The 57671-nt window shown below is 35.3% G+C and carries 62 protein-coding genes, 2 rRNA genes and 3 pseudogenes (1 of these 67 running past the window's edge); 59 read left to right on the plus strand and 8 right to left on the minus strand.

All coding sequences use genetic code 11. The features are described from left to right. Both BKP45_RS09970 and rrf read left to right on the plus strand, forming a co-directional pair. A 23S ribosomal RNA gene (locus BKP45_RS09970) occupies positions 1-177 on the plus strand; the annotation flags it as partial. A 205-nt stretch (positions 178-382) separates the two neighbouring features. Continuing rightward, a 5S ribosomal RNA gene (gene rrf, locus BKP45_RS09975) occupies positions 383-498 on the plus strand. A gap of 142 nt (positions 499-640) precedes the next feature. On the opposite strand, the pseudogene BKP45_RS22955 reads toward rrf, so the two are convergent. Continuing rightward, a pseudogene (locus BKP45_RS22955) lies at positions 641-1117 on the minus strand (aldo/keto reductase); the annotation flags it as partial. A gap of 66 nt (positions 1118-1183) precedes the next feature. On the opposite strand from BKP45_RS22955, the gene BKP45_RS21550 reads away from it, so the two are divergent. Then, entirely contained in the window at positions 1184-1321 is a 138-nt protein-coding gene (locus BKP45_RS21550) for a hypothetical protein (protein ID WP_211272964.1), read from the plus strand. A 75-nt stretch (positions 1322-1396) separates the two neighbouring features. Here the strand turns inward: BKP45_RS21550 and BKP45_RS09985 are convergent, their stop codons facing one another. Then, a complete protein-coding gene (locus BKP45_RS09985; protein ID WP_071389553.1) occupies positions 1397-1951 on the minus strand; it encodes a hypothetical protein in 555 nt (184 codons plus the stop codon). A gap of 270 nt (positions 1952-2221) precedes the next feature. On the opposite strand from BKP45_RS09985, the gene BKP45_RS09990 reads away from it, so the two are divergent. Then, positions 2222-2551: a PadR family transcriptional regulator gene (locus tag BKP45_RS09990; RefSeq protein WP_071389554.1), complete on the plus strand. Its 330-nt coding sequence runs from the start codon at positions 2222-2224 to the stop codon at positions 2549-2551. Next, complete coding sequence (locus BKP45_RS09995; RefSeq protein WP_071389555.1) at positions 2548-3237, plus strand: DUF1129 family protein; 690 nt, start codon at positions 2548-2550, stop codon at positions 3235-3237. Before BKP45_RS09990 ends, BKP45_RS09995 begins: the two co-directional genes overlap by 4 nt. Before the next feature lie 794 nt (positions 3238-4031). Here the strand turns inward: BKP45_RS09995 and BKP45_RS10005 are convergent. The 3 genes from BKP45_RS10005 to BKP45_RS10015 form a co-directional block, all read right to left on the minus strand. Then, positions 4032-4718 (minus strand): hypothetical protein, encoded by a 687-nt coding sequence (locus tag BKP45_RS10005; RefSeq protein WP_071389556.1) that lies wholly within the window; start codon positions 4716-4718, stop codon positions 4032-4034. 565 nt (positions 4719-5283) lie between these two features. Beyond that, entirely contained in the window at positions 5284-6468 is a 1185-nt protein-coding gene (locus BKP45_RS10010) for a DUF2812 domain-containing protein (protein ID WP_071389557.1), read from the minus strand. After that, entirely contained in the window at positions 6461-6757 is a 297-nt protein-coding gene (locus BKP45_RS10015; RefSeq protein WP_071389616.1) for a PadR family transcriptional regulator, read from the minus strand. Before BKP45_RS10015 ends, BKP45_RS10010 begins: the two co-directional genes overlap by 8 nt. 552 nt (positions 6758-7309) lie before the next feature. Here BKP45_RS10015 and BKP45_RS10020 point away from each other — a divergent pair. The 11 genes from BKP45_RS10020 to BKP45_RS10070 all read left to right on the plus strand — a co-directional run bounded on the left by BKP45_RS10020 (position 7310) and on the right by BKP45_RS10070 (position 14017). Beyond that, positions 7310-7537 (plus strand): hypothetical protein, encoded by a 228-nt coding sequence (locus BKP45_RS10020; protein ID WP_071389558.1) that lies wholly within the window; start codon positions 7310-7312, stop codon positions 7535-7537. A gap of 591 nt (positions 7538-8128) precedes the next feature. Beyond that, positions 8129-8563, plus strand: a complete 435-nt coding sequence (locus BKP45_RS10025; protein ID WP_071389559.1) for a hypothetical protein — start codon at positions 8129-8131, stop codon at positions 8561-8563. Positions 8564-8740: 177 nt separating this feature from the next. Further along, positions 8741-9610 (plus strand): hypothetical protein, encoded by an 870-nt coding sequence (locus BKP45_RS10030; protein WP_245747419.1) that lies wholly within the window; start codon positions 8741-8743, stop codon positions 9608-9610. A 147-nt stretch (positions 9611-9757) separates the two neighbouring features. Then, a complete protein-coding gene (locus BKP45_RS10035; protein WP_169824091.1) occupies positions 9758-9982 on the plus strand; it encodes a hypothetical protein in 225 nt (74 codons plus the stop codon). 340 nt (positions 9983-10322) lie between these two features. After that, a complete protein-coding gene (locus tag BKP45_RS10040; RefSeq protein WP_071389561.1) occupies positions 10323-10535 on the plus strand; it encodes a hypothetical protein in 213 nt (70 codons plus the stop codon). 106 nt (positions 10536-10641) lie between these two features. Further along, positions 10642-10860, plus strand: coding sequence for a hypothetical protein (locus BKP45_RS10045; RefSeq protein ID WP_071389562.1), 219 nt, complete (start codon positions 10642-10644; stop codon positions 10858-10860). A 170-nt stretch (positions 10861-11030) separates the two neighbouring features. Next, complete coding sequence (locus tag BKP45_RS10050; protein ID WP_071389563.1) at positions 11031-11489, plus strand: hypothetical protein; 459 nt, start codon at positions 11031-11033, stop codon at positions 11487-11489. Positions 11490-11579: 90 nt separating this feature from the next. Next, a complete protein-coding gene (locus tag BKP45_RS10055) occupies positions 11580-12119 on the plus strand; it encodes a DUF7010 family protein (RefSeq protein WP_071389564.1) in 540 nt (179 codons plus the stop codon). 84 nt (positions 12120-12203) lie between these two features. After that, a complete protein-coding gene (locus BKP45_RS10060) occupies positions 12204-12416 on the plus strand; it encodes a hypothetical protein (RefSeq protein WP_071389565.1) in 213 nt (70 codons plus the stop codon). Positions 12417-12889: 473 nt separating this feature from the next. After that, a complete protein-coding gene (locus BKP45_RS10065) occupies positions 12890-13351 on the plus strand; it encodes a transposase family protein (protein WP_071389566.1) in 462 nt (153 codons plus the stop codon). A gap of 213 nt (positions 13352-13564) precedes the next feature. After that, positions 13565-14017 (plus strand): histidine phosphatase family protein, encoded by a 453-nt coding sequence (locus tag BKP45_RS10070; RefSeq protein ID WP_071389567.1) that lies wholly within the window; start codon positions 13565-13567, stop codon positions 14015-14017. A 233-nt stretch (positions 14018-14250) separates the two neighbouring features. Here the strand turns inward: BKP45_RS10070 and BKP45_RS10075 are convergent. Next, positions 14251-15357, minus strand: a pseudogene (locus BKP45_RS10075) (RNA-guided endonuclease TnpB family protein); the annotation flags it as partial. Positions 15358-15864: 507 nt separating this feature from the next. Here BKP45_RS10075 and BKP45_RS10080 point away from each other — a divergent pair. The 11 genes from BKP45_RS10080 (at position 15865) to manA (ending at position 27808) form a co-directional block, all read left to right on the plus strand. Next, entirely contained in the window at positions 15865-16188 is a 324-nt protein-coding gene (locus tag BKP45_RS10080; RefSeq protein WP_071389569.1) for a PadR family transcriptional regulator, read from the plus strand. Continuing rightward, positions 16181-16732 (plus strand): HAAS signaling domain-containing protein, encoded by a 552-nt coding sequence (locus BKP45_RS10085; RefSeq protein WP_071389570.1) that lies wholly within the window; start codon positions 16181-16183, stop codon positions 16730-16732. The genes BKP45_RS10080 and BKP45_RS10085 overlap by 8 nt, the downstream gene beginning before the upstream one ends. 2 nt (positions 16733-16734) lie before the next feature. Continuing rightward, positions 16735-17595, plus strand: coding sequence for a toast rack family protein (locus BKP45_RS10090; RefSeq protein WP_071389571.1), 861 nt, complete (start codon positions 16735-16737; stop codon positions 17593-17595). 255 nt (positions 17596-17850) lie between these two features. Beyond that, positions 17851-19935 (plus strand): BglG family transcription antiterminator, encoded by a 2085-nt coding sequence (locus BKP45_RS10095; protein ID WP_071389572.1) that lies wholly within the window; start codon positions 17851-17853, stop codon positions 19933-19935. Continuing rightward, positions 19932-20228: a PTS sugar transporter subunit IIB gene (locus BKP45_RS10100; protein WP_071389573.1), complete on the plus strand. Its 297-nt coding sequence runs from the start codon at positions 19932-19934 to the stop codon at positions 20226-20228. Before BKP45_RS10095 ends, BKP45_RS10100 begins: the two co-directional genes overlap by 4 nt. Before the next feature lie 13 nt (positions 20229-20241). Further along, positions 20242-21510: a PTS ascorbate transporter subunit IIC gene (locus BKP45_RS10105; RefSeq protein ID WP_071389574.1), complete on the plus strand. Its 1269-nt coding sequence runs from the start codon at positions 20242-20244 to the stop codon at positions 21508-21510. 132 nt (positions 21511-21642) lie between these two features. Continuing rightward, positions 21643-22665: an ABC transporter substrate-binding protein gene (locus BKP45_RS10110; RefSeq protein WP_071389575.1), complete on the plus strand. Its 1023-nt coding sequence runs from the start codon at positions 21643-21645 to the stop codon at positions 22663-22665. 101 nt (positions 22666-22766) lie between these two features. Then, a complete protein-coding gene (locus BKP45_RS10115) occupies positions 22767-24485 on the plus strand; it encodes an ABC transporter permease (protein WP_071389576.1) in 1719 nt (572 codons plus the stop codon). Between the two features lie 17 nt (positions 24486-24502). Then, entirely contained in the window at positions 24503-25576 is a 1074-nt protein-coding gene (locus BKP45_RS10120) for an ABC transporter ATP-binding protein (protein ID WP_071389577.1), read from the plus strand. A gap of 61 nt (positions 25577-25637) precedes the next feature. After that, complete coding sequence (locus tag BKP45_RS10125; protein WP_071389618.1) at positions 25638-26639, plus strand: ABC transporter substrate-binding protein; 1002 nt, start codon at positions 25638-25640, stop codon at positions 26637-26639. Between the two features lie 221 nt (positions 26640-26860). Then, a complete protein-coding gene (gene manA, locus BKP45_RS10130; protein ID WP_407639593.1) occupies positions 26861-27808 on the plus strand; it encodes a mannose-6-phosphate isomerase, class I in 948 nt (315 codons plus the stop codon). Positions 27809-27927: 119 nt separating this feature from the next. Here the strand turns inward: manA and BKP45_RS10135 are convergent, their stop codons facing one another. Then, positions 27928-30981 (minus strand): efflux RND transporter permease subunit, encoded by a 3054-nt coding sequence (locus tag BKP45_RS10135; protein ID WP_071389579.1) that lies wholly within the window; start codon positions 30979-30981, stop codon positions 27928-27930. Between the two features lie 309 nt (positions 30982-31290). Here BKP45_RS10135 and BKP45_RS10140 point away from each other — a divergent pair, with 309 nt between their 5' ends. The 8 genes from BKP45_RS10140 to BKP45_RS10170 all read left to right on the plus strand — a co-directional run bounded on the left by BKP45_RS10140 (position 31291) and on the right by BKP45_RS10170 (position 35882). Beyond that, positions 31291-31530 carry a hypothetical protein gene (locus tag BKP45_RS10140; RefSeq protein WP_071389580.1) on the plus strand — a complete coding sequence of 80 codons (240 nt, stop codon included), beginning with the start codon at positions 31291-31293 and terminating at the stop codon, positions 31528-31530. Between the two features lie 692 nt (positions 31531-32222). Continuing rightward, complete coding sequence (locus tag BKP45_RS10150; protein ID WP_071389582.1) at positions 32223-32747, plus strand: hypothetical protein; 525 nt, start codon at positions 32223-32225, stop codon at positions 32745-32747. Positions 32748-33022: 275 nt separating this feature from the next. After that, positions 33023-33790: a class I SAM-dependent methyltransferase gene (locus BKP45_RS10155; protein WP_139193801.1), complete on the plus strand. Its 768-nt coding sequence runs from the start codon at positions 33023-33025 to the stop codon at positions 33788-33790. Positions 33791-33964: 174 nt separating this feature from the next. Then, a complete protein-coding gene (locus BKP45_RS22495; RefSeq protein ID WP_169824092.1) occupies positions 33965-34108 on the plus strand; it encodes a hypothetical protein in 144 nt (47 codons plus the stop codon). Positions 34109-34276: 168 nt separating this feature from the next. Next, on the plus strand, positions 34277-34675 hold the full coding sequence (locus tag BKP45_RS10160; RefSeq protein ID WP_071389583.1) for a pentapeptide repeat-containing protein: 399 nt from the start codon (positions 34277-34279) through the stop codon (positions 34673-34675). Positions 34676-34745: 70 nt separating this feature from the next. Further along, positions 34746-34922, plus strand: coding sequence for a hypothetical protein (locus BKP45_RS22500; RefSeq protein ID WP_169824093.1), 177 nt, complete (start codon positions 34746-34748; stop codon positions 34920-34922). A 119-nt stretch (positions 34923-35041) separates the two neighbouring features. After that, on the plus strand, positions 35042-35275 hold the full coding sequence (locus tag BKP45_RS10165; RefSeq protein ID WP_071389584.1) for a hypothetical protein: 234 nt from the start codon (positions 35042-35044) through the stop codon (positions 35273-35275). Between the two features lie 352 nt (positions 35276-35627). After that, the gene (locus tag BKP45_RS10170; protein WP_071389585.1) at positions 35628-35882 is read left to right on the plus strand and encodes a DUF4190 domain-containing protein; all 255 of its coding nucleotides are present in this window, start codon (positions 35628-35630) and stop codon (positions 35880-35882) included. A 329-nt stretch (positions 35883-36211) separates the two neighbouring features. Here the strand turns inward: BKP45_RS10170 and BKP45_RS10175 are convergent, their stop codons facing one another. After that, positions 36212-36757, minus strand: coding sequence for a CBO0543 family protein (locus BKP45_RS10175; RefSeq protein WP_071389586.1), 546 nt, complete (start codon positions 36755-36757; stop codon positions 36212-36214). Positions 36758-37596: 839 nt separating this feature from the next. Between BKP45_RS10175 and BKP45_RS10180 the strand changes: the two genes are divergently transcribed. The 24 genes and pseudogenes from BKP45_RS10180 to BKP45_RS10275 form a co-directional block, all read left to right on the plus strand. After that, a complete protein-coding gene (locus tag BKP45_RS10180) occupies positions 37597-38073 on the plus strand; it encodes a hypothetical protein (RefSeq protein WP_071389587.1) in 477 nt (158 codons plus the stop codon). Between the two features lie 654 nt (positions 38074-38727). Beyond that, complete coding sequence (locus tag BKP45_RS21555; RefSeq protein ID WP_084787807.1) at positions 38728-39948, plus strand: serine hydrolase domain-containing protein; 1221 nt, start codon at positions 38728-38730, stop codon at positions 39946-39948. 54 nt (positions 39949-40002) lie between these two features. Next, positions 40003-40686 (plus strand): hypothetical protein, encoded by a 684-nt coding sequence (locus tag BKP45_RS21560; protein ID WP_084787809.1) that lies wholly within the window; start codon positions 40003-40005, stop codon positions 40684-40686. Positions 40687-41081: 395 nt separating this feature from the next. Then, a complete protein-coding gene (locus BKP45_RS10190; RefSeq protein ID WP_071389588.1) occupies positions 41082-41420 on the plus strand; it encodes a hypothetical protein in 339 nt (112 codons plus the stop codon). A 179-nt stretch (positions 41421-41599) separates the two neighbouring features. Further along, positions 41600-42199: a hypothetical protein gene (locus BKP45_RS10195; RefSeq protein WP_245747421.1), complete on the plus strand. Its 600-nt coding sequence runs from the start codon at positions 41600-41602 to the stop codon at positions 42197-42199. Between the two features lie 189 nt (positions 42200-42388). Next, positions 42389-42877, plus strand: coding sequence for a YjdJ family protein (locus tag BKP45_RS10200; RefSeq protein ID WP_245747422.1), 489 nt, complete (start codon positions 42389-42391; stop codon positions 42875-42877). A gap of 446 nt (positions 42878-43323) precedes the next feature. Continuing rightward, the gene (locus BKP45_RS23550; protein ID WP_407639594.1) at positions 43324-43599 is read left to right on the plus strand and encodes a VanZ family protein; all 276 of its coding nucleotides are present in this window, start codon (positions 43324-43326) and stop codon (positions 43597-43599) included. Between the two features lie 349 nt (positions 43600-43948). Then, a complete protein-coding gene (locus BKP45_RS10210; RefSeq protein ID WP_071389590.1) occupies positions 43949-44500 on the plus strand; it encodes a sigma-70 family RNA polymerase sigma factor in 552 nt (183 codons plus the stop codon). A gap of 3 nt (positions 44501-44503) precedes the next feature. Next, entirely contained in the window at positions 44504-44938 is a 435-nt protein-coding gene (locus BKP45_RS10215) for a PadR family transcriptional regulator (RefSeq protein ID WP_071389591.1), read from the plus strand. After that, entirely contained in the window at positions 44935-46254 is a 1320-nt protein-coding gene (locus BKP45_RS10220) for an FtsW/RodA/SpoVE family cell cycle protein (protein WP_071389592.1), read from the plus strand. Before BKP45_RS10215 ends, BKP45_RS10220 begins: the two co-directional genes overlap by 4 nt. A gap of 274 nt (positions 46255-46528) precedes the next feature. Beyond that, positions 46529-46705, plus strand: a complete 177-nt coding sequence (locus BKP45_RS22505; protein WP_169824094.1) for a hypothetical protein — start codon at positions 46529-46531, stop codon at positions 46703-46705. Between the two features lie 203 nt (positions 46706-46908). Beyond that, positions 46909-47862, plus strand: coding sequence for an alpha/beta hydrolase (locus BKP45_RS10230; protein ID WP_084787813.1), 954 nt, complete (start codon positions 46909-46911; stop codon positions 47860-47862). 1445 nt (positions 47863-49307) lie between these two features. After that, complete coding sequence (locus tag BKP45_RS10235; RefSeq protein WP_071389594.1) at positions 49308-49526, plus strand: tautomerase family protein; 219 nt, start codon at positions 49308-49310, stop codon at positions 49524-49526. Positions 49527-49860: 334 nt separating this feature from the next. Further along, positions 49861-50301: an NUDIX domain-containing protein gene (locus tag BKP45_RS10240; RefSeq protein WP_071389595.1), complete on the plus strand. Its 441-nt coding sequence runs from the start codon at positions 49861-49863 to the stop codon at positions 50299-50301. A gap of 946 nt (positions 50302-51247) precedes the next feature. Beyond that, positions 51248-52086, plus strand: a pseudogene (locus BKP45_RS10245) (cation diffusion facilitator family transporter). A gap of 311 nt (positions 52087-52397) precedes the next feature. Further along, a complete protein-coding gene (locus tag BKP45_RS22090; RefSeq protein WP_139193803.1) occupies positions 52398-52697 on the plus strand; it encodes a hypothetical protein in 300 nt (99 codons plus the stop codon). A 139-nt stretch (positions 52698-52836) separates the two neighbouring features. Continuing rightward, the gene (locus tag BKP45_RS10250) at positions 52837-53781 is read left to right on the plus strand and encodes an ABC transporter ATP-binding protein (RefSeq protein ID WP_071389596.1); all 945 of its coding nucleotides are present in this window, start codon (positions 52837-52839) and stop codon (positions 53779-53781) included. Positions 53782-53784: 3 nt separating this feature from the next. Then, positions 53785-54519: an ABC transporter permease gene (locus tag BKP45_RS10255; RefSeq protein ID WP_071389597.1), complete on the plus strand. Its 735-nt coding sequence runs from the start codon at positions 53785-53787 to the stop codon at positions 54517-54519. Continuing rightward, positions 54516-55202 (plus strand): ABC transporter permease, encoded by a 687-nt coding sequence (locus BKP45_RS10260; protein ID WP_071389598.1) that lies wholly within the window; start codon positions 54516-54518, stop codon positions 55200-55202. Before BKP45_RS10255 ends, BKP45_RS10260 begins: the two co-directional genes overlap by 4 nt. A 355-nt stretch (positions 55203-55557) precedes the next feature. After that, positions 55558-56430 carry a sensor histidine kinase gene (locus BKP45_RS10265; RefSeq protein WP_245747424.1) on the plus strand — a complete coding sequence of 291 codons (873 nt, stop codon included), beginning with the start codon at positions 55558-55560 and terminating at the stop codon, positions 56428-56430. Further along, the gene (locus BKP45_RS10270; RefSeq protein ID WP_071389600.1) at positions 56405-57013 is read left to right on the plus strand and encodes a response regulator transcription factor; all 609 of its coding nucleotides are present in this window, start codon (positions 56405-56407) and stop codon (positions 57011-57013) included. Before BKP45_RS10265 ends, BKP45_RS10270 begins: the two co-directional genes overlap by 26 nt. A gap of 27 nt (positions 57014-57040) precedes the next feature. Then, positions 57041-57166, plus strand: coding sequence for a hypothetical protein (locus tag BKP45_RS23300; protein WP_281243149.1), 126 nt, complete (start codon positions 57041-57043; stop codon positions 57164-57166). A gap of 208 nt (positions 57167-57374) precedes the next feature. Continuing rightward, positions 57375-57491: a DUF6429 family protein gene (locus BKP45_RS22970; RefSeq protein ID WP_245747426.1), complete on the plus strand. Its 117-nt coding sequence runs from the start codon at positions 57375-57377 to the stop codon at positions 57489-57491. A gap of 107 nt (positions 57492-57598) precedes the next feature. Continuing rightward, positions 57599-57671, plus strand: partial view of a hypothetical protein gene (locus BKP45_RS10275; protein WP_071389601.1) — the beginning only. 794 nt of this gene lie beyond the right edge of the window; 73 of the gene's 867 nt are visible here — the first part of the coding sequence; its start codon is at positions 57599-57601; its stop codon lies off the right edge, out of view.

Below are 57671 nucleotides of genomic sequence, written 5' to 3' on the forward strand. Positions count from 1 at the left end.
ACGTATGGAAGGGATAAGTGCTGAAAGCATCTAAGCATGAAGCCCCCCCTCAAGATGAGATTTCCCTTGGAGTTAATCCAGTAAGACCCCTTAGAGATGATGAGGTTGATAGGTCTCGGGTGGAAGCACGGTGACGTGTGGAGCTGAGAGATACTAATCGGTCGAGGACTTATCCTAAAATAAGAATTGAATTCACACTCAAGAAACTTATATGTATGTTATCTAGTTTTCAGGGAATGATCTCTGAATAATATTAACTGACAAGAACTTAGATAATCTGCTCCTGCGTCTTCTAGTATTGCTTCGAAGAAAGCTTCCTCGTCGCAAATCTGCATGTAGCAAATTCTAAGAAGCATCACATGATGTAATTGAAGTCAGTAGATTTAGTAACGATAGCGAAGAGGTCACACTCGTTCCCATGCCGAACACGATCGTTAAGCTCTTTTGCGCCGATGGTAGTTGGGGTTTTACCCCTGTGAGAGTAGGACGTTGCTAGGTAGAGTAAAGACACATTCCAATTGGAGTGTGTCTTTTTTGTGTGTTAATAAGTCAGTGGGGAGCGAGGGGACGGACCTATTGCTTCCAAATCAGTTACCATTCTGTAATAAACGAAATGGAAGACCCGTCCCCATGCTTCAAATTAAGGAAGTATGTTTCAACGGAATGATATCTGCTATACCATTCTTCACGGATGAGGTGGATATCGCTAGCTTTTATACATTCTACTAATCGGCCTTCATTCATCGTTCCGATTACAGGCTGCATGTTCGGAGCAGCAGCCATGCAATTGCAATTGTTGTATTTGATACCTCATATTTTGCAGCAACTTCATCAATTTTTTTGTTCAATTTCGGGAACTTTTCGTTTCCGGGGGATCCCACATCAAAAAAGCCATACTGGAAATCATCGTTGTTTTTGTAATACATAATTGAAGCTGTAGCAACGATCGGTTGTTTTATGTATTTCCTTAAAAGGTTCATCTGCATCGTATTCTGCTTGGAAACTCCGAAATGTCTTACTTTTCCTGAGCTTTCGAGAATATCGTAGGCTTCTGCAACTCTTTAGGCTTCATTAGTGTGTCCGGACGATGAAGAAGGAATACATCCAAATAATCTGTTAATTATCTCGTTGAAGTAGATCTTGATATTAGGAATTAACGTTACAATCAAAGGAAGTACAACGAGTGAAGTGGGCGACAAAAGAAGAAATCTTAACGATGATCGACCAAGAAATATTTATACTATACCATAAGAGTTTGATAGAATTATTACTTGATATGATAAAATACATGGGTGTCATAAAAGACGTGTTACATTGTTAACCATGGGTTAGGGTCCCCGCTTTTTTAAATTGTTAGTGTATTGGGGGACAGGCACTGTTTCAAGGCACTTTCACACTACAAAGTTTCTACCGGAATAATATCTGAAATGAGCGGAGAATTTATTGAAAAAAGACAATACAAGTCAGTAACCCCATTTTGTAGTTTGCAATTTCGAATGACAAAGCCTTCATACTCTTGACGAATAAGGCTGTTACGAAATTTTTCATTGGCTTCCTCCATATTTAAAAGGATAACCTCATCTTTCCAGGTAGGGTTTCTTTTTCTGGCATGAAAATATTCACAATATTTGTCACGATCATTCATAAACAAATCATACGAATCCACGGTATTAGAATCATATATCTTAAGGTTTGGTTCATCAATAAATACTTTGTAAATAAAGCCAGTTACCGGCTTATCAACTTGAATGACCTTAGGTTCTCCATCTTCCCAAAATTCCGTTTCTGACTTTTGAAAAACTGTCTCCTTTCCTATTGCATAGGGTTTCGCAAAATGAATATCAGATGTAAGCCAAAATCCAATTGTACCAATAACGTTATTGACGTTTTGAACCTTTACTTCACTGATAAAATCTTCAATTTTATTCATAGTACCAAAATAAGCGATCATTTTCATACCTCCCATTTTTTAGATTGCCCAATTCTGAGTTTATCACTTATGGATAAGTTTATTAAAAAATGTCAGAAACACTTCGGCTGTGAAACTATTTTTGTGAAACAAGTAATATGGGGAGTGACAGTCACCACTTGCTAAAGAAAACAAAGAACACTATTTTGCATTGCAAGGTAGTGTTCTTTAATGGTAAACTATATGGTATTACAAGGTAGCTTATTTTTTGGCTTTCTCTTAAATATAATGTAATGCAAGGTAGGTGAAGGAATGTCCATACGAAGCCAATTATTAAAAGGTATCCTTGAGGGCTGCATTCTTGCGATTATTGAACGAAAAAGCGTGTATGGCTACGAGTTATCGATGTTATTACACAATTATGGCATTGAAGTTAGTGAAGGTTCTATTTATCCGATCTTATTACGCCTGCAAAAAGAAATGCTAATAAGAGGAGAGGTGAAAAAATCTCAAAGCGGTCCGAATCGTAAATATTATTCTTTAACAGATAGTGGCGCTCGTGCACTAAATGAGTTTCAAATACACTGGTTAGATATGAAAGTATCCGTTGATCAGCTATTAGATATGGGGGATAAAAATTGAACATTCATGAGTTGGTCGAATTAAATAATCAAAAACGAAAACTGCTAACTAAAGAGAAACGAAAATACTATGAAAATATGCTCGTTTATATAAGACTGTCATATAGAATATCGGATTTAGAGACAGAAGAGACTTTATCGGAATTGTTAGACCATTTATTAGATGCACAAGGAGAAGGAAAGACTGCAGAAGAAGTGTTTGGAAAAAATCCCAAAAAGTACGCAGACGAAATCATTGGAGAACTTCCTAAAACGGTGACAAAGGAGCGAACGTTACTTATTGGTTGGGGAATCTTATTTTTTTTAGCAATGGGTATGATTCTCTCTGGAATAGTAGATCTCGCAAGTCATTATTTTTTTACAGATGATGGACTTATGAAAGAATTTTACCTAGGCTCAGCTTTGTTGAAAACCGCGATCTCGATTCCGGTAGCATTTATTCTACTTTATTCAATCATCCTTTATTTACGTTGGTCTTGCTTCAAAAAGATAAATAAAATTGCCGAATTTTTTATCTTTTGGTTGTATGGTGCTTTCTCGGTAGGGTTATTTGTTATCTTTTACCTTTTCATTCCTTCAATCGGACCTGAGTTAGAAATTTCAGTCTTTATCGTGATCATGAGCGGGATTGTCTTGTTTATTTTAGGCACTTTAATAAAGAGAAAGGTCGAAAAGGGTAAACGTTAATAAACATTAGTTATTAAAATAGCTTGTTTAATGAACGCGTACTGTAATTTGTAATGAGTCTGTTGTGAAAAGTGTTCACATAAAGTAACAAATGCAATCCTTCTAGAAGCAGGGATTGCTCTTTTGCTACGAAGATTTTATGTACCTTAAGGAAACAATGTCTTTACGATATAGTGGTGAAAACACATGTGGTAAAGATCTAAATAACTTAGAACAATACAATAAGAAAACCATAATTCCTGTGGTATTTATATTGAATTTGGTTGGTATACCTTAATTGATAAACTAGGGGAAATGTGAGGTAGAGAATATTTATTAACTTGTAAAAGGAGTGTGTTAATTATGGTTGGAGTAGAAATTAATATGGTTGTAAAAGATTGCTTAAAAGCATTGGAACTATACGAGAAAAATTTGATATCGAGCGTGTGGAGGTTTCAAATTTTCTTCGTGGGGAAAATGAGGGAGTTTTTATCCTATATGGCGTTCACTTTCATATGTTAGATGAAAACCAAAAATTCCATTTGATCGCACCAAATCCTGACGACTAGGCGTCTTGGAGATTGGATGGATAAGTTTAATGGAGTACCCACTAAATATCTAGACAACTAAAGGTATAACTTAACTATTAATCTACTGGTTCAAATTCTTACAACAGAATAATAAAATGGCTACAAAGGAAAGAGTAAAAGGTATGTTGTTAGGTGCTTGTCAAAAATCGAATCACATTACGGTGAAATATTTACGTGAGGTCTAAAATAATGAAAAAAGCCATATCAACGACATGACTTTCAAAATTAATTAGATTGGAAATAATGTCCTGTACGCCTATAAATTCCATCTAGTTTCCAATCCCTGTAAAATCTAACGTAAGTAAATTCTCTTGTGAATTGACCTGTTTCTTTATTTGTTCTAACTTTTACTGTACTTTTCCAAGGTAAAGATAAAACCTCTACTTCACCTTCTTTTATATCTTCTAAATGAGGTAAAATGTCTAACATTGTGCTTGGTGTAATTGAATTGTAAATTAAGGTTTCAGTAGGGTTATCACTTTTCAATAAATCATTAATTAGTTGATTATGTGTGTCGTAAACTTTTTTATTACTTTCGTTTATACCAGTAACTATAAAAGAAAAACTTAAAATAGTCATAATTCCAATAATAATACGTTGTTTTCCATCAAGGAATACATAAGATTTTTTTGACGTTTTTTCACTGTTCTCATTTTTCAATAAGTAATAAATTGACACAAAACAAATTGGATATACCATAAGAAATTGCCAAAACATCATATACCAAAAATCATTACTTATATCAATGGACATTTTGATTAAAGTGAAATCTAAAAACAACATAACTGTACAAAACTTGCCTAATCCACTTGAATAAACAAAATTTTTCCTGTTATTAATAAGGACACGAACCACAATCAATGGCAACATTACTAAAAATGTTAATGAAATGTCACTAAAAATTGATACCAAATTTCCACCTCCTTTTAATTAAAATAGCTTCCGTCTTTTTTACTTCAATAACTCAACATTTATCCCACTCTTAAGGGGCAAGTAAGACCCCCACCTCAAAACTTAAGAAAATCGAGAAGTTTAGGTGGGGGATAAACTGCCCCTAAAGGTCCGATATAGAATAACTTTCATCAGTGGGGATGAAGGAAAACCCCCACTGATTGAAGTTCAGCTTTATCTACTCGCACAAAAATGATACATCTGTTTTTCATGACAGTTAAACAAACACCATAATAATTATACAACAAAAAGTAAATTTCCCCTTCCGGTATTTGCTATTTCAAAAACCACAAACTTTACGAAGAGAGCCTTGGTATATTACTTTCTTTAGCTAAACAAGGAGATGAGAGGAAGGTTGGAATTTTAAAAGGTTGAATAATAAATTTCGTTCAAATTCGACAAGTGAAAGGTGTTTACAATTTATAGTTCGACATACACCAGGCACCTGTCGATTAAATTGAAACAAAAAAGAAGCCCCCAACCCAGTTTTAGGGTTCAAAGGCTTTCGTGATTTGCTAGCTACCATTTACGTTGTGTTTTTAACCCGAAAGAAGTAGCGCCACGTTTTTATCGTGTGTTTTCCGAATGTTAGGATAAGGACAGCGAAGATGAACATGGTGAATCCTTGGGTTGGTCTCGATTCACTAGGTTGATAGAAGAACCAATTTGTTAACATATAACTATATAATAAAATGATTGGTATAAATAAGAGTGAATAAGAAGTGGCGATGCGGCGAGCAGCCTTGATACTTGTTATTTTGTCTGTGTATATTCTAGGTTTTACTTCAGCTACTTCGTATTCTTTTGACCATATTGTCCATTTTTGCAAAGTTGAGCTGGAGGAGTATACGTGCTTCCAACCATTTTCTTTATGCATATTGAAGGAACTTTCTTTGGCGATGTTTTGGTACTCGGTGCAATAGCTTATGTTTCGTTTTTGTTCTCGGATAAAGTAAAAGATTGTTCCTGGTCTAGCGACACGGTAAAGGTTATAGCCTTGCGATTCCATCTTTTCGAGCCATTCTTCCAATTTGTCGGGTGCTATCATCCAGTTTAATTTCCATTTCCTCACGATTTTTCCTGCTCGTATTAACTCTTTTTCTTTTTGTTTCGTAATTTGTTTTGAGGTATCTGGCATCGGCATATATGCAAAGGATTCGTCAATGAGTTGTTTGTTCGTTTTCTTAATTTTGATGAGAGAATAGATCATAGCGATTACAAACAGTGTACTGAGCGCCGTTATCGTATAAGTGATGATCCAGTATGGGCTTTCCACAACGATGATCTCGGTACCTGAAAGAAGTGCTGTAAGAAAGATTCCAAGGGGAATGAGCGATACCCCAATGAAGTATGTGAGAAGACCACAATAGACGTAAAAGATTGTTCGGTTACGTTTTATAATGTTTTCGCGAACTGATGTAGTTTTGATTTGACTGGTTGGCTTTTCGTTCGCGATGATCGACCATTTTTTCTTTTGAAAAACTTGGTGCCATCCGTCTTCGATCCGGGCATTTGGTAAATTAGTAGATTGGTTTGGGCCATAGTTGATTTCATATGTGATTTTTTTCGGTTGGTCTTCTTTAAAGTAGAAAGTACGTGTATGGCGGTTTAGTTGATGGAAATGGAAACCTTGTTCAGCCATATTTGTGAGCCATTGCTCTGTTTTTTTAACATCAAAGCTCCAAAATGGTCTAAATGCTTTCTTAATCATTTAAGCCCTCCTCGTATTTTATGGCGTTTGCATGAAGTTCTTTCAGCCGTTCAATTTCAGCAGTGAGCAGTTGCTGGCCGACCAACGTTCGTTCGTAGACAGTTTTGCGTTCCTCATCGGCGTAAACAGTGATAATGCCGTCTTTTTGCATTTTAGAAAGTGTACCGTAAACCGTACCAGAACCGAGACGGAGTCGTTCCTTTGTGATTTCTTCAACATGCTTTACGATTCCGTAGCCGTGGCGGGGTTTGTTTAAGGAGAGGAGAATGTAAAACGCCGTTTCCGTCATTGGTACGTATTTTTTAATGACTTTTTGAAGGTTCAATGCTTCGTCCCCCTTTGTTGTGTAGGTGGTGTATCAATAGCCAATTTTAGTTACTATCATTATCTATATATGTCGCATTTAAATGTGTCATGATGTGACATAGTTAGTAGCGTTACTATATCATGGTGTGACATATATTTCAATAGGAGGATTTGTCGTTTTGTTAGTGGCCAGAGGGACGTTCTTCCACCGGTTAGGACTTAACTGTGCTAATGGAGCATTATAGTTTAAGAAACTTTTTATAAAGGTTATTCGTATAGGTAGATAGAAAGAGAGTTTTTTGGAGGGGGATTATTAATGTTGTGGGATAAACCTAAATGTATTTTATGTGAAAATGAAATTAAAGAGGATGACGTTGTTTTTGTTAAAATGCTATTGTGCTAAAAGCTACCGATAGTAAAATTTCAAGTTGCAATGTTGCAGCTCTTTCGCGTACTTAAAGTAACGTGTTGCATGAAATCCCTAAACTTTTTTGAGAGTTATTTAAAATACTAGAAACAAGGATGTGAGTTAGTAGTGAAATATTTACCGTACTTTCTGTCTATATTGGGATTTTTCTTAACTATTATTCTTTATGCTTTATTAGGTAGATATATAAATATTGATTGGTTTATTCTTTCTTATTATGGTAACGCATCGGCTGATGGCGCTAGATTTACAGCGGAGATTGCATGGTTTCCATTATTATTAGCCATTTTGGCTGGCTATTATGGTTGGAAATTAGGTAAAAGAAAACGGTCTTAATCAACATGTGAATTTGTCTACTTACAGTAACGAAGGCTTAGCTAAATAAAGGGTATCTTACTACTGGAAAAAGAAGATAACCACCAGTGATGTTGGTTATTAAGATTTTTCATATGGATTACCATATTGATAATAACTTTTACCACTCAGTAGCACCTTAAATCAATCATCTGTATATGAATTTATTTTTGAAGACCGTTTACAGGTGGTCAGGCGATTTGGGAAGTAAAAGTAGACTAGAAAAATATGAAAATGGGGTCATTCGCCACTAAAAGGTTAAGCTGAAGGATGCTTTACTTAATTAAGAAGTAGAGCTCTTTTTATAATAAAAAGTGGAAAATAATGTTAATCGTTAAATTGATAATCATGTTATTCAAGTAAAAGGCAGTTTAGTGACATAAGCCATTTGGAAGGCGGGGGAATTTTGAAGAAGGTATTTATCTTAGTTTTTATCCCACTCTTAAGGGGCAAGTAAGACCCCCACCTCAAAACTTAAGAAAATCGAGAAGTTTAGGTGGGGGATAAACTGCCCCTAAAGGTCCGATAAGTTGAACTAACAATCAGTGGGGGATGAAGGAAAACCCCCACTGATTGAAGTTCAGCTTTATAAGTATTTTTTTAATTGGTACGCTAGCTTACATAACTACAACATATTATTTCAATCCGATAACTTTTAAAAAAGACGACGTTACTTATTTAGAGTGGAGCTGGTATAAAAAGCCTCTAACTCTAGAATATTTAGTTTTGGAAGGTGATGATTGGAAGGTTAAATATATTGATGATGAAAATGAAATCAAATTTGTTTTTGACGAATTGAAAAAGAGTCCAATTATTTATAACTTTGAAATTGAATATAAGTCTGAAATAAGAGAGGTTATAGTTAGAAGTGGAGATGGGGGAATTTTGTTGCGAGTGAGGCAAGAATGGGCTGGAGATAAGTTTATATTAAAACATAATATGACTTATTTAGAATTAACAGATGATTTAATTGAACTTTTTGATAATCGATTCTTACAAGCTGAATAAGATTTTGATAACTAAATTTTAAAAGAAAGTATTTACTCTTAAACAAACGAAGGCTTAGTTGAGGAGCTGTTGCAATGGAAGTTCCTATTGTTGTTAAAGTACAAGGATAGTTTACAAGTAAGGTGCCGTTTTTTAGGTGAATTTAGAATGAATATATAACTCTTCAATAAGATAGAGGTGATTGAAATAGAAAAGTTAGTATTACAAAAGTACTTTGATTATTCATCAAATTTGAATTTGATAAGTGGTCAAATAACAAAAGAAGGTACATTAATTTTAATTGAGAGTGATTTACAGGAATTAGATTTTTTTCACCGTCCTGTACCAAAAAGAAATTGGACAATCCAAATTATTAAAAGTGATAGTGTAGAAACAGTAGAGCTCAAGAATGTTCCTCTTTTACCGACAGGAGTGGATTTGTTTTCAGATGGTACTTTACTTATCGTACAAGGTAGATGCTTAAAAGATGGTAAGTATATTGAACGAAATGCAAGAAGGTATAATCCCAATGGGCAACTAATTGAAGCCTTTACACTCGGAGATGGCATTGAACATGTACAAATTGATGACAATGATACTATTTGGGTGAGTTATTTTGATGAAGGTGTATTTGGTAATTTTGGTTGGGAACAGCCAATGGGTAGTGAAGGACTTGTAGCTTACAACATAAATGGGCATAAGTTGTGGGGGGCAGGTAGTTTTGGAATTGTTGATTGTTATGCCTTGAATGTTGCAAGTTCTAAGGAAGTATATTTTTATTACTATGCTGATTCTTTTCTTGTTCAACTTAATGAGATGAAAGAGACTATTCGCTATCGAATAGAAGGAGATACAATTAACCAATTTATATTCGATAAAACGAGCTTAATTGGTCAAGTAGATATGAATACAATAATGCGTTTTCGAAAAAATAATCGAACAATTACTCCAAAGGAGAAACTACAATTAATAGATGAAAACGGTAAACCTATTATCGGTCCCGTATTTATGCGTGGAACTTTTCTATATGCCTATGGTAAAGATGGAATATATATAAAGAGATTGTAATTAATGTACTTAAAGTAACGAAAACGTTAGTGAAAAACAAGAGTTGCAATTGCAACTCATTTTTTATACCCACAAACTGGAAAAGGATGTTAAGCTAAAGAGGAGATTTCTGCAATAAGCGAAAAGAATATTCATATGGGGATAGAAATGTTTTCGGTTGTAGTTGGTACTTTAAACGTAGTTTTGGTAATTGTTAAACTAATAATAGCCTTTAAAAGTAAAGATAAGTTTTTATCAAGGGTTCATTCTATGTATAGCTTAATGTTCATTTCGTACAGTGTTGCTGCCTTCAACCAAAACTTTTTATTTTGGGTTCCTGGTTTAATTATTGGTCTATTAGCTGTTTTTCTTAGTCGAAAAAACGAAGATTGAAGTAGATTTCTACTTCAATAAACGGAGTACTTGAATCGGAGAACACTAGATTTCAACACACAATTGGTTAATCAAATGGAGGAAAAATGAAAAATAAGAACTTAATTTTAAATATAATAGGGCTAATGTTTTTTGTATTGTTTATTTTAGGCATATTGTTATCAGGTCGTAGTCCTATGCTGATGATAATGGGGTTGACTGGTTCAGTTGGAATCTTCTACTTTATTTTCCGTATCGTTTCTAAAACACTTTAAGTCATTAAGGGGTATTGGTTTTTTATTGAGTTTGTGCTTACTAATAGTTTGAATTTTAAAGAAATAAATAAAAAGGAGGAGTGTACATGTTAGCTCAATATCTTTGGGTTAAATGGGTTGAAATTATATTCATGAATTCTATAATTATGGTCTTTGTCATGTTAGTTTTTTTTAGCATTGAAAAACTTTTAAATATTACATTTAGCTACGGTCTTTTATTTATATGTGGAATTTTCCCTTTAATATTTGCTGAAATTTTTAAATATAAAAAGTGGTTACGAAACGGTGGAACTTTCTAGGACTAAAAAACATTTTATTTAACTAAAGAGTTGCTTTAGCTGAACAAGCAACCGCTGCCCTTTTGTCACTAACGGGGATTTGGTTTAAGGTGGAGGAGGTATTTTTATGAAAGGACTAACTACGTACGGGAAAATATGCGTTATATCGAGTGTGATATTTTTTGTCTTTGGCATAACATTATTGGTGAACGGTATTATCACTGGACAATATATGAGCTTAACGATAGCTTTCTTGGGTTTAGGTTTTGTATTTGCTGGAAACCTTTACTTATTCAAAGATTTTTCTTTTAGAAAAAAAGAAGATGAAGAGGATTCGATTGGGTAATTTCTAGAAAAATATATAATTTATGAAATAATGTACTTAAACAAACGGTAGCATTACTTTATGAGCCTGTTGTGAGGCCAGTTCTTACTGTTGTTGAGTAACGAAGTAGGATATGTAACGGGATAAATTATAATTTTATAATTAGGTGGGAAGTAAAGAGAGGTATCTATATGTTAATTCTCCGTTATGGAGTTACTGGATTCGGTCCTGCACCATCGGTAAGCAAGACGGAATTCAGAGATAGATGTTATTCAATGTTTCATAAAAAAATATTCAAGTTTATCGGTGGGGAAACTGGAAAGAGTTTTTATGAATGCATTATTAAAGATAAGGATGACAAATTTCATATTTTATTAAATGCTCAATACCCTTTTTTGGCATTTACGGCGCACCGTAAATTAGATATCCTCTATTTACCCTTTATTGAAATTCCTGAAATAGCCAAACCACTTAGTCAATATTATGAAATCTTAAGCCCTGCTCAGTTGAATGAACCTTTCATATACACTAAAAAAGGGAGAAAGATTCGAGTGAAAAATAAAAACAAGTTGCACCATGAAGAATTACAACAAATTGCCTATTGGGAGTCTGAAACAGTTGGAGAAGTAGTATTTAATTTCTATGATTAATTTTTAACAAACGGGAGTGATTGCGGAACAGTACTGTAGCTTTTCAACTCATTGGAGTAAATTATCATAATAGAAAGTAGGGGAAAACGATTGGAAGTAACAAGAATTAGAAATGAACTATCAGTAAAAGGAAAAAATGGAATTGGATTTTTATTTTCTGCTGTTGTGATTTGGTCAATCATTACCATAATATTTCTGCAACCAATAGAAATACATCAAAAAAACATATACATGTTATTTTCAACAGGTTTAATGTTTCCATTATCCGTTGGAATTTCTTCATTAATTCGGTCTGATTGGAGACTTAAAAATAATCCATTAGGTGATTTAGGTTTATATTTAAATCTGGCTCAGTTTATATATTTTCCTATCCTTTTTTGGGGTATAATAAAAAGTCCAAATGAAGCTATCATATTCTTCGCAATAATAACTGGGGCACATTTTTTCCCTTACGGTTGGTTTTATAATGCTAAACCCTTTTATGTAATGGCACCAATAATTACAGTTATCATTATATTTCTGGGGATATATTTGAACGGAGAAGATTTGTGGTTAATCCCATTTTCTATGATAATACTTATTTTGTTTTTAATTTTATGGCTCATCTTAGACTACAGGAGGAAATCTTAAAAGAATTAAGTTTTGAACGAACGGGTAGCGATAGCGGAACAGAGCTCTCGCTTTTTCAACTATTGAAGTAGGGAGGTTCTATAAATGGAATGGGTAAGAAAGATTACACCAATACAAGGATTAGTAATGATAGGAACGATTGCAGTTATGGTTGGCTCAATCTTAATAGCCTCGCAATCATATTTTAGTTATTTAGAAGTGACAGAAGCGGCTAATGGTTGTTATGACATAGGTGGTGTTCCAATTATTGAAAAATCTGGACCAGGAATGACTAACTTTCACTGCAATATGGAATAACTTATTCAAGTAAAGTAGTAGCTTAGCAAGAACTACTTATCAAGGTGGACGAACTTTGCTAAATATATTTAAAATTATATTGTCAATATCAATTGTCACATTTGGGGGCTTTATGTGTTGTTTTTATTAGGAGTTATTTCATTAGTTTTAGGGTTAATTGAATTAAATAAAGACAGAAAAGACATTTTGGGGTTATTTCTATAAATTGGAGCAAATAAGTAATCAAGAGGATTACCAGTTGGCAGGTAAGAGGCGTATTAAGTAACTCTTCTTCAAATTGCTTGTTAAACAAATGGGAGCTATTCTTCAAGAAGGAAAATAGCTTTTTTATTGAGGTAACGAGAGTTGAATAAGGTATCATCGTTATTATTACAAATACTAAATTAAGAATGGTTCTTACTCGTATTTGGTGAAGTTTAAAATGTTCATTTTTGTGGTATAGTATAAAAATTTCATATGGGAGAGGTGGACATATGTTAGATACTATTCTTAATTTAGATGATAATGTCGAGGTAATACATTATTCTAAACAAAATGAACAATGGGATATTATTCTAAAGCTTATAACTAAAGCTACTTCTTGTCCGTCTTGCAATTGTGTTTCCACCCGCATACATAGTAAATATACTCGTAGAATTCAGGATCTCCCTATGAACAACTTAATGGTTTGTTTTACTATTCAATTAAATAAGTGGTATTGCGATAATTCAGTTTGTCAAACAAAAATTTTTACAGAACGACTTTCTTGGTTAGAATCCTATCGTCGTCGTACGAAGAGGTGTGAGGATGTCCTTAGAAAAATTGCTTTTTCTACAAGCTGTCTACAAGCTGAAAAAATCAGTTATGAATTAAAAGTTCCCGCTAGTAATGACACGTTATTACGTATAATAAAAAATACATTCCAATGGGATGTATTTTTTGTTTTCGGGAATTAAATTTCAGGTGAAGTGTGCTGCATCTGCGTCTTCTAGTATCGCTTTGAAGTAGGGTTCCTCGTCGCAAAGCTGCACGAAGCGAATTCAAGGAAATAGAACTAATGTGAACTACTCACCACTTAGCTAACGCTTGAAGAGGGAGACTTCTTGGCTAAACTCAGTTAAAATAATATAATATTTAAGTTGATCGTTTTAACGATTGGAGGAATAAAAATGAAAGTTGGTTTGGTTCGGCATTTTGAAGTTGAAAGAGGATATCCGAGTAAAATGGTTACTTCAGCTGAATTAATGAATTGGGTAGAGGAATATGATGCTTCAGATGTCATTGAAACAAACGTTGATTTATTTGATATTGAATGGAAGCGTTGTTTTGCAAGTGATTTACCACGAGCGAAAAAGACAGCCGAAAAAATCTATGGTGGGAATATCACCTATTTACAAGAATTAAGAGAAGTAAGGTTAGCACCATTTGTTGAATGGAAATGGAAACAGCCACTTTTTCTCCACCTCCTAATGATTAGAGGAGCATGGTATTTTAATCATAACTCACAGCCAGATAGTAAAAGAATCGTACTTAACCGTATTCAGAATGCATTAGATAACATAGTGAACTACCCACCACTTAGCACCCTTACGAGTTGCTTGAAGTGGGGGCTTCTTGGGTAATCATCACTTTTGGTAGCTGACGAAATTGACCAAGCTAACCCTCTTGTTCCAAGAGTTTATCCCACTCTTAAGGGGCAAGTAAGACCCCCACCTCAAAACTTAAGAAAATCGAGAAGTTTAGGTGGGGGATAAACTGCCCCTAAAGGTCCGATAAGTTGAACTAACAATCAGTGGGGGATGAAGGAAAACCCCCACTGATTGAAGTTCAGCTTTATATCTACATTAGGCAGTTGGGCTAACAAACGCATGCCTTCTTTTTTGATATTCAGTGCGGAGTTGTAGTCTCTATTGAGAGTTAGTCCACAAGTACATTGATAGGTACGTTCTGATAAGGTTATCTCTCTTACTGAACCACAACTCGAACAAGTCTTTGTAGATGGAAACCATTTGTCTATTTTGACAAGCTGTTTACCTTGTTCTTTTAGTTTGTACTGTAAGAAAGAAGTGAATATTCCCCACCCATTATCAGCAACGCTCTTTCCAAATTTGAGTGCTTGTGCTAGACCTTTCATATCAAGGTCTTCTATCACAATAGCGTCATAGTTAGACACTAATTCTTTTGATTTATGATGAAGGAAATTCTTACGTTGATTTGCGACTTTCTCTTGAATTTTAGCCACTCGAATACGTTGTTTATTCCAATTCGAAGAGCCTTTCTTTTTTCGAGAAAGTTTTCGTTGTTCGATTGCTAATTTATCAAGCATTTGACGATAGAAACGTGGGTAATTGGCTTTCTTACCTGTTTCACTATCGACAAATAGACCATCCATTACAAAGTCTAATCCTACAACGTTTTTAATTTCTTTGTCTTTTACCTCTTTTTCATATTCAGTCAGAATAGAGATATAGTATCTGCCTGATGAAGTCATAGAAATGGTACAAGATTTGATTTTATGGTCAGAAGGAATCTGTCGATGTCGCTTTATTTTCACCATTTTTAATTTAGGTAATTTGATATGACCATCCATCAACTCAATATTTCCGTTTACGAGATTCGTTGTGTAACTTTGTTTGTGACGTTTGCTTTTGAATTTTGGAAATTTAGCATTTCCTTTGAAAAAGGCCTTGTAAGCCTTATCTAAGTTCAATTGCGCGTTTGCTAATGCTAAAGAGTCTACCTCTTTTAACCACTCAACCTCTTTTTTATATTTAGCAGGGGTTGGATGTTTAGCCTTTTTCAGTGCTTCCTTATCTTCTTTCAGAGTTTCATAGGTTTCTTTTCGTTCAGCTAACATTTTGTTATAGACAAAACGAACACAACCGAAAGTTTTGTGGATGAGTAAGGCTTGTTTATCAGTCGGGTACAAACGGAACATATAAGCTTTATTGTGTTTTGTCATATCAAATCACCTCCTTTGACAAGAATGTATGTTCTTATTATATCATGAAGAGACCGTTTTGGGCTAACGCCCAACCGAAATTCATCTCCCCCCTTACCGTTGGGCTTCGTCCTTCACACGCTTGAAGAGGGAGACGTCTTTCGGGACAACGTTAAAATCAAATGAGGATGTCCTAATCGTTGGACACGGCGGAATTATGTTATTTATGAGAAAAGAGTTGCTTAAGCGAGGATTTCGTGGTCCGAGTTTTCGCAGACCGTTAAATGGTAAGCTTTATTTATTTAAAAAATGCAATATAGATTAATAGTATTCCGTTGGTTTTTCTTTCTGCAGGGAATCTTTCTGCTTGAAAAATTTTCAATTAAAGAAATTAGGTGGCTACTAAATAAGGGTAGTCGCCTTTTCCATTATTTAGGTAAAATTCCATTTGCCTTTTCCTGTAAATTCATGTATATTATCTATAAGCAGGTATTATATATTATTCAATACTGAAAAACAGGTGATACTATGAATATTCAATTTAAAAAAGGGGCGTTAACGCTTTGTGTTTTAGTATTAGCTACAAATAAAGACCTTTATGGATATGAGTTAGCCAATAACATTTCTGAGAAATTTGCAATATCTGAGGGGTCTGTCTATCCGATCTTAAGAAGGCTTACAAGTGAGGGTTATTTTACTACTTATTTACGAGAATCACAGGAGGGACCGCCACGTAAATATTACAAAATAACGAATCAAGGTAAAGAATATATGCTTGAACTTTTAAAAGAGTGGCGCGAGTTTTCTCATGGTGTTGAAATGATTATTAAGGAGGCATTAGAAAGTGAGTAAAAATCAATTTTTAAATGAGCTTGAAAGTTTGCTTAAAGAGATTCCTGAGTCAGAACGACAAGATATTTTGAGAGATTATGAAGAACATTTTCAAATTGGACTTGAAAGTGGGAAGGATGAAGCTGAAATCGTGGCTTCTTTAGGGAATCCAAAAATAATCGCAAAAGAATTAAGGGCAGATTTTCATATATCAAACGCAAAAGAAAATAAATCAATTGGTAATATTTCAAGAGCAACATATTCGATAATTGGTTTAGGTTTTTTTAATTTGGTGTTTGTGCTCGGGCCATTTTTAGGACTTATTGGAGTTATGATCGGTTTATATACAATCCCTATTGCACTTGTAGCTTCACCTATATTACTCGTTATTTTTAATGGATTTCCTGCAAATTTTGTTGAGATCCTACAAATGATCTTTTTAACGCTGACAATGCTTGGCTTAGCTACATTAATAACAATAGGTCTAATTTATTTAACGCAAGGTGTTTATTTCCTTATTTTGAAATATCTTAAATTTAACTTAGCGATTGTAAGGGGGAAGTAAGGGTGAATCATGTATTAATGAAAAGAATTGCATTGATTGGAGTTATCGTTTTTATAGTAGGTTTCCTAGGTTCTATGCTCGGTTCTATCATTTTAGGTTTTAGTTCATTAGGTTCTACGCAATTTAATTTCTTTGGCTCAAGTAGCGAGAGTGCATCGACAAATGAAATTGTAAATACTGACTTGGCTGAAGAAGTCGATATAAATATTGATTTAGGAGTAGGGCAAGTGTTCGTTACGAGTGGCACAAACCATTTACTTGAAGGAGACTTTATTTTTGATGCTGAAACGGGTAGACCAGAAGTTGACTATCATGAAAATGACAGTTTGGGAGTTTTAAATATTTCACAGGCACCTCGGAATAAAATTTTGAATATTGGTTTTAACACAACAGCCAATCATGATGAATGGAATATTAAGTTGAATGAACATATTCCAATGAATCTGCAATTGAAAACAGGTGTCGGTGAATCGGAATTAAATCTTAGCGAATTAAATTTAACTAAATTGGATATAGAAACAGGTGTAGGAGAAACGAGAATTGACTTAAAAGGCGAATGGCACAGTAGTTTTGATATGAAAATCCAAACTGGTGTTGGTGAAACGGTGATTGATTTAAACGGAGCTTGGCACGATCACTTTGACCTCGAAATTAAAACAGGAGTCGGAGACACAACAGTGATTATTCCTAGAGATTTAGGTGTAAAGCTTCAAGTTTCAAAGGGGATTGGAAGTTTATCGGTTGATGGTTTCTATAAAAATGGGAATGAATATGTTAATGCTGCATATGAAACAGCAGACGAAACCATGAATATCAACCTAAGGATGGGAATTGGAGAAGTGACCATTTTAAGTGAAAATTAAATAGTTATCTAGCATGTCCGAAAGTTATACTTTATCGGACCTTAAGGGGCAGTTAATCCCCCACCAAAACTTTTGATTTTCTTACGTTTTGAGGTGGGGGTCTTACTGCCCCTTAAGAGTGGAATAAAAAAATGTTGATGCTAATGAAAAAACAAATTTAGTAGTTAAATATTTTTTGGTCTTTGGATGGTGACAGACTACCTAATTATGATTATGATAGAACTATATTGATAGAATTCTGAAAGAAGTGATTGGATGCTTTCGGTTAGACAACAGAAAATGCTTATTCACCTATTAGAGAAAGGTGATTATGTCAAATTAGCTGATTTTCAACATCAGTTTGATATTTCGATGAGGACTGTACGCCATGACTTACTATTTTTGGAGGATTGGTTACAGCAACAACATATCACACTTGAAAGAAATCGAAAGCTTGGTGTTTTCATTCATGTCGATGAAAAAGAGCGTTATTCATTAGTGGCTCAATTGCAAAAGCGACCAAATTTTGTCGATGCCAAAGAACGAACGAAGCTCATGTTGAAACAGCTTTTAGAAGGATCAAAAGTTGCCTCGGAACAGTTTCTTTCTGAATTTCAAATTAGTAAAAATACCTTTTTGTTAGATGTTCAATCGGTAAGAGAGTGGCTAGTCGCGCACAAGCTAGAACTTATTCGCGAACAAGGGTTGATGTATATTCAAGGAAAAGAGAGCGATGTAAGAAGAGCGTATTTAGAACTTCTTCGTGAAAATTTCACAGAGGATAAAATCTTGCAACTCATCTTAGGCCGTAGTGAGTCAAATCTGATTGGTATGTCCAATGGAGATTGGTTTAAGCTAGAGGAAATTGATACGTTAAATGATGTTGTGTTACAACTTGAAAAAGAACTTCAAATTGAATTTTCTGATTCGAGTTACTCAGCTTTAATTCTACATCTCTTAATGGCAGTTGAAAGGTTACGAGCAAACCATCTGATTAAAATGGATCAAGATCTTTTGGATGAATTGAAAGCGTCATCAGAATTTCGGTTGATCCAAAAAATCATTTCTAGTCAATTAACTGATTTTGAAATTATCATCCCAGAAGAAGAAATTGGTTATATTACTCAGCATGTTCTAGGAGCACAAAGGGGACAAGACGAATCTCAAGAAGATAAGATGTATGTTGATATGGCTGAGAAAATTGTTACGAAAGTTGAAGAGAGATTAAATCTTCCCATCATGGATCGAGGTAAGGTCATTGAGGGATTAGCCATACATTTAAAGCCGGCATTTTATCGATATAAATATAATTTGCAATGTGAAAACCCATTGTTAGATCAAATGGAGATCATGTATGGATCGTTATTAACCGTTATTGAAGAAATTGTTCAATCGCTATTTGAACCGTTATCGCTTTATTTTAATCGACATGAACTTAGTTATATCGCGCTTCACGTTTGTAGCGGTCTAGATCAAAGAGTTCTTCCATATAAAACAAAGGTGGCCATTGTTTGTAGTTCTGGATTAGGGACTTCTGCCATTTTACAACGAAAAATGACAGCGTTATATCCTCAAGTAACCGTCGTAAAAAAATATTCGTACAAAGAACTATTTAACACAAAGGTAATTGAAGCAGAATTACTGATTTCGACGATTGATATTCAGTTTCCACTATCCATACCTGTCATCAATGTTTCACCATTATTAACAAGTGCTGATCAAAGAAAGTTACTATCCTTCATTGGTGAGCCACAAAAAGTTGAGCAAGAAGAAGGAAAGTTATTACAACTAGTCAATGAAGTGCTTCAAATTATGGAAAAGCATTCGACGATTCATCAGCAGCACGAGCTAATGACGGACTTATTTTCCTATTTTCAAGGTCAAGCAAAATCGGAAATGAACAAGCATCTATCTGATTTTTTACCTGTTCATTCAATCCATCTGCAAGAAAGAGAAACGGATTGGATCAAAGTAATCGAGATGAGTAACGCATTGTTAATGAAGAGTGGCTGTACGAATAAAGCATATGAAGTTAGTCTCATTGAAATGGCGAACCAATCCAATCACCACTTCATCATTACGGAAGGCGTTGCTTTTCCTCATGCAGCGCCAGAAAATGGGGTGTTTGAAACCGGGTTTAGTTTAATAACGTTGAAGGAACCGATTCGTTTTGGTGCTAGAAAAGAGAAGGTTTGGCTTATTTTAACCATGGCTGCAACGGATCAACATCAGCATTTAAAGGCTCTTGCCACGATTTTGGAAGCGTTAAATGATCAAGAGTTTATGGAGTTATTACGTTATGGTTCAGATCCCAAGGAAATCTGGCAGCAATTACGGAAGAAGGAGGCACAGTCTCAATGAAAAGAATAGCCATCGTTTGTTCAAGTGGACTAGGTACAAGCTTAATGCTCAGGATACATTTAGAGCATATTTTAAAAGAGTGGAACATTCAAGCAAACGTAATGAACATTGACAAAAGCTCCATCACTTCTGAATTTGTAGAATTAATTATAGGTGCTAAGCAAATTGTCGACTCTATTGAAATGAATCGCGACATGGAGTTAATAGGACTAGAAGATATTGTTGATAAACAATATTTACGTTCACGTTTAGAGCATAGTACGACAATCCAACAATGGCTTCAGTTAAAATGAGAGGATACAACTGATGAACTTAACACAACTTTTAAACAAAGGGTTATTAGGTGAGCCAGCGTTTTTACTAGGGATGATTGCTTTTATCGGCTTATTGTTACAGCGATCATCTATAGAAAAAATGATAAATGGAACAATCAAAACGATGCTCGGTTATATTTTAATTCAAATTGGTGGGATGGCTGCGGGAACAGCATTGTCAAATTTATCTGCGATGATTCAACGTGGATTTCAAATTATCGGTATTATCCCGCACAATGAAACGGTCGTTGCATTAGCGCAAATTAATTATGGCCATGAAATTGCTTGGATCATGTTAATTGGGATGGTTTTGCATTTATGTATCGCTAGGTTTACACCGATAAAATATATTTTTTTAACGGGACATCATATTCTTTATATGGCTTCCATGTTAGCTAGTTTGTTAGTTGTGACAGCTTTAAGTGGATGGCAAGTTTATATTTTAGGTGGGTTATTTCTTGCTTTATCCATGTCGCTAGGTCCAGCCATCGCTCAACCTTATGTAAAAAAAGTAGTTGGACACAATCAAGTAGCGATCGGTCATTTCAATAGTGTCGGGTACGTACTAGCTGGCTTGGTTGCTCAACTAACAAAGTCAAAAGAGGTAAAAGAAGAGCCGAAAAAATTACAACGCGTACAATCATTTTTTCAAGATCATATGGTTGTTGTTGCGGTCTTTACGTTTTTTTTATTTTTCATTTCAAGTCTATTTGTTTCTCCAGAAGGGATCAGTGAAATGTTTTCTGAGCGACATTTTATTGTCGTTTCATTTATTCAATCGATTTGGTTTACAGGAGGAGTTTACATCATTTTGGCTGGCGTACGTATGCTTGTATCAGAGATCATTCCCGCTTTCCAAGGAATTGCCCAACGAGTCGTACCTAAGTCGATCCCAGCTTTAGATTGCCCGATTTTATTTCCTTATTCACCAATAGCAGCGATGATTGGTTTTTTACTTAGCTTTTTTGGTGGTTTTGTGGCCATGGCTGCGCTTCTTTTTTATCAGTACACGACAATTATTCCGGGGGTAATTCCTCACTTTTTCTCAGGAGGCGCTGCGGGTGTGATTGCTTATAAAGTGGGTGGTAGAAGAGGGCTTGTCGTCGCTTCGTTTGTCCACGGCTTCGTGATTACCCTTTTACCAGTGATGCTCGTTCCGCTTTTATCAGGACTAGGCTATATTCGAGCGACATTTGCAGATTCTGATTTCTCGGTTATCGGTATTTTGTTACATAAGTTGATCGAATTTCTATTCGCCTAATATTTACCATACATTATCCAGAGCCTTTTTAGGGCTCTATTTTTTTGCCATTTGAAGTGGCAAATAGTTGGACTGTCACTATGTAAGCGGATACATTAACATGGAGTTATAAATATTAAAGGGGGTAATAAGTTGAAAAAGAAACTTTATTTAGCGTTGATTTTGTTCATGGTGATATCCTTAGTTGTCGCATGTAGTTCTTCAGGGACTGGCGGTTCAGCTGGAAAGTTAACGGTTTATATAGGCTTCCAAGAGGACCATGCAGTTGAAGCGATGAAACAGTTTACTGAAGATACTGGAATTGAAGTTGATATGATCCGTATGTCTGCAGGTGAGATTTTGGCAAAAATTCGTGCAGAGAAAGATAATCCCCAAGCCGATATTTGGTATGGCGGTCCAGCAGATACGTTTGTAGCAGCTGTAGATGAAGGGTTATTACAACCATATCACTCTCCGGTGGCAGACAAGATCGATGCTCGTTTCAAAGATGCTGATGGATACTGGACTGGTATTTATGTAGGGGCACTAGGGTTTGCGACAAATAAAGATTTCTTAGAAAACCATGGCTTAGAAGCACCAACTACATGGGAAGATTTATTACACCCAGCTTATCAAAATGAAATTATTATGGCACACCCAGGTTCTTCAGGTACAGCGTATACGATTCTTTATACAGTATTAAAAGTATTTGGTGGGGAAGATGAAGGCTTTGACTACTTACACAAGCTACATCCACAAGTTCAGCAATACACGACAAGTGGTTCAGCGCCAGGTCGTATGGTTGGAATGGGTGAAGCTGGAGCTGGTTTATTATTTGCCCACGATATTATTAAGTATCAAGAAGAAGGCTTTGATAGTTTAGTATTAACCATTCCGGAAGATGGAACAGGTTATGAAACTGGGGCTGTTGCCATTATTGAAGGTGCTCCACAATCTGAATTAGCAGAGAAATTTATTGATTGGTCGTTAGATACAAGTGCGCAAGAAGTAGGGCAACGAACTGGAAGCTACCAAAACTTAACGAATCCTGATGCGAAAGAGCCTGAGAAAGCAGTAAAGCTTGAAAATATTAATACCATTAATTATGACCCAATTGAAGCAGGTAGCGAACGCTCTCGTTTAATTGATAAGTGGGATCGAGAAGTAAACAAATAAGAAGTTCGACTGAGCTGCGGAGCATTCTTCACAGCTCAGCCCATTATTAATCTAGTTTTGAGGGGCCATAGTTTAAGCTTTGATAGAAAGGAGTCGAGTCAATGGGTAGTCTGAAACCGATTCAGGAATTTAAACGATTAGCTAGAGAACCAATTTTATTGATTTGTATTTTGTTAGTAATGACTTCTCTATTCGTTTTTATTGTTTATCCATTATTCCAAATTGGTAAAGCTAGTTTTTTTAGTGTGAGTGGCGATTTTTCGATTGATGCGTATATACGAATATTGTCTGGTGGGCAGTTATTAACAGCTTTAACGAACTCATTAGTACTTGCTTTAATTGTTTCTACGATTTCTACGGTTATCGCCTACATTTTTGCTTATACATTTGCTTATATTGATGTTCCGTTTAAGAAGTTGTTTAATGGGATTGCCATTTTACCGGTTATTTCACCGCCGTTTGTTATTGCGTTATCGGCTATTTTATTATTCGGTCGTCAAGGTTTTATTACCAGTCAGCTTTTTGGGATGCAAAATGCGAATATTTACGGGCTAAATGGTCTCATACTCGTTCAAACATTAACCTACTTCCCAATCGCCTTCCTTGTATTATCAGGGCTACTAAGATCGATTAGTCCTGCCTTAGAGGAAGCGAGTCAAAATATGGGGGCAAGTAAATTAAAAACATTTATAAGTGTTACGTTACCGTTATCGACTCCTGGTATTGCGAACGCGTATTTACTCGTTTTTATTCAATCGTTAGCCGATTTTGGAAATCCGATGACAATTGGGGGGAACTATACAACAGTTGCCCGTGAAATTTATTTACAGGCTGTTGGAAGTTACGATATGCAAGCAGGGGCATCATTGGCGATGTTACTCCTTACGATTACGATGATTGTCTATGCTATCCAAAAGTTTTGGGTTGGTAAACGAAGCTATGTAACGGTAACAGGTAAACCAACGAGTGGTCGAAAGATGATTGATAAAGGTTGGTTTAGAAATACAATGTTTGTAACTTGTTTCAGTTTATCCATCACGGTTATTTTATTTTACATTTTGGTTCCGATTGGTTCGTTTATTAAACTATGGGGAATTAATAATAGTTTTACACTTGATCATTATAAATACGTGTTTAGTTTGGGGCAAAAGGCGATGTTTGATACGTTTACTCTATCATTAATCGCAACGCCAATTGCTGGTTTACTAGGAATGATTATTGCTTTTTTAATTGTACGGAAAAAGTTTATCGGTAAAAAAACGATGGAGCTCGTAAGTATGTTATCGATCGCCATTCCTGGTACGGTCCTTGGTATTGCTTATATTTTATCGTTTAACAAAGCGCCGCTAGCGTTAACAGGAACAGCTCTTATCATTATCGCTGCATTCATTGTTCGCGCTATTCCAGTCGGGATCCGTTCAGGTATTGCCTCATTACAACAAATTGATCCATCGATTGAAGAAGCTGCGACTAATTTAGGAGCCAATCAGTCGCAAACGTTCTTTGGTATCGTATTACCATTAATCAAGCCAGCATTTTTTAGTGGTCTAGTTTATAGCTTTGTAAAAAGTATGACAGCGATGAGTGCCGTAATCTTTTTAATCTCAGCAAGATATAACTTAATTACAGCATCGATTTTATCACAGGTTGAATCAGGGAGGATTGGTGTTGCTAGTGCATATTGTACGATCTTAATTGTGATCATGATTATCTCATTACTGATTTTAAATGGATTGTTAAAGTTCTTTGGTGGAGTGGAATATGACAAAAAGCCAAAAATACCAAAGCAAAAACCAGCAGATCAGTCGCTAGGCATGTAAAAAGGAGGGCATATACGATGAGCACAAAATCAGTAACGCTAAAAAGTGTAACCAAAACGTTTATAGACGACCAAAATAAATTTGTTCATGCCGTATCAGATGTGAATTTAGTCATCAAACAAGGAGAGTTCGCCACATTATTAGGCCCTTCAGGGTGTGGAAAAACAACAACCTTACGAATGGTAGCTGGATTTGAGGAAATTTCAACTGGAGATATTTTCTTTGGTGAGGAAAATGTGAATAAGATTTCCCCGAACAAACGGGATTGTACAATGGTATTCCAATCGTATGCGTTGTTCCCACATATGACAGTTTTTGAAAATGTGGCATACGGCTTAAAGATTAAGAAACTACCAAAAGAAGAAATTGAACGAAAGGTCGATGACATTTTTGCGATTATGAACTTAACTGAACATAAGACGCGAATGCCTAGTCAGTTATCAGGTGGGCAGCAGCAGCGGGTAGCGTTAGCAAGGGCACTCGTGATGGAACCAGGTGTATTATTGTTTGATGAACCACTCTCGAACTTAGATGCGAAATTAAGGCTACTAATGAGAGATGAAATCCGCCGCTTACAAAAACGATTAGGGATTACAGCGATTTATGTGACCCATGACCAAAGTGAAGCCATGAGTATGAGTGATAAGGTCATTGTGATGAACAAAGGAAAAATCGAACAAATCGGTACCCCGCAAGAGATTTATCAACGACCGAAGACGAAATTTGTCGCAGATTTTATTGGGACAGCTAATTTTATTAATGGTAAAATTTCTAAAGTGACAGAGGACGAATTATTTATTCAAACAGAGGATTCAGTATTGAAAGCGATCCGACATGGAGATTTTTCTGTTGATGATGCAATACAGATGGTTGTTAGACCGGAAGCGATTCATCTCTTAGAGGAAGAAAGCGGAGAAATTAAGGGGAAAGTTGTCAAAAGTGTGTTCATGGGACAAACCCAAGACTATGAAGTAGAGTACAATGGTGTGAACCTGCAAGTAACGGTTCACAACCCAATGGGAGAAAGAATCTATCAAGTAGGAGAAATCGTCTCACTCCATTTCCCAAGAGAGTCGTTGCACGTTATTTAGTGGTGCCTGTCACCACCCGAGTTTTGTCGAAGCGCTAGACAGGGAGGTGTAGTTGGTAAAAATGAAGAAGCTTTTGATGATCTTAATGATGATCCCTACATTTCTCATACTTATTAGCTGTGGGCAGAAAGAAAAAGGGACATTAACGGTTTATGTAGGGTTATATGAGGATCATGCCATTCGAGCCATCGAAGCCTTTGAAAAGGAAACAGGGATTAAAGTGTCCCACGTTCGGATGTCTAACGGTGAAATCTTAGCAAAAATCCGCGCCGAAAAAGACGCTCCTAAGGCCAGTGTTTGGTTTGGGGGTCCGAGTGATACATTTGTTCAAGCGAAAATGGAAGGATTACTTCAACCGTATTTTTCAGCCAATGAGCATTTCATTCCTGAAATTTATAAGGATGAAGAAGGCTATTGGACGGGAATCTATGTCGGCTCGATTGCATTAGTGTCAAATCGTGCTTGGCTTCAAGAAGTAGGTTTACATGCACCAAATTCGTGGCAGGATTTATTAAAGCCTCAATATAAAGGAATGGTTTCCATGGCGGACCCTAGATCTTCAGGGACTGCCTATACCGTATTAGCCACACTTGTTCAATTAATGGGTGAAGAAGAAGCGTTTCGTTATTTGGAACAATTGGATCAAAATGTCCGTACTTATACGACTTCAGGAAGTGTTCCAGGCCGTAGTGTTGGGATGGGTGAATCGGGTGTAGCTATTATGTTTGCCCATGATGCGCTTAAATTTTTTAAAGAAGGCTTCCGTGATCTGATCATCACCTTCCCTAAAGAAGGAACAGGTTATGAGATCGGTGCAGTCGGGATGGTTAATGGTGCGCCAAATGAAGAGGAAGCAAAAATCTTTATTGACTGGTCCTTAACGAAACAAGCCCAAGAATTAGGAAAACAAATGGGAAATTATCAGCTGCTTACAAACGAGACAGCAATTTCTCCTGAAGAAGCTTTTTATCTTACAGAAATAAATACGATTGTTTATGATCAGCAATGGGCTGGAGAAAGTCGATCTCGCCTAATTGAGCGATGGTATGAGCTTGTTAATTAGGTATTAGAGGACACCTTTCTTTTATAAAAGTGTGATTCGTTTTAAAAGCAGTTTCTAAATATGGAGACTGCTTTTTGGTTTTTGAACTTTAAAAGCGCTACCGCAGTCTAGGGTGTCTGACACCGTTCGTGGACAAATATACAATTTGTCCACGGGCGGCGGACACCCATTCAAGTAGTTTTACTGAAGATTTTAATTAACAAGGAAAGGGAAGTGAGATCGTGAAGCAACCCATTTTTTTAGAACCAGTTTTCAAAGAGCGAATTTGGGGCGGAGATCGATTACACAGACTGTTTGGATATCATATTCCATCAGAACAAACCGGTGAATGTTGGGCTATTTCAGCGCATTCGAATGGAGAAAGTATCGTCAAATCAGGAAGATTCGAAGGTAAATCATTATCGTATTTATGGGAACATCATCAAGAGTTATTCGGAAATCGAACTGAAGCTAAGTTTCCGTTATTGACGAAGATTCTTGATGCAAAAAATGATTTATCGGTACAAGTTCATCCTGACGATCATTACGCTTCTAAAGTTGAGAACGGTGAGCCAGGGAAAACAGAATGTTGGTATGTGATTGATTGTGAACCAGGAGCGGAAATTATTATTGGACATCAGGCTAAAACGAAACAAAAATTTGTGGAAATGATCGAAACTGGTCAATGGAACAAATTACTTAGTCGTCTCAAAGTTCAAAAAGGTGACTTCTTCTATGTACCAAGTGGCACGATCCATGCGATTGGAGCAGGTGTACTAATTTTAGAAACACAACAAAGTTCAGATATAACTTACCGTGTATATGACTATGATCGAGTAGACCCTGATGGCCGCACACGTAAACTGCACCTTGATAAAGCAATTGAGGTATCAAACATTCCACATCCAGATAACGCCACAGCACCACTGGTGAACGTATATGAAGGAGCATCAATAGTAACATTCGTACGAGCGAATTATTTCTCCGTATATAAGTGGGAGATCCAAACTAGTTTATCATATGAAGTAACAGAAGACTTCCTAATTTGTAGCGTGATTGAAGGTTGTGGTGAACTGAAAACGGGAGCAGGAACCTATCCATTTCAAAAAGGTGATCACTTTTTACTATCTAACCAAATAGGTAGAGTTGAAGTAGAAGGAAAAATCACCGTGATTGTGTCACATCCTTAATTATGGTGATATTGGAGAAGAAATGTTAGATAAGCAAACGTTATTTTGGAAAGGCGATGAGGATTAGTATAAGAAGAGTAACCGAAGGGCCAGGCAGCATCGCCTGGCCCTACTAAATGTTATTGTTCTAAGTGATTAATTTCAATCATTTTACTTCTTTTTCTAGCTTTACTTCTTTTTGGCCAGCCGAAAACATCATCAAAGATGAGGTATACAGCTGGGATGAGGATTAATGTGATCATCGTTGCAAAAAGTAAACCAGAGATGACAACAGTAGCCATAGGTGCTTGGAATGCACTAGAACCACCAGTTGCTAATGCTAATGGAAGCATTCCTGCTGCTGTTGTAAGTGTTGTTAGGAAAATTGGACGCATTCGATTTTTTCCTGCTTGAATAAGTGCTTCACCAATAGCGATTTCTTGTTGTCGTAATTGCTTTGTACGATCAATTAAGAGAATGGCATTGTTTAAGACAATTCCAATCAGCATAACAACTCCCATCCCTGACATGACGCTAAACTCAACTTGTGTAATCACAACACCAAGGATGACACCAACAATTGTCAGGGGAATGATCGACATAATGACAAATGGATGGCTAAGGCTATTAAATTGAACAGCCATAACAACATATACTAAAAAAAGCGCGATAAAAAAGATAAGGATTAAATCTTGAAAAACTTCGTCTTGTTCAGATAAATCGCCTCCAGTAGTGATGCTAAGTCCAGAACGATCTATATCATTTAACATTGCTTGCACTTCGCGATTAATCGATCCTAAATCTCCACCATCATAATTTGCACGAACAGTGATAATTCGCTCGCCGTTATCATGGTAAATTTCAATTGGAGATTCAATGGTTTCAAAAGAAACAAAATCTGAAAGTTTTTTAATGCCTTCAAATGTCTGAATTTCAATTTTTTCTAAGTCTTTTGTTGTGGTAATATCATGGTCTGTTGTCAGCATGATCGGTAAGTTTTTTCCATCTAGAAACATTTGTCCGATCGGTTGCTTTGCTGTTGCTAGCTGCAGCTGATTACGTATTTGTGATGGGACTAACCCAGCATCTTCAATTTTTTCTTCATCAATAACCAATTTTAGCTCTGCTTGCATATGTTCCATTGAATGACCGATTTCAAACAAGTCATCCATTTTGGTCAAGCCTTCGATGATTTCTTCGACTTTTTCTTGCATTAATTCAAGGTCTTGCCCCTTAACTTTAATTTGAACAGGAGATGCATCTGCCCCAAACATCGCTAACATGGACGTGTCTTTGATTGGATATTCTTCTTGCAGCTCTTCTAATAATTCTCTAATGTTTTCATTAACTTTTTCTTGTGATAGCGTTGCTGTTTCTTCAGGGGTCATGTTAACAAAACTATAGAGCAAATCATTTGTCATAGTAATGGCGATATAGTCCTTAATATCATCCATATCTTTTAAGCCTTCGTGTAATGCGTTGGAAATTGCTTTATGATCTTCAGGAGTTACACCTTTTTCTAAAGTTAAGATAAACTCTGCTTGTCGTTGATAAATGTCAGGTAATAAATTGAATTTGATTGCTTGACTTCCAACGATAATTGAGCCGACAAACATAAGGAAAAATCCGAAAACAACTACCCAACGTCGCCATTTTTTCTTTGTGATCCAAGCGATCAGCTTTCCGTAAAGACGAATAATTTTTGCTTCTTTTTTTTCTTGAGATGCTTTTACTTTGACAAAAGCATGAGCAAGAACCGGAATAATTGTAAACGATACGAGAACCGAGCTAACGAGTGTAACGATAATAACAACCGCAAGTAGCATCATAAAATCGCCTATTTCTCCACCCATGATACCGATTGGCAGGAAAACAACAACAGTTGTTAACATCGATGCAATAACAGCTGTTGATACTTCTTTCGTTCCATCAATGACAGCCTCTAATCGAGGTTTCCCTTCCTGTAGCTTACGATAAATGGCTTCGAGAATAACGATGGCTGCATCGACCATCATTCCAATTCCTAAACCAAGAGCGATCAGTGAGAACATATTGATTGAATACTCTAAGAAAAACATGGTTGTAAACGTAAGCAAGATTGACAATGGGATGGCAATTCCAATGACAAGCATCGCTCTAAAATTCCGTAAGAAGAGCAGTACGACTAAAAGAGCAAGTAGTCCCCCAATCAGAACATTCCTTTTTACGTCATCTATCGAATTTTGTATAAATTGACCACCAGACATTAGTTCTTCAAACTGAAAGCCATTTACTAAACCTTCCTCATAGATTTTATCCACTTCAGCTCTGACGGCATCAGATAACGATACAGCAGTTGCTGAGCCTGAACGAGCAATTTGAACCGATAAATAGTTAGGATCACCATTTTTCCAACTCCCAGAGGATGTTTCAGGTGAATCAATCTTGACATTTGCGATATCTTTTAACTTAATTATCCCCGTTTGCGTAGGAATAGGCAGATATTTTATTGTATCTATTGAAGAGATTTGGGTATCCCATCTTACTGTGACAATATCTGAACCATGCTCAAATTCGCCAACAGAAATACGTTTGTCTTCTTCATTTAGAAAATACATAATTTGTTGTGGATCAACACGATGTTCCTCTAATTTATCTTGGATGAGCTCTAAAACAACTTCTTCTTGAACGTTACCAAAAATTAAAACTTCACCAACCTCTGGCAAAGATTCAAGACGTGGTTTAACGATCTCCTCAGCAAAAGCGGCCATTTCAGTCATTTCACCGCCGTAGATATCTAAGAAATGCTCATAGGGAGAGCCCATTCCCATTTGAAATACATAGCTATCTTCAATAAATGGAAGCTCTGACTTCATACTATTTACGATCGCTTCTACATCCTGAAATCCTTTATCTCCAGCACCACTTTCAAATACGATTGTGATATTTGAGTAACCGATAGCTGAAGTAGAAGTATACGAATCAATCTCATTAATGGAAGAAAGCCGTTGCTCTATAGGAGTCGTAATCAGGTCTTCTACATCAATGGCAGGTACTTCACCTGCATAAATATTAACCACTGCCATATCGAACGTTATATCTGGCATAAGTTCAACATCTAGTTTATTAATCGAAAATGCACCGACTAAAACTATAAAAATACTAAAAAGTCCAATGATTAGTTTGCGTCCAACTAAAAACTTTAACCAATTCATAAAATTAAAACCTCCAAACCATAAATTTTTACACTTCTAAATATTACCATTAGTAATGGTGTGCTGTCACTACTTGGAATTTGTCGGGAACAAGGGGACAGGATTATCGTTCCAGCAAACTTTTGCTGTCAGAGCACATGGGCTTAAGTTGAAGATAAAACAATTTTTTAAAAGGCTGTTTGTTGCTATTAGTATAAAAAAGGGATTTATTACCGTTTTATGGTATTGTTAGATGAAGATTTCGTCTTCAACGAAGCAAAGAGTTTAATAAAGAAAAAGAAATTTAAATAAAGAATTGGAGTGGGAGTTTTGAAAATAGTTCTTAAAATGATAATAATTTTTAGCTTAATAATTATTACAGCTTGTAGTAGTGTAAATAAGAATAGTGTTAATGAATTCCGGCTTATACCAAGTGAAACTGATACCATTGCTATTTTTGTAGGTGGGGTTGACGAAAGCGGTGTATCAACTGATGATACAAATCTGATTGTAGAAGAAAAACATAAAATAAGTCAGGTAATAGACCGGTGTTGTAATTACCTGGTATAAAAATAATAATCAGATAAAAAGAATTGGAGAAAATGTTGAACTAAGTTGGAAGTAACAACAAAAACTAAAAGTTCAGTGTGTTATTTTAAGTGTTTTTTTAGATTAAGTAACGTCAAGTTTAAGGGGAGAAAATATATATGAAAAGGGTATTTATGATAGTTACTTTAAATACAACTATCTTATTTTTGATAACATTTATTTATCTAAAGTTTAATGGTTATGATGTTTTTACGGCTGTGGAAAACCCAAGCAAGAAGATTTTAATAAGGCATTATTTTATGAGTGTATCTATAATTTTTTTACTGTTTACAAGTTTTACTCTCTCTTTTCTGATTATAACGAGACAGAAAACTAAGAATCAATAAATAGAAAGTGCTGCCATCTTGGAAGCCCTCTGAAGCTAACCGTGTGGATTGCGGAGAATAAGATAGGAGAAATCTACCCTACGGTATGCACCTGCTAGGCTCAAAAACGTTAGACTACAAAACGCTTGGACAAACTTAAAAATCTTATTCAAGTAACGGAGACCAATACTTCAAGAAGCAGCCAGGGCTGTTATGGTGCTAACGGGGAGGCTTGTGGAAGGAATTAGTGAAACTATAATTAGATTTTTAGAATATAAGGAGATATTTAATGCGAAGAGAGTATTATTATGTAAAGCTTAACAAGTATAATTTGGGAGAGATGTTAGGATGAAAAATCAAATTTTTAAAATTATGCTTGTTTTCTTATTTATATTTATTTTTTTACATAATACAGTGTATGCTAACTCCTCATGGCAATGGCTCACTTCAAGTCCAGGGGAATGGTTGCTACTTGCTATTATATTAACCTTATTTATTGAAATATTGGTGATTTTACTACTTGGGAAAATAAATAGTAGTGTTTCTATAAAAATAAAAATAGCAATCCTTATTACAGTTGCAAATATTGCATCTTTTATATTCCCATATATCTTTAGGGCAATTGATTTCCTTGGCGTCTCTGGTGGTTGGTCAAATGCTTGGTATGATGCATTTAATGCTGGACCGTTTTATATCGTTTTAACTGGTTATTTGTTTTTAACTTTAGTAATAGAAATACCTATAATTTATTTATACGTGAAAAAACATACAAAAAACAAAGTTGTGCTTTTGGCAGCAATTGTTTCTGCTAATGTATTTACAACCTTAATTGTAGCTGTAATCGAAAGAATGATGTTTTACGGTCATTGGTAAAAATATCGACATGAATTTACTTTTTAATGAAGAAAAAAGTTTGTGAAAAATGCACCTAAACAAACGGAAAACGTTAGCTTAGTCTAGCTTCAGCGCCTACGAGCTCGGTCACTTCAGGCCTTTTCGGAAGCCAAAGAGCGGCTTCTGTCAAAGGCCTTTCAGTGCCTATCGCTCGTGACCAAGGCGCTTGCGCTTTTCTTACAATAAAGGCATTAATTGTTCAGAAAGGCTGATGGATTTTTATTTGTAAAATTATTTTAAGGGGGGGGTTAATTTTGTATGGAAATGATGTGAAGGAACAGTATAATTTAATGTCACATTTCTATAATGTTTTATATGCGGAGGTTGGTGCTAAGTTCTATGAAGATGAATTTATAAATCAGTATAAAGATATATTAAATGAACTACCTAGAAATTCAAAAGTATTAGATAGTTCATGTGGAAATGGAGTTAAAGCAACAGCCTTAAAAAGAAAAGATATAGAGGTCGTTGGAACAGATATTAGTGAAGAAATGATAAGGTTGACAGAAGAATATGCTAAGAATAATAATTTGACATTTCCTACAAAACAATTATCTTGGCAGGAATTACCTTTTAATTTTACAGAAGAGTTTGATGTTGTATTTTGCTGCGGTAATTCAATTAGTCATAGTTTAAGTCTAACTGAGATGTTAACTAATATAAAATCGTTATATAAAGTAGCTAAAAAAGGTGGGAAAATAATAATTGACACTAGAAACTGGGATAAAGTGCTAAATGCAAATTTAAGGTTTAATACAAGTAATATAATTGAGTACAATGATAAAAGGTATATGTTTACATATATTTGGAACCTAAATGGATTTAATAAAATTAGTAATGTAGAAATTTTATTTATTGAAATTATAGATGGTAAAGAAACCAAATGTAAACCTTTAAAACTAGATTTCATGCCATTTACCCATGATGAATTTATGCTTATTTTGAAAGAATGTGGATTGAAAGTACTTAAAGATAATTTTCATATAGAATCCGACAATTATTCAGTAATATTAGAAAAATAGATTGTGTTTTATGGTTATATTAAGTTTCTATAAATTGGATAATTCTTATTAAAGTAAAGAATGCGATAGCTGAATAAAGGTTATCGCCTTTTTCTTGTCGAAGTAATGAGCAATTTAGTTAAACAGGCGAATAGTGCATTTTTAAAATGATGTATAGATAATGGAGGTGTTCATATGAAGCTACTACTAATTATAGCAGCAGCCTATGCGATTATTTTCGGATTGACCGCTTATATAGACGTGATGGTTCAGATTAGTATTGCTATGTATTCAGCTGGGCATGACTTGGGAACTTTTCTAAAAGACTTTTTCAACTAAAGGGAGCGGTAGTGGAGGAGCTGTCGGTGCACCGGTTCCTCTTATTGAAGTATTGAGCAGAATTGTTAAATAAAAATTATATTGATTCGAGATAAGCTAAAAGGAAAATATAAAAGAACCATGGAATTGTTAATTGGTAACTAAATAAATATTTGGGGTGCTTTAAATATGAAATTGGAAAATAAGAAAGATACTTTAACAGTAAGTTGTTCGTACCTTCCTAACTCTACATTCCAAAGATGTGATCTGACTGGAATGAAAATGAACGATGTCAATTTGAAAGGGATGGAAATCAAAGATGCTAATTTGAGCGAACTCGTAATTGATGGTGCACAAATTGGAGGAGCCTATATAAAGAATATTGGTTTGCCACCAGAAGGGCATCCTTTATATGATCCTAATAATATTGTACAAAGTCCATTAAAATTTGAGAATTGTGATTTGAATAATAGCAAAATTACTAATTGTAATTTATCCAATATGGAGATTGATGGTTGTAATATTACTGGAATGAAAATAAATGGAATATCTATTGAAGATTTACTTAAGGAATATAATTCCAAATAAACAGCATGACAGTTTGCACATTTCTATTGTTCAGCTAAAGGAGAGCATTAGTAAAAATAGGAGAAGATATATGTTTGAAATTATTGCATGGATTAATATGATATATCAGCTAATAATGTTAATCTTTTTGATAGGTATTATCTATATTATCGTTTCGGTTTTTAGAAAGAGGAATGAAAATAATAAGCGGATAAAAAGAATTGAAGAAAAGGTTGACAATTTAATAGAAAATAATAACAAAAATTAAAGAGAATCCAGTTTATTAAACGGGTGCGATCGTTTAATAAACGCTATTGCTGTTCGGCTAACGAACAGGTTAACACAATAAGAAAAATGAATAAATATAAACAAAACAGGGTTGATTTTATGAAATTAAAAGAATTTATAGCTTTTCTAAATAAGTTAGAGGGAAATAGTATTTTTTATAAACTAAATAAAGTTAGAAATGAAGCTATTATGGTAGAGGTCACTGTCCCAGGACAACGATGTGAAATTGAATTTTTGGAAGATGGTACAGTAGATATTGAAAAATTTATTAGAGATAAAGATATGTATGGTGTGAATGAATTAGAGACTCTTTTTAAAGAATTTAGTGATTGAATCTTCTTGAAGTAATGGGAGCAATAGTTGAGGATCTGTCGTTGCAACGGTTCAGCTTCTTATTAAAGTACTGAAGCAGTTTTATCCCACTCTTAAGGGGCAAGTAAGACCCCCACTTCAAAACGTAAGAAAATCGAGAAGTTTAGGTGGGTGATAAACTGCCCCTAAAGGTCCGATATAGAATAACTTTCATCGGCGAAAGCTGATGATTAGTTATTCTTATGCCTGTGGTATAAGTTGAACTAACAATCAGTGGGGGATGAAGGAAACCCCCCACTGATTGAAGTTCAGCTTTATAATATAACGATTAAAACTGATAATTATTTAATTTAATTAAGAGAGGAGGATAATTTTGAATATCAAAAATTCAGAAAAAGTCGTAAATGGTAAAATCATAGCCTCTTTTGTTTTTGGAATTTTAACTATTATAGGGCTGGTTTTTTTCGAGGAAGGGACACTTCTTAGTATAGTTGGTATAATGCTTGGTGTAATTGGCTTGAAAGAAACAAAGCAGTATGAACATAAAGGAAGTAAATTAGCGTTAGTTAGCATTGGTTTTAATTTGATAGGTTTTATAGGTTCCGTGAGTTTAATCGTATTGTCTTAAAATCATTTCTAATAGTTGAAAAATTTAACTGATGGAAAGCGTTACTGGGACAACAGCAGTGACCCTTTTGACTAAAAAAGTAGGATACCTTTATAACAAAAATCGGTATCTTTGTTATGTTATTCCACTCTTAAGGGGCAAGTAAGGCCCCACCTCAAAACGTAAGAAAATCGAGAAGTTTAGGTGGGGGATAAACTGCTCCTAAAGGTCCGATATAGAATAACTTTCATCAGTGAAGCTGATGATTAGTTATTCTTATGCCTGTGGTATAAGTTGAACTAACAATCAGTGGGGGATGAAGGAACCCCCCCACTGATTGAAGTTCAGCTTTATATGATTTTTTCAAAATTATTTCTTCGTACAAGGAAATAAGCAATCAAGTAAACGACATTTAAAATAAGAAAAGAGTAAAAATAGTTCCACTTAATTAGATGGTAAATTCCAATTAAATTAAGAAAAGGCAACACTATATAAGATACTACAGCAGAGTAAATAGCCGATTTTAAATACGGATTAACATTTGGCTTAATTTGTAAAATGGTCATAATCGATATTGGCATTAAAGCTATGCTCCATGGGAAATAGTTAGAAGCAATAGGAAAAATTTCATAGTGGTAATGGAATAAGCCAAGAGAAACACCAATTAAGTCAAGAAATGAGGAAAAAATCACAACAAAAAAACCCGAGAATAACAATCTATTTGTACTATCCTTTTTTCTGAATTTTACCCAAAAAATAATTGAAATAAATAGTAATAATAATCCAAACCACCACTGCCAAGAAAAAAGGGAATGATCCAACCAGATTTGGAGTTTTTCATTCATTAATTGGTCTTGCTTATAAAAAAAATCCTCAACAATTTGATTTTTATTCATAAAAACACCCTTTACCAAATCATTTATTGCTTTTTAGTTTTTACTTAATAAACAATTTTTATTAATAAATTTAATATGGCATGATTTATGTCGTAGTTCGATGACACATGTAATTAAAAATTTATCTAAGGCGGTCAGCTAATGGTGGTCGTCTTTCTTATTTGACTTACACTGTTTAGCAAAAAGATTTTAAAAAGGACGAAATTAAATAACGAATCGTCCTTACTTAACAATAGGATGGCGAAAGTTTAAAAATAGTATCCGAGCTTCAGTTATAGAGAAAAAAGAATCTTTCAATGACCTATTAAATTAAGACTTATTTATAAGTTTATTGCTTTTTATGAAGGGTGCGGATATTAAGGCTTTAATAGTCTTTAAAGCTACATCTCCGTAGCCTCTAATTTTTACCATTGTGGCAATATCGCCTGAAAAATCATTTAATTTCCCCATAAACATTCGATATTTTGTCTCAGCCTGTTCTTCTGTTGACTTAATACTGCGCAACAAACTATTAGGAATAAACTATGTTTATTAATTCGAAAGCATAAACTCAAATAAGGATTTCCAAATTTACTTGTTTGAAAAAGTCATTTCCAAAACAAAGAACGACAATTCGTGATTTTTTTTATGGATTTCAAATTGTTCAAGAAAAGGCATTAGTAAAGAAAAAGATATCGTTAAACTAGTGAGTGTTAAGTATAGAGAGCTTTAGTATAGGAGCAGTCTATAGGGCAGATCTTACTGTTATAGAAGTAACAAGCATTTTGAAGAATAAAAAAGGTTGTTTAAAGAATAATAATTAAAAAACTAATTAAAAATTATACTTGTAAGGGGTTCTTATGATTAGTAAAAGAAAAGTTTTATCATTTTGTATCTTAGTTTTACCTTGGTTAACTACTCCATTGATAGGAAAAAATACTTTTGTTCGCTTTCTTCCAGTTGCAACTTTTATTGGTTATATTTTTAGCTTTTTAAGTGAAATAGCTGATAGACGTAAGTGGTGGAAAGTAAAGAATGCTCTTTTTCCAAATTATCGTTTAGATTTCTCTTACCTTTTAGGATTATATTTCATAACAACTATTTGGGTGTTTAAATTAACATACGGTAACTTTTTAAAGTACTTATCATTAAATATTGTAATAGATTATCTACTTTCATTCCCTACCGTAAAATTTTTCACTAAAGTAGGAGTATTCGAATTTAAGAAAATGCGACCTAAACATTTTTGCATATTGTCAGTTTTAATAGCAATCGTTATTTATTTTTATCAACAATTAGTTGAACGAATTATTGTAAAAGAGGTAAATAAGTATTAGAAGAATTTTCATTAAAAATATAATCAATCATAATGGATAGAATAGTCCTTGTTTAACTAATGGATACTCCCTTCAGTTGAACATATAGTTGTTTTTTATTACATGATCTTTCCTGCGTACAACGATACTATTCAACAACCGTAATTGGCTTGTGGAAGAAAAATAATTAAATGTAAAGGTAAGCACTACTACATCCTTACTTATGTCTGCAACTACTGCTCAAGTCATGTGGAGCCTGTAGCGATCCTTTAAAATAAAGAATTGATAAAATGAGCTCAAATTGGGCTCATTTTTGAATTTGTAAAATAATTTATCATGTATACACAAATAGGCTAGATTCTTTAACGTAGTATTTGAATAGAAATACAAAAACGTCCAGATCACCTCCCGTCATTTTAGAATAAATTATTTCCATTTATTACATATTACACTAGAAATTACGTGATATAATGTCTTTAAATCAACGGATTAAGTAATTTGTCCTAGTACATCAGACGGCGAGTCGACAACACCGTTGGTAGCGACTCGGGCCTGCCTGCTGTTTTCTTAGTTACAGACAATTTAGAGACTTTGGGAAAGGGGGGGCGACAATTTCGAAAAATGATCTGTAGCTTTAATAAAAACTTAAAGGTGAATAAGTGAGGGAGAGAGAAAATGGGGAGATTAAGAAGAGTGTTGTGCACTTTTTTAATTGTGAGTTTTTTATTACATCCTAGTATGAATTTCGCTTTAGCTTCCACGATAAAACTAGATGCCGCTGATGTAGAGGAGTTTTTGGACATCGTTATTGGTGAGCGAAGGGATGAGTTTAACATACCAAACGTAACCGTTTCGGTTGTATCGGGTGGAGAGATCATTTTTGCAAAAGGCTATGGGTACGCAGATTATGAAAATAACAATCTTGTTGATCCAGAAAAGACTCTTTTTAGAATTGGATCCACATCCAAGCTGTTCACTTGGACAGCCGTTATGCAACTTGTCGAAGCAGGAAAGCTAGATTTAGATACTGATATTAACGAATACTTAGATTTTGAACTTCCTGATACGATTGAATATAAACGTGGAAAATCTATTGCTGAGCCGATTACAATTAAGCATCTTATGAGTCATTCACCAGGATTTGAGGATTATATGACGAACGTTTTTTCTCTTTATGAGGATAGCTTAATTCCTCTTGCTCAATATGTACGTGAAAAAAGGCCTACAAGGGTTTTCGTACCTGGTGAAGTTACAGCCTACTCGAATTACGGAACTGCCCTAGCAGGCTATATCGTCGAGGTTGTTTCAGGGGTGCCGTTTGCTCAATATGTTGAGGAAAATATTTATCAACCACTCGGCATGGAATTTAGTACGTTTCGTCAGCCACTACCTAGTGAATTGGCTGACCATATGTCCAAGTCTTACCGCTCTGTGAATGGGGAATTTGTAGAAGCCAAGTTTGAGTTTGTTCCAGAGCCAGCAGGAAGCATGAGTAGTAGTGCAATAGATATGGCTAAGTTTATGTTGGCATATCTTCAAAAGGGGCAATATGAAGGAGTTAGTATTTTAAAAGAAGACACTGTTCAAAAAATGTTTACTGAGCAATTTTCTCAGCATCCACGTTTAGATGGTATGGCTTATGGATTTATTAAAGCGACCTTTAATGGCAGAGATATATTCCATCATCCAGGAGGAATGATGCTTTATGACACAAGTTTTTATTTGATCCCTGATGAGGAAGTAGGTTTCTTCATTTCCCATAGTGGTGGGAATTATCTTGTAAACTTAGAAATATTTCAAGAATTTATGAATCGTTATTTTCCTTCAGAAGCTGAAGAAATAGTCGCGCCTGTTCCTACGGCAAACATGGATCAAAGGTCTTCGGAATATGTTTGAGAGTATTACCAAAATAGGCGTTCGTTCACTACAGTTGATGCGTTTTTAAGTTTAATGATCGGGGTAATTCGCGTTGATGTAGATAATGAAGGGTATTTGTTAGTAAATCATTTAGGGGAGAAGAATAGATTCGTCGAAGTAGAGCCAGGAGTTTATTATAATTTGAGAGAAGAACGAAGCAATGATTATGGCGGCGACTTCAGAACGATTGTCTTTGGAACTGATTCGATGGGGAGAACGATGCTTATGACGGATGGGCCGATGAGTTATTCAAAAGCCGCATGGTATGAAACGAGCGGGTTCACCTTTTTAATGCTGATTTCTTCATTGTTGTTCATCATTGGTAGTTTACTATATTGGGGGATTAAGGCCGTTGTTGGTAAAATACGTGGGAAAAATGAGTTAGAAGTACGAAAAGGTGCGAGATGGGCAAAGAGAGTAGCAGTATTACTTGGTGTTCTTACCCTTACTTTTTTAGTCTCATTTCTTGCGGGGAGTAAACCAGATCCTGTATACGGTTTACCGGCAGCGGCATATACTTCACCTTCTGCCTTGAGTGTGTGGTTAGATTTAATCGTGTCATATGGGATCGTTTTAGTGACATTACCAGTATTAGCTTTTTCAGTCGTTTCTTGGATTAAGGGATACTGGAAGCTTGCTGGGAGAGTTCATTATACTTTCTTCGCCATGTTTGGCGCAGTTTTATCGTGGATATTTTACTTTTGGAATGTCATTTAAAAAACGAGAAGGACGTTGCTAGGTTGAAATAAAAAACACATTCCAATGGTAGACCGTTCAGTTTTGGGAGAGAAAAAGTTAATTCACAAGCTAAATAACGGAGAATTTCACATTCAAATTCCATACAAAACGCACAGAGATGTGCGTTTTTATCCTGTTTTCTTTTCTTATTGCACTAATGCTTTGCTAACGGACACAGTGGAACCTTATTTTACCGATTTGATCAAATAATTCGAGTTATCGGACATGAGGTACGTTATTTCATGAAAATCTGCTATATTTGGTGCTAAATTAAGTAAATAACGAACCTTTTGGTTTAGCTGATTAGGGCTTATGCGATGGTACATGAAAATATGAATAATTGAATATAAATATTTCGGACGGAGGCTTGCAAAATGAATCAAGTGAAACGACTGACTACCAGTGTACCAGGAAACTTTTATGTTACTTCAGCGTGCATCAATTACGATCAATGCCGTCAAATTGCACCTCATACTTTTTCTGAAGTTGCGAATTTATCAAATGATTTGTTCTTAAGGGGCATAGACCCCACCTCTAAGCTTAGCGTAGGTGGGAACTTCCATTCAGGTGGAGTTGAGACTCCATCTGAATTTTCGATGTTCAGCGAAGATAGAACGAGTTCTCTCGAAAGTATAAACTCAAATAAGGATTTATCCATTAACTTGTTTGAAAAAATTATTTCCATTTTTATGAAAACTACGAACGACAGTTAATACTTTTTTGATATTATTGTGTTATGAAGATTCAAGAGATTGTGAAGACATTCACTTAAACTGAACGAAGCAGGATTGTGGAAGAAGGGTTTCAAAACAAAATTTATTCTTTTGACCAATTAATTGGTAATTTGTGTTAGGGTAAGTAAGTATCACTTATTCAGATAAAGGAGAGGCTTATGCCAAAAAGGAAAATTGCTATTACTATTGGTTCAATGTTTTTAATTATAATGCTAATATTGGTAGGATTTTTTGGGTATAGATTTACAGCCTTGAGTGCTGCTAAAAGTAATACTTTTGTATCAAATAGTTCTGTATTAATAGAAGAGTGGGATACTGGTTCTTCTAGTCTTTTTTTATTTAAAGACGATAAAGAGGAAACATACCGAATAGCGTTGTCTGAAAAATTAGGGTTTTTATACAGAAGTAGGGCTTCAACATATGTACCTTACAGTGATGATGATATAAAGACGATGGGAGGTATGAGTTATCGGACTGGTAATGAGGAGTTTACATTATTGGTAATCGAGTCAAATGTTAATGAAGTGGCTTATATCGAAGCGGGAAGAGAACTAGAACGAGAAAAACAAAAAATCAATCAAGGGGAACGTATTTCTTTTTTGTTTCCGTATAACAAACAAATTGACCATCTAAATGCCTTAGCACTCAATGAAGATGGTGAAGAACTTTATTACTATGGTTATCCTGAAAATAAAAATCATATAGACCTTAACGAAGATTTAAGATGGCATAAAATTGAACAATCAAATTCTAAGTGATTTGTGATGGTGTACACTTAAACTAAAGAGAGCATTAGTGTTACAGTTATGATGATTTCTGCTGTAAGTGAGCAGCAGTTTTCTGGAAGAAATATTTTTGGAAACTAGAGAAATATAAGTGAGAAAAAGTGTTCAAATTAATAAATTGATGATTAAAGTTTAACTTTGAAATAGGGGTCCCGAAAGAATGTGAAATGTTTGTTGTGGTTTTTAGTACAATTGGTTTTAGCCACTACTATTCTATTGTTTGCCGCTTTGGCAAGTTGGTATGAAGGTAGTGCTATTTTAGATAACTCATGGGAATGGAATTATTCAACACCATTTTCTCAATTATTTCATGTAGAAATACAAAATACAAATCAAATATCACAACTTGACCACTTTGTATACGCAGCGAAGTTTCAACCGACTTTTCCACTTATTATGATGATAAGTGGATTGTATTTATTACTTCTTATCGGTTACCAGTTATTTAAAAGTCATAAAAGACGATTTGTTTATTTATTATCTATTTTAGCGGGCACCTTGTTTATACTTAGCTATTCAGTTCGTAATTCTCCGACAACAGGTGGGCAGATTTTCTTCTATTTCGGATTATTAAGCGGCATTTTATGCATCACGGGAGTTGTTATTATTTACTTTATTTTTAAGCGTAGTGCAAAAGAATTAATAGGTTAAAATTTTGAATTAACGTTGTATAGAAAGGAATAGCGATGAGATGTCGTATTGGTACCCCAGATATTTCACAATTGAAGCGATAGTGCTGTTACTATACGAATGTTACGGTGTTCTAAGAGCAATTAAATTATGTATTTCCGATTATTGATAATTTTAAGGAGAATATCATATGATTGACCAACAATTTTTTCACCTGTATGCAACTTTACTACTTGTTCTATTTGTAGTTTATGACCTTATTCGTAACAGGAGTAAAGAACGATCATTACTAAAAAGATTTGTATTTTATAGCTTCATTTATTACATGATTAATGTAATAAATGAAGCTATTTCCAATTCCAATGATGATTATGCCTTTTCCAGTTTCAGTTCAATTAGTTCCTTTCCATTTTTTGTGAGATTCCCTTAACAGTGGCTATATTGGAAGGGCATATATAGAAAATTTCATATTACTACTGCCTCTAGGGCTGTATTTACCATTATTATTTGAACGTTTGCGAAACCTTAAATTAACAATTTTTATAGCATTTTTTACAAGCGCTTCGATAGAAAGTATTCAATTAATTAAAGGGTTAACCATCGGATCAATTAGAACTTTTAATGTTGATGACATTATATTAAACACGTCTGGAGCTATATTAGGCTATTTTATTTTTAAAATAATTATTACTCTTTTAAAGAAATTTAATAATAAATCAATTTTAAACAAATTTGATTTGTAGGTATAGGATTCTTCTTCTTCTTCTTTAGCTAACGAAAGCTTATGTTGAATAAGTAATTACGAAAAAACAACAGATCAATTTGCTACGTAGTACAACGATACTGTGCATTAAAACAGCATCATTTATTTGTGCTGACTTTGTGAAGAGGTGTACTTAGAGTAACGGAAAGCTTTAGTGGAATAAGTCTTGTAAGCTATCCAACCTACCTTCAAAATTCTGGAACAATCTAATAAGAGGTTGTTCCTTTTTCCATTTGTGGTCTGGATTACAAATGGTTATAAATAATCTCTTATTTTTTTCAAACCAGATGAAGGTTAGCTTCGTCTAAAATATGAGGAGGTGGTACTAGATGAATGAATTAAAGCAATTGGCGGTGACAGATGAAATTATGCTAGATGAGAGAGAACAGATAATTGATCAATTAATGCATGAATATAGCGATGGTATCCTACATCTCGTATATACATATGTAAAAAACCGAGCAACAGCAGAAGATCTAACTCAAGAGATATTTATAAAGTGTTATGAAAAATTAAATCAGTTTAATCAGCAAGCAACAATAAAAACTTGGGTATACCGTATTGCTAGTAATCATTGTAAGGACTACTTAAGAAGCTGGCATTATCGCAAAATAACGCTTAGCGATAAAATTTTGGATTATATACCTTCTAAATCAAAACAGGTTGAAGAGGAGATTATCACGAAAAGTGAAGAAAACAGCTTAACTAATGCTGTAATGAATTTACCTCTAAAGTACAGAGAAGTAGTATTTCTGCATTATTATGAAGAACTGTCTATAGCAGAAATAAGCAAGATTACTACAGTTAATATAAATACAATAAAAACTAGATTAAAGCGTGCGAAAGAATTATTAAAAGACAAGATGATAGAGGAGGTTTAGGAGATGAATAATTCATTTACTAATCTGAAGAGTGCGATGAAAAAATCAATTTTTAAGGATTTTTCTTTTTCAAATGAGAGAAAAAATGCAGTGAAAGAAGTCATTCGTTGGAATCAATCTCAACCACAATTTCATTCTTGGAAGGTAGAAACCATTATAGCTATATTAGAAACTATTCAACATGAACCAAAGGACGGCTACAATATTTCCACTCAACTTTTTCAAAAAAATGAACTAGTTTTTCAAAACAATGAAGGGGGACTTTATACACTTCTACATCTACTAGAAAATAAAGAAATTCTTACTTCAAAGTGGTTAAATGAAAAGAAATATTATTCCTTAAATTCCAAAGGGGAAAAATACTTAGCTGCTTATAAACAAGATAACTTAAATCAACATTTATCCCTGAACCACTTAATAGAGGAGGCGTCCTTATGAGTTCTCCCAAATTTGAAGAATTTTTAAGTAAAGTTACTTCTAAAGTAAAATCTAAGGAAGCCCATAATATGATAAAAAAAGAGCTTACCAATCATCTACAAGAGTTAAGTCAATCTTTCCAAAAGAGGGAATCTTCTAAAGAACATGCAGAGGAAAAGGCAATACAAGAAATGGGGAATCCATTTACCCTTGGAGAGAATTTAAACCGGCTTCATAAGCCAAAAATGGATTGGATTCTTATTGTTTTATTTGTTATTCTTGCAGGTGTTGGTTTTTTACCGTTAATAGGTGGAGTTCCGCAAATTTCAGCACCTAGTTCCTATTTTATGGGACGACAAGCAATTTGGTTCTCCCTTGCTGTTCTCGTAATCATTGGCTTTCTTTTCTTTGATTACCGGAAATTAAAGAACGGGTGGATGTATTTCTATGCTAGCGGCTTATTGATCCATTTATATCTCCATCTATTTGGCTATATCTCCAATGGAGTAAAAAAGTGGATTTCATTTTCAGGACTTATGGTCGATGGAACCGCGATCAGCTTATTTTTATTTTTTCTTGCTTGGGCTGGTATTTTTAACAAAATTAATGAGTTTCATAGTTGGAAAAAACAAGGTTTACTTTTTGTTTTATTTTGGACTCCTATCTTGCTCTATATGATGGTGCCATACTTTATGTTTAGTATCATTTACTTTTTCTGTTTACTTGGGATGTTTGCTTTCGCTCGAGCCCATAAGAAATTAGCTATAAATCTAGCCGTAACAAATATAGTGGCTGGTATCATTTTAATGATTACCATCATGACCTCACGCCAAAGTTATTTGTTTACTAGATTATATGCTTTTTTAAATCCAGATGCCGAACCAAATGGAGCAGGATATATTTATATTGTGGTTAGGAATGTCCTTTCAGAAGCAGGATGGTTCGGTAACGGACTTTACAACAATTTGAATTTTCAATTGCTACCAGAAGCCCATACAGATTTTGCTTTCCCCTTCCTCGTCTATTCTCTTGGTTGGGCATTCGGAATTGTCCTTTGTTTGATCCTATTGATATTTATTTCAAGAATCTCAAAACATGCTTTTAAAACAAAGGACCTTTATGGGAGATTAATAGTAATTGGTGGTGCTATATTATTTGCCGTTCCTACTACATGGAACATCTTGATGGGTTTTGGAATCGTGCCGATAATGGAAGTTTCCCTACCGTTTATTAGTTATGGAGGAAGTATGCTTCTCTTTTACGCTGCTATTTTAGGACTCATTTTAAATGTTTATCGAAGAAAGGATATTGTAGAATCCACGATACCAGATTTTTAGTAACTTTTCATAAATAATAAGTTATAAAGGAAAGTAGTAATATTTTTTATAAGTTCTAAAATAGATATTAAATTTAAAGTAATTTATCTAAATCGTTGATAGAACAGGCAATAACTAAATAAAACTTATCGCCTTTCCCTTATTGAGTATCGGGAGCAATAGCGGAACAGGACTATCACTACTTCAAATATTGGAGCAGTTTATTTAAATAGAGGAGAGGAAAATCTTGGAAATCGTCGAATTAACTAGCTAAGATATTTCTGGGGGCGTTATTATGATTGAGATTATTGATGTTAACTCATCAAATGTTGAAACGTATGGATTTTTTTGTCTAAGGAGCAAACCAAAGTCTGAAGGATATAAAAAGAAAATAAAATGGCTAAAACACAGATTTAATGATGGTTTAAAACTTAAGATAATTCAAGACAATGGAAGCCAAAAGGATTTATAGAGTATATCCCTGGAGAATACACTTGGAGGGCAAAAAACGCTAAAAACTATTTGGTTGTGCATTGCTTATGGATTGTTGGTCAAAACAAAGGAAAAGGGTTTGGAAGTGCACTGTTGGAGGAATTAAAAAAGATGTAAAAAAACTGGACTTAGCAGGTATTGTTTTGGTAGCAAGCGATTTTATAAATATTTGGAGGACTAGACATGGGATTGAGGATAAAAGGACAATCGAAACGAAGTAAGATGGGGAGAATCATACTTAGTATTACAGCAATAATAACTCTCATTAGCATTGTTGTTTTAGCAGCAATTCCACCACTTATTATGGGTGGGATGATTAACCAATCTGTTCAGTTTGATACAGTCTATAAGTCTAGCGACTATGGTATAGAGGCGACGGAACTAAGTCTAATGACAGAAGATGGTTACCAAATATCAGCGTTTGAAGTTGAAGTGCAGAGTCCCAAAGCCGTCATTATTTTTATTTCTGGTATACATAATCCATCAGTTACAGCCTTTTTTGGACACGCTAAAATGTTAAGTGAAAATGGATATGCCTCAATACTTTATGACATGCGCGCGCATGGGAAGAGCGAAGGTGATGTAATCAGCTTAGGTCATTTAGAAACTTTGGATACCCAAGCTGTCGTAAACTATATTGGTTCAAAGGAAAAATATAGTGAACTTCCAATCATAATTTTTGGTCTATCTATGGGTGGAGCTGTTGCAATTAATTCAATTGGTCAAATTCCTGAATTATCAGGGGTAATTAGCATATCTGCCTATTCATCTTGGGAAGACGTTTTTATTGAAAATATGGTTTCAGCAGGAGCACCGAAAATGTTAACTATTATTCAAAAACCTTTTGTAAAGCTGTATACCGTTAAGAAATTTGGATTAAAAACAGCAAATATTTATCCTGAAAAGCAAATAAAAAATTTAGGTAACAGACCTGCTTTAATTATGCATTCAACTGAGGATTCACAGATACACTTTTCCAATTTTGAACGAATAATAGCTCAAGCTCCTAGTCATGTAGAAACTTGGACACGGCAAGGTGATTATCATTTTTTTACCACGGATTTCTTACAACCTGAAAATGATAAAGAATATGCTCAACGCGTGTTGATGTTCCTTAATAACCATTTCGATGATTGACTTTGAATAGATAGTAATTTTATTTCTCATTGCACATAAATTGAATGAATAATTTTTTTTATAAAATTCAATAAACATATTTTTATATTTAATCATTAGGATTTAGATTTAGTAATGTAGTAATCCACATCTGGAGCAGGGAGCAGGTTGTAGAAATAAACGTCTCTTTTCTTCTTCAACAAACGGATGCAATAGTTGTGCGAAATGTTTCTACCCCAAATTGAGAATGGTCACATTACTCAGGTAAAAGGTAGACAATTCCCTTCGGGGAGTTGAAGGGTTATATCGAAGAGTCAAATGATTGAGTAACGTCTTGAAGGGCTCTCTCTCAGTCGAATAGCATTGAATTTAGTAAGAATGATAATGTTATAAGCTCGGCAAGAAGGCGTGAGAATTTACCGTAACAGTTTAAGCTGACGAAAGCCTACCCGCGGGGGTGGTGTAAATCATGGTGCTTGAGTTGAATGAATATGGTGAGAATGCTAACTAATCTAAGAAGAAGGATTAAGCTGACGAACTTCTGAATGTACGGGTCTAAACGCTTAATACATAGAAATGTGTATATCACCAAATTGTGAGGTTAGCAGTGGATGAGTAAGATTAGCTATTATGAAAATCCATGATATGTTATAGGCATATGAACGGCTAACAGGCTTACAGGAAGCACCTAAGTTTATTCTATAATAGATATAATTCAACGTTGTAAGCTGATAACGTGGAGGGCTTCCTCCCAGAGAAGCGTTAATAAGGAAAGCAATAATGAGATTAGTTATTGTATAACTTGTTTTAATATCAGTGAAAGTGGTGGCATAGTACCGATGAAGCGTCTAATCCACGTGAAGGGATAGCCACTAGACTAATAAGTTTTATTAAATCATGTAAGACAGTTCTTTATCGGATAATAAGGTTCTTGTAAGACTAATAGAGGTTCACCACCCAAGGGTGGCACCGACTTATTAAAACGGAAGAATCTGAGATACAGTTTTTCTTAAATTGTATCTATGAGTTAATTAAATGGATTAGTTGGAACGCCGTATGAGGTGAAAGTCTCATGTACGGTGTGAACGAGGGGAAAAGGGAGCGATAACTTCAAACCCTTACCTATTCGTATAAAGATGTTCAAGGAGTTGTCGATGCGGAAATTCCTACCGCCATTGAAGTAAAGAGCAGAAGAGTTGAAGAAGGATAGGTTAAAATTATTTTATAATAAGTTTTCATTTAATGTTGTAAAGGAGTGGGTTTTATATGGAAGTAATGGTTATCATGGTTGGTGGATTTATTAGTTCAGTTTGTTTAGTAATTATAACGATGAAGAATAAAAAGAAATAAATCTATAATTAGCTATCATTTATTTGTACATCTCTCTCCAGTGAACACTACGGCTATTGAACTAAAGAGAGCATTTAGTAAAGTCGTTTTTAATTAATATTTAGGAGTGTAGTAAAATGCCAATAATAACAGTCAAAATTGCTAAGGGTAGAACGCTTGAACAAAAACAAGAATTTGTTCAAGCCATAACCAATGAAGCGGTAAAAACACTTAATGTAAAAAAAGAATGGATAACTGTATTATTTGATGAATATGAAAGAGATAATTGGGCTACTGATGGTCAATTACACTCTATCAAATTTGGTGAGGGTTTTGGTAAACAAGGAACAGAATAAAAATTCCTTATTAAAGTAACGGATGCAATCCTTTAAGAAGCAGGGATTGCTCTTTTGCTTATTCAAGGGCAGGTTAGTACAAGAACACCTTTAATTATTTTATGATTTGTTGTAATATATTGAATGAGTAGAAATAATAATCTTCATTTATGAACTGGAAAATTGTAGATAGGGTTCCGCTATTTATATAGGGCTGTGACCGAGGTCTACATCTTTTACAAAATGTAAAAGGCACCTATTGACATAAAAGGTCCGAGGGGGAAGGTTCAGCGTATTTGTTATGCGTTGAAACCTTTCTTTTCGGACCTTTTTATTTTAAAAGGAGGTTAATCGTATGGAAAGAATTGACGAATTAAAAGCTGGTGTTGCTATAATTATTTTGAATGAGGAGAATCAAATTTTATTACAGAAAAGAGCAGATGTAGGACTATGGGGTATTCCTTCGGGACATGTAGAAATAGGGGAAACAGTTTCTGAAACAGCCATAAGGGAGGTAAAAGAGGAAACCAATTTAGATATTAAAATTAAAAAGTTAATTGGTGTTTATTCTGACCCTAATTCACAAGTGTTTGTTTATCCAAGTGGTAAAGTAGTACATTTTATAACAACTTGTTTTCTTGCTGAAATTACAGGTGGAGAACTTAGATGTAATTCGGATGAATCACTTGAAATTAAATTTTTTGAAATACAAAACCTACCTCATGATTTACTGAAAATGCATCCTCGATGGTTAAAAGATGCTCTTGCAAATAGAGAAATGGCATTTATTCGTTAAAGTGATATCCTTATTCAGTAACGGGAGCATTTCATAGGTGTTGCGTGGTATATCCGCCCACTTTATAAGTGATTTCACCGAGTATTTTAACCTTAGTTCATAGACTACTTTCGCTTTGTTTTGTTTAGTGTCCGTTACCCCTTTTAAAATACTCCTTTGTTCACAAATAACGGTTTTCGTGTCCGGGAGAACTCGTTCTAGCTTCGCTAGAACATCGAAAATTCAGATGGAGTATCAACTCCACCTGAATCGAAGTTCCCACCTACGCTATGCTTAGAGGTGGGGGGCTATGACTCTTAAGTACAAATCAGTTTGATTGTTATTTTCTCTCCGAAATTGAACCCGCTATTCCAATGGGATGTATTTTTTGTGTTTCCGGAAATTGAATATTTGCGTTAAGTGGTACTGTCTTCTGTTGTGAAACAGTCCCGTGAAACAAAATTCTTCGGGGAGTGACTAGGCACGAAACGATTAATTTTGACTCAAGCCAAAAAAGTATAATTAAAGAAAGTTATTTTGCTAGTGTTATATTACTTGTCACCGCGCAAAAACGTTGTTGTAGACCCACACGATATTCGTCTGATAGGATAAAAAAGCATAAAAAATAGAGAGAATATTATTATTTTGTGGTGGTGTACATAATGGATAATCGTTTTAAACAAGCAGAGGTTGCAACGTGGATCGGAATAGTTGTAAATGGATTGTTAGCAATAATGAAAGGATTTATCCCACACTTAAGGGGCAAGTAAGACCCCCACCTCAAAACGTAAGAAAATCGAGAAGTTTAGGTGGGGGATAAACTGCCCCTAAAGGTCCGATATAGAATAACTTTCATCAGCGAAAGCTGATGATTAGTTATTCTTATGCCCGTGGTATAAGTTGAACTAACAATCAGTGGGGGATGAAGGAAAACCCCCACTGATTGAAGTTCAGCTTTATCGGTTGGTTGTCGGGAAGTCGGGCTCTACTATCAGATGCCGCTCACTCAGCATCTGATGTGGTAGGCTCGATTGCCGTTCTTGCAGGATTACGAACAGCAAAAAAGCCGCCAGATGAAGATCATCCATACGGTCATGGAAAAGCGGAGAATATTGCGACGATCATAGTCGCTATTCTATTAATTGTAGTTGGTGTAGAAATAGCGATTTCTTCATTGAAAGTATTTTTTGGTGAAATGCCTACTGCTCCAAAAGGGATAGCGTTAGGTGCTATTATTATTTCTATACTTGTAAAAGAGTTGCTATTTCAATATAAATACCGTCTTGCCAAAAAATAAATAGTTCAGCGTTACTTGCAGAAGCATGGCACCATCGTTCAGATGCATTATCATCAATTGCAGCTTTTGTAGGTGTTCTTGGTGCGATCTTAGGTCAACAGTTTAACTATCCTATATTCATTTATTTAGATCCATTAGCAGGCTTGGTCTTATCATTAATGGTTATTAAAGTAGGATTTTCACTGGCAAAGGAATCAAGTCTCATTATGTTGGAACAAGTTCTTGACGCTGAAAAAACCAAACCTTTCATTAGAACGGTTACGAATATCCATGGTGTGAAAAGAGTTGATGAATTGTTGGCCAGAACCCATGGTCACTATATTGTCATCGATATTAAAGTGAGTGTAGACCCGAATATTAGTGTAGAAGAGGGGCATTTAATTTCAAAGAAAGTAAAACAGGGGCTACTGACTAACCATAGGGATATAAAAAAAGTATTTGTTCACATTAACCCGTATCGGTTAGATGGCAATTATAACAATGTAGGAATTAAGTTAAAATATAAATAATGAGCATTAGTTTGTTGTACTCTTAAGGAGTTGTGTTAAAGAAGAAATGTTATAAGTTATAGGAAAAGTCTCCCGAAATAAAACAATTTTTGGGAGACTTTTATTTTCAATAACTTTTACCCTAATTTAAAAATAATCGAAAGTTGAGCGATAATAGGTAAAATAGGCAGTTCATTATTGAGAATACGAGTGGACAAACTTATATTGATTATGTTGATGAACATATTATTCAAGCTCTTGGACTTCAATACACATCTCTAGCAGGTGAAATTGATACTAATGGAAATTTATCTTTTTTCGGGTTTTCAATAATGCGAACAGAACCTTATATTCAGTACGATCTCCCAGCTGGTTTTATCACGGCTACCCCTGAAAGTAAAATACCGAATTACAGTAGGCTTTTTCAGTATATTGCTTGTTCCCTTCATTATATTATTTGCAGTCCATGGTCTAACCACTTTAGCAATAACGTCAATTATTATATGTTTAGGGTTGTTGTTGTTTGCTTCGTTAATGCTTTTAAAACAATAGAATCGCAATCAAGTACAGTCTATGGATTTGATCCAACATGGTTGATCATTGCCGCTGCTTGCCACAGCAAATTTTCATAGTGTCGAGTAGAGCATTGGTACAAGTGTAAGTACAGATAAAGGGGTCAGACCCCTTTTTTAATCATTACATTTGTAACTACTCGATTTATACATCCACCATATATGATAATACTATCAAGAGACACAAGGAGGAGAAAATATGGCAATTGTGCATATGAAAAATATAGTGAAGCGTTACGGCTCACATTTAGCATTAGATCATGTCGATTTAGATATAGGAGAAGGAGAAATCCTTGGTCTATTAGGACCAAATGGGGCAGGTAAAACAACGTTAATTCATGCTTTAGCCGGAATAGTAGGCTTCGATTCTGGAGAAATAAATGTATTTGGTAAAGAGCAGCAAACGAATTTAATGGATATTAAACGGCAAATTGGCCTCGTCACACAGGAAATTACTGTGTTTACGGACTTAAGTGCGCAAGAAAACCTAGAGTTTTTCGGGGGCATTTATGGTCTTAAGGGGGAAAAATTAAAAGAGCGAATAGATGAAACGTTAGCGTTTGTTGGGCTCACGGAGCATGCCAATAAGCTTCCTACGAAATTTTCCGGCGGGATGCAAAGAAGGCTTAATATCGCCTGTGCCCTTGTGCATCAACCAAAATTTCTGATCATGGATGAACCAACCGTAGGGATTGATCCTCAATCCCGTAATCATATTTTAGAAACGATTCGCCAATTAAACGAGCAAGGCACCACCATCCTGTACACGACTCACTACATGGAAGAAGTTCAAAATCTTGCAACGCGCGTTGTGATTATGGATAAAGGACATGTCATTGCGGATGGAACTATCCCAGAGTTAGTCCACAAAATTCAGCATGAAGAAAAAATAAAACTGGAAGTAGAGGAGCCTTCGGATATGCTCTTAGAAAAGCTTCGGAAGCTAGAAGGAGTCAAACAAGTATCCCTGCATGGGAAGGAAATACACATTATTTCTCAAGTTGGCGCAGGTAATCTCGATCGTGCCCTTTCCATCGCCAAGGACTTTGGCGAGATTCGGTCCGTATCCGCAGAAAAACCAACCTTGGAGGATGTATTTTTAACTTTAACAGGTAAACGCCTCCGCGATAGGGAGGAGGAATAAACGATGGTCATACGCTCAAGTTATTTTATGTTTCGCAGACTATTTCGTAATTATATCGGCATGTCGATTTTGTTACTGTTACCTATCGCTTTAATCACCGTACTAGGCCTGATAGCCGACGATGCCATAAGTGACCCATTGGGTATACCTATGAAAGATCAAGTAGCGGTGACGATGATGCTTAGTTTCCTTTTGTTCGGTGGATTTTTTACGATGGAATATGTCAAGGAAGATCTCCTTTCTTCCATGAAGTGGAGAATGTATTCCTTGCCTTATCCGTCCCATAAACACGCCTATTCTATTTTAATTTCCTGTACGCTTTTTAATGTATTGCAGAGCTTTCTCATCGTCCTATACACACTTTTTGTTTATGACGTTAACTGGGGGAACTTAGGATTTGTTCTCTTCATTCTAATAACAGTCGCAACAGTAGTGCAATTTGTGTTTATTAACTTCGTATTAGGAGTGAAAAATTATAAAACAGCAGAGCGTTTAGGAACAGGATTTGGCCTGGCCTGCCTTATGGTTTCTGAAGTGTGGTTTCCTCTCCCGGAAGGGGCCTTTTTCCAGTTTCTATCTACGTACAGCAACCCATTTGCCCTTGGGCAAAATATGATTTTTGCCACAATCACAGGTGAATATATCGACAAAGCCATTATCAGTTTCGTCATTTTACTAGTATCGGCTATCGTTTTGGTAATTTCGGGAGCCTATTTCGGAAGGCGGAAACTCGCATGACCGTATGTCAATTTGTCTTCAAACGTTTTTTTCGTAAAAAATCAAATAGTATCTTTTTACTCGTTCTCCCCATTGGAGCTATCTTTCTTCCGATGGGAGAATGGCCTCCTATACCGCTTGGATTTCACTATTATGGCATCATCATCATGTTCATCGCTTCACGTCTTTCGGCAATCATCATGGAGGACCGGGCCAACAAGACACTTTTACGGCTCAGTGTAGCGCCAATCACCCATTTTCAGTACTTGTTGCAAAACTTATTGGCTTACACGGTCATTTTGACTGCTGTCAATCTAGTGTTTATCATTTTAGGGGTGATTGTTCATGGAGAAAGTGTACCATCTCCAAGCTTACTTTTTATTATTTATACCGTTTATTCCATTACTTCCTTAGGGTTTTCTTTAGCATGGTATGCAACATTCCGAAACAAGGAGGCCGCCTTTAGTATTTTAGGAGGCATTATCATCCTCATGGCGATGCTAGGTGGTGTCTTGTGGCCTGTGGAAATAATGCCTGAGTCCCTGCAGCGAGCAGTGATGCTACTACCAACATATTGGATAGCAGAGGCAACAGTCCTCCTATCATATGAGGCACCAACAGAGGAGCTCGCCATCCCATTAGTAGTAATGTTCCTTTTCTGTATCGCGTTCCTCTTATTGGGGAGCAGGAGAAGACTTACGTAGGTTAGTGATAATAAAGGTGGAGAAATTGGTTAACTATTCTAGTTATTTTGGTATGATAGAGGTATGAATTTAAGGGCGTGTGTATATGAGTAACAAATGGGAAAAATGGACTCCAAAATTGGCAATTACGATATGGCGTATATTCGGATTACTTTTACTTAGCTTGTTGTGGCTACAAGTTGACGGCAACAAAGGAGGAGTTATCCTTCTGCTATTTCTTGCCATCCTGTCATTGGCTCGTTGGCGGCTTCCACTGCCGGGATGGACTGTCCTTATAGATCAGACAGTCTGCTTGATTTCCATTATTTATTTTCCGTTTGCGGTCTTTGCATTGGCATTCCCTGTGTTTGAAAGCATGCTTAAGAGGCAGCCTTGGTTTGCTTTACCAGCGTTTATTTTTGCTGTTATTTATCCTGAAACATCTATCCTTTTAGTTGTCGTTTTCATTCAAGCAGGATTGTCTGGGGCGATCCTTGGCGGGTGGTATCAGGACAAAAAAAGATATCAGACGGAATCCGATCGACAAAGGCGCGATCACTACGAATTGGAAAATCTAAAAGAAGAACTTCTTATCGCTAATGCGCAAGGGACACGTATGGCAGAGTTGGCAGAAAGAAACCGAATCGCGCAACAACTCCATGATGATGTCGGGCATGAACTCACGGCATCTGTTCTTGCCTTTCAAGCCTTTGAAGAGCTTTGGAGTGGAAATGATCCAGAAGCAAAAGAGATGTTTGCCCAAGCACAGCACCGTCTTTCTAAAAGTGTGGTGTATTTAAGAGACACCGTCCATAATTTAAAACCAGTAAAGGAGCTGGGAATTGAAGGATTGCATGAGATTAGTGAGCAATTCACCCTGTGTCCAGTGACCTTTAACGTGTATGGTGATACATCTAACGTGCCTGCTCATTTATGGAGTATTCTTTATCCTGTGTTAAAAGAGTCGTTAACGAATATTATTCGTCATACACAACCAACAAAGGTAGAAATTTCTTTAGATATTAGTCCTCATATTCTGAGGTTATCCGTTTATAACGATGGAGTTGCTAAGGAGAAAAACGGACAAAGAGCGGGGGTCGGTTTAAGAAATCTTCGTCATCGAGCAAGGGCAGTCGGAGGCAGTATATCCACGGATCACTCTGACGGATTTTTATTAATCTGTGTCCTACCTTTAGAAAAAGCACAACAAGGAGGCATTTACGATGAAGATCTTAATCGTAGACGATGATGTTTTAGTTTGCAAAAGCTTGAAAGTTCTTCTCTCCCGTGAAAATGACATGGAAGTCATTGGTACAGCCACTAATGGTGCGGAAGCCATTAATGTTTGTCGTACGGAAATGCCGAACATTGTATTAATGGACATCCAAATGCCGGTTATGGATGGCATTCAAGCAACGAGACAAATCAAGAAAGAATGGCCACAAGTTCATGTCATGATGTTAACTACCTTTAAGGATGAGAAAAATATTCGCCTCGCCATTCAAGCAGGAGCCGAGGGCTATTTAATTAAATCAACCAAGGTATCCAGTATGGCCCAGAAACTGCGAACACTCGTGTCCGGATCCAGCGTCTTAGATGCAGATGTGCTAAAACAACTTACCCACCCTACAGAGAGGAAAGAGCTGGAGCAATTAACCCCACGGGAAAAAGATATTGCAGAATTAGTAGCACAGGGTCTCTCCAACCGGGAAATAGCAGAACAACTCTATATCAGCGAAGGGACTGTTCGTAACACCCTTTCCGTCATTTTAGAAAAACTACAGCTTCGGGATCGAACGCAGTTAGCTATCTATTATTTGAAAAAAGTATAGTCCGAATGTTGGTAAGGGGGATTGGCAATGGAGATCTATAGTTCTCCATTGCTGGTACTAGCTGTATTCTTCTATTTTTTTAAATATGAATCGAAAATAAAAAAATTAGAAAAACGAGTAAAAGATTTGGAAAACAGAGTACACAAAGAGTAGTAATTAAATATTTATCCCACTCTTAAGGGGCAGTGAGACCCCCACCTCAAAACGTAAGAAATTCGAGAAGTTTAGGTGGGGGANTAACTGCCCCTAAAGGTCCGATATAGAATAACTTTCATCAGTGAAAGCTGATGAAAGTTATTCTTATGCCTGTGGTATAAGTTACACTAACAATCAGTGGGGGATGAAGGAAAACCCCCACTGATTGAAGTTCAGCTTTATTAGTGGAAGCAAACGATCAAAATCAGTTTATCTTACTGAAGAAGGAATAAAAGAAGCTCAAAAATTAGTCAAGAAATACTTAGGACAAAACGAAAAGTAACAACTTTGATCTTCAACTAACAAAGCAGAATAGTGCAACAGTAAATATCCAGGGTAATATAGGTAATAATTATTCATAATACCAATTTATGAAGAAGGGGATTATGGATGAAAAAAGTAATATTTTTACCATTAATGATATTTTTATTGTTGAACTTAGCTACTATATTTGCTAATGCTG

It is taken from the genome of Anaerobacillus alkalidiazotrophicus, from assembly GCF_001866055.1.

Coding starts and splice junctions, on each gene's coding strand:
- BKP45_RS09985 (WP_071389553.1), bottom strand. CDS start 1,951: ATGATCGCTTATTTTGGTACTATGAATAAAATTGAAGATTTTATCAGT.
- BKP45_RS09990 (WP_071389554.1), top strand. CDS start 2,222: ATGTCCATACGAAGCCAATTATTAAAAGGTATCCTTGAGGGCTGCATT.
- BKP45_RS10010 (WP_071389557.1), bottom strand. CDS start 6,468: ATGATTAAGAAAGCATTTAGACCATTTTGGAGCTTTGATGTTAAAAAA.
- BKP45_RS10015 (WP_071389616.1), bottom strand. CDS start 6,757: ATGACGGAAACGGCGTTTTACATTCTCCTCTCCTTAAACAAACCCCGC.
- BKP45_RS10035 (WP_169824091.1), top strand. CDS start 9,758: ATGTTTTCGGTTGTAGTTGGTACTTTAAACGTAGTTTTGGTAATTGTT.
- BKP45_RS10040 (WP_071389561.1), top strand. CDS start 10,323: ATGTTAGCTCAATATCTTTGGGTTAAATGGGTTGAAATTATATTCATG.
- BKP45_RS10045 (WP_071389562.1), top strand. CDS start 10,642: ATGAAAGGACTAACTACGTACGGGAAAATATGCGTTATATCGAGTGTG.
- BKP45_RS10050 (WP_071389563.1), top strand. CDS start 11,031: ATGTTAATTCTCCGTTATGGAGTTACTGGATTCGGTCCTGCACCATCG.
- BKP45_RS10060 (WP_071389565.1), top strand. CDS start 12,204: ATGGAATGGGTAAGAAAGATTACACCAATACAAGGATTAGTAATGATA.
- BKP45_RS10065 (WP_071389566.1), top strand. CDS start 12,890: ATGTTAGATACTATTCTTAATTTAGATGATAATGTCGAGGTAATACAT.
- BKP45_RS10070 (WP_071389567.1), top strand. CDS start 13,565: ATGAAAGTTGGTTTGGTTCGGCATTTTGAAGTTGAAAGAGGATATCCG.
- BKP45_RS10080 (WP_071389569.1), top strand. CDS start 15,865: ATGAATATTCAATTTAAAAAAGGGGCGTTAACGCTTTGTGTTTTAGTA.
- BKP45_RS10095 (WP_071389572.1), top strand. CDS start 17,851: ATGCTTTCGGTTAGACAACAGAAAATGCTTATTCACCTATTAGAGAAA.
- BKP45_RS10100 (WP_071389573.1), top strand. CDS start 19,932: ATGAAAAGAATAGCCATCGTTTGTTCAAGTGGACTAGGTACAAGCTTA.
- BKP45_RS10105 (WP_071389574.1), top strand. CDS start 20,242: ATGAACTTAACACAACTTTTAAACAAAGGGTTATTAGGTGAGCCAGCG.
- BKP45_RS10115 (WP_071389576.1), top strand. CDS start 22,767: ATGGGTAGTCTGAAACCGATTCAGGAATTTAAACGATTAGCTAGAGAA.
- BKP45_RS10120 (WP_071389577.1), top strand. CDS start 24,503: ATGAGCACAAAATCAGTAACGCTAAAAAGTGTAACCAAAACGTTTATA.
- BKP45_RS10125 (WP_071389618.1), top strand. CDS start 25,638: ATGAAGAAGCTTTTGATGATCTTAATGATGATCCCTACATTTCTCATA.
- BKP45_RS10135 (WP_071389579.1), bottom strand. CDS start 30,981: ATGAATTGGTTAAAGTTTTTAGTTGGACGCAAACTAATCATTGGACTT.
- BKP45_RS10150 (WP_071389582.1), top strand. CDS start 32,223: ATGAAAAATCAAATTTTTAAAATTATGCTTGTTTTCTTATTTATATTT.
- BKP45_RS22495 (WP_169824092.1), top strand. CDS start 33,965: ATGAAGCTACTACTAATTATAGCAGCAGCCTATGCGATTATTTTCGGA.
- BKP45_RS10160 (WP_071389583.1), top strand. CDS start 34,277: ATGAAATTGGAAAATAAGAAAGATACTTTAACAGTAAGTTGTTCGTAC.
- BKP45_RS22500 (WP_169824093.1), top strand. CDS start 34,746: ATGTTTGAAATTATTGCATGGATTAATATGATATATCAGCTAATAATG.
- BKP45_RS10165 (WP_071389584.1), top strand. CDS start 35,042: ATGAAATTAAAAGAATTTATAGCTTTTCTAAATAAGTTAGAGGGAAAT.
- BKP45_RS10175 (WP_071389586.1), bottom strand. CDS start 36,757: ATGAATAAAAATCAAATTGTTGAGGATTTTTTTTATAAGCAAGACCAA.
- BKP45_RS10180 (WP_071389587.1), top strand. CDS start 37,597: ATGATTAGTAAAAGAAAAGTTTTATCATTTTGTATCTTAGTTTTACCT.
- BKP45_RS21555 (WP_084787807.1), top strand. CDS start 38,728: ATGGGGAGATTAAGAAGAGTGTTGTGCACTTTTTTAATTGTGAGTTTT.
- BKP45_RS21560 (WP_084787809.1), top strand. CDS start 40,003: ATGATCGGGGTAATTCGCGTTGATGTAGATAATGAAGGGTATTTGTTA.
- BKP45_RS10190 (WP_071389588.1), top strand. CDS start 41,082: ATGAATCAAGTGAAACGACTGACTACCAGTGTACCAGGAAACTTTTAT.
- BKP45_RS10195 (WP_245747421.1), top strand. CDS start 41,600: ATGCCAAAAAGGAAAATTGCTATTACTATTGGTTCAATGTTTTTAATT.
- BKP45_RS10210 (WP_071389590.1), top strand. CDS start 43,949: ATGAATGAATTAAAGCAATTGGCGGTGACAGATGAAATTATGCTAGAT.
- BKP45_RS10215 (WP_071389591.1), top strand. CDS start 44,504: ATGAATAATTCATTTACTAATCTGAAGAGTGCGATGAAAAAATCAATT.
- BKP45_RS10220 (WP_071389592.1), top strand. CDS start 44,935: ATGAGTTCTCCCAAATTTGAAGAATTTTTAAGTAAAGTTACTTCTAAA.
- BKP45_RS22505 (WP_169824094.1), top strand. CDS start 46,529: ATGATTGAGATTATTGATGTTAACTCATCAAATGTTGAAACGTATGGA.
- BKP45_RS10230 (WP_084787813.1), top strand. CDS start 46,909: ATGGGATTGAGGATAAAAGGACAATCGAAACGAAGTAAGATGGGGAGA.
- BKP45_RS10235 (WP_071389594.1), top strand. CDS start 49,308: ATGCCAATAATAACAGTCAAAATTGCTAAGGGTAGAACGCTTGAACAA.
- BKP45_RS10240 (WP_071389595.1), top strand. CDS start 49,861: ATGGAAAGAATTGACGAATTAAAAGCTGGTGTTGCTATAATTATTTTG.
- BKP45_RS22090 (WP_139193803.1), top strand. CDS start 52,398: ATGCGAACAGAACCTTATATTCAGTACGATCTCCCAGCTGGTTTTATC.
- BKP45_RS10250 (WP_071389596.1), top strand. CDS start 52,837: ATGGCAATTGTGCATATGAAAAATATAGTGAAGCGTTACGGCTCACAT.
- BKP45_RS10255 (WP_071389597.1), top strand. CDS start 53,785: ATGGTCATACGCTCAAGTTATTTTATGTTTCGCAGACTATTTCGTAAT.
- BKP45_RS10260 (WP_071389598.1), top strand. CDS start 54,516: ATGACCGTATGTCAATTTGTCTTCAAACGTTTTTTTCGTAAAAAATCA.
- BKP45_RS10265 (WP_245747424.1), top strand. CDS start 55,558: ATGCTTAAGAGGCAGCCTTGGTTTGCTTTACCAGCGTTTATTTTTGCT.
- BKP45_RS10270 (WP_071389600.1), top strand. CDS start 56,405: ATGAAGATCTTAATCGTAGACGATGATGTTTTAGTTTGCAAAAGCTTG.
- BKP45_RS23300 (WP_281243149.1), top strand. CDS start 57,041: ATGGAGATCTATAGTTCTCCATTGCTGGTACTAGCTGTATTCTTCTAT.